At 67.2% G+C, this 57,671-nt stretch carries 55 protein-coding genes, 1 tRNA gene and 1 riboswitch (2 of these 57 running past the window's edge); of the genes, 23 read left to right on the top strand and 33 right to left on the bottom strand.

What is annotated here, in order from left to right; genetic code table 11:
- The 3 genes from CLV43_RS04330 to CLV43_RS04340 form a co-directional block, all read right to left on the bottom strand.
- Nucleotides 1-260 carry the 5' portion of an SAF domain-containing protein gene (locus CLV43_RS04330; protein WP_106185597.1) on the bottom strand. The gene continues 274 nt to the left of window position 1, outside the view, so 260 of the gene's 534 nt are visible here — the first part of the coding sequence; it begins with the start codon at nt 258-260; its stop codon lies beyond the left edge, outside the window.
- Between the two features lie 86 nt (nt 261-346).
- Nucleotides 347-670 carry an FmdB family zinc ribbon protein gene (locus CLV43_RS04335; protein ID WP_106185598.1) on the bottom strand — a complete coding sequence of 108 codons (324 nt, stop codon included), beginning with the start codon at nt 668-670 and terminating at the stop codon, nt 347-349.
- 100 nt (nt 671-770) lie between these two features.
- Nucleotides 771-1,355, bottom strand: a complete 585-nt coding sequence (locus tag CLV43_RS04340; protein ID WP_106185599.1) for a 5-formyltetrahydrofolate cyclo-ligase — start codon at nt 1,353-1,355, stop codon at nt 771-773.
- Nucleotides 1,356-1,393: 38 nt separating this feature from the next.
- Here CLV43_RS04340 and CLV43_RS04345 point away from each other — a divergent pair, with 38 nt between their 5' ends.
- From CLV43_RS04345 to CLV43_RS04365, 5 genes are all read left to right on the top strand, one after another.
- Entirely contained in the window at nt 1,394-2,287 is an 894-nt protein-coding gene (locus CLV43_RS04345) for a UTP--glucose-1-phosphate uridylyltransferase (protein WP_106185600.1), read from the top strand.
- Nucleotides 2,288-2,300: 13 nt separating this feature from the next.
- Nucleotides 2,301-3,524, top strand: coding sequence for a molybdotransferase-like divisome protein Glp (gene glp / locus CLV43_RS04350; protein WP_106185601.1), 1,224 nt, complete (start codon nt 2,301-2,303; stop codon nt 3,522-3,524).
- On the top strand, nt 3,521-4,183 hold the full coding sequence (locus tag CLV43_RS04355) for a GNAT family N-acetyltransferase (protein WP_106185602.1): 663 nt from the start codon (nt 3,521-3,523) through the stop codon (nt 4,181-4,183). Before glp ends, CLV43_RS04355 begins: the two co-directional genes overlap by 4 nt.
- Before the next feature lie 324 nt (nt 4,184-4,507).
- A complete protein-coding gene (gene sepX / locus CLV43_RS47595) occupies nt 4,508-5,116 on the top strand; it encodes a divisome protein SepX/GlpR (protein WP_483887664.1) in 609 nt (202 codons plus the stop codon).
- Nucleotides 5,117-5,173: 57 nt separating this feature from the next.
- A tRNA-Ala gene (locus CLV43_RS04365) sits at nt 5,174-5,246 on the top strand.
- A 346-nt stretch (nt 5,247-5,592) separates the two neighbouring features.
- Here CLV43_RS04365 and CLV43_RS04370 read toward each other — a convergent pair.
- The 14 genes from CLV43_RS04370 to CLV43_RS04430 form a co-directional block, all read right to left on the bottom strand.
- Nucleotides 5,593-6,039, bottom strand: coding sequence for an NUDIX hydrolase (locus tag CLV43_RS04370; protein ID WP_106185603.1), 447 nt, complete (start codon nt 6,037-6,039; stop codon nt 5,593-5,595).
- Between the two features lie 14 nt (nt 6,040-6,053).
- Nucleotides 6,054-7,028 carry a hypothetical protein gene (locus CLV43_RS46960; RefSeq protein WP_146174636.1) on the bottom strand — a complete coding sequence of 325 codons (975 nt, stop codon included), beginning with the start codon at nt 7,026-7,028 and terminating at the stop codon, nt 6,054-6,056.
- An 821-nt stretch (nt 7,029-7,849) separates the two neighbouring features.
- On the bottom strand, nt 7,850-9,076 hold the full coding sequence (locus tag CLV43_RS04375; protein ID WP_106186004.1) for a site-specific integrase: 1,227 nt from the start codon (nt 9,074-9,076) through the stop codon (nt 7,850-7,852).
- 1 nt (nt 9,077) lies between these two features.
- Nucleotides 9,078-9,272 carry an excisionase family DNA-binding protein gene (locus CLV43_RS04380; protein ID WP_106185604.1) on the bottom strand — a complete coding sequence of 65 codons (195 nt, stop codon included), beginning with the start codon at nt 9,270-9,272 and terminating at the stop codon, nt 9,078-9,080.
- Complete coding sequence (locus CLV43_RS04385; RefSeq protein ID WP_106185605.1) at nt 9,269-10,612, bottom strand: replication initiator; 1,344 nt, start codon at nt 10,610-10,612, stop codon at nt 9,269-9,271. The genes CLV43_RS04380 and CLV43_RS04385 overlap by 4 nt, the downstream gene beginning before the upstream one ends.
- 80 nt (nt 10,613-10,692) lie before the next feature.
- Nucleotides 10,693-11,214, bottom strand: a complete 522-nt coding sequence (locus CLV43_RS04390) for a hypothetical protein (protein ID WP_245886110.1) — start codon at nt 11,212-11,214, stop codon at nt 10,693-10,695.
- A 324-nt stretch (nt 11,215-11,538) separates the two neighbouring features.
- Nucleotides 11,539-11,850 (bottom strand): WhiB family transcriptional regulator, encoded by a 312-nt coding sequence (locus CLV43_RS04395; RefSeq protein ID WP_106185606.1) that lies wholly within the window; start codon nt 11,848-11,850, stop codon nt 11,539-11,541.
- Complete coding sequence (locus tag CLV43_RS04400; RefSeq protein WP_245886111.1) at nt 11,847-12,287, bottom strand: hypothetical protein; 441 nt, start codon at nt 12,285-12,287, stop codon at nt 11,847-11,849. Before CLV43_RS04400 ends, CLV43_RS04395 begins: the two co-directional genes overlap by 4 nt.
- Before the next feature lie 70 nt (nt 12,288-12,357).
- Nucleotides 12,358-13,728: an FtsK/SpoIIIE domain-containing protein gene (locus CLV43_RS04405; RefSeq protein ID WP_106185608.1), complete on the bottom strand. Its 1,371-nt coding sequence runs from the start codon at nt 13,726-13,728 to the stop codon at nt 12,358-12,360.
- Nucleotides 13,729-13,806: 78 nt separating this feature from the next.
- Entirely contained in the window at nt 13,807-14,040 is a 234-nt protein-coding gene (locus tag CLV43_RS04410; RefSeq protein ID WP_245886112.1) for a hypothetical protein, read from the bottom strand.
- Nucleotides 14,028-14,288: a hypothetical protein gene (locus CLV43_RS04415; RefSeq protein WP_106185609.1), complete on the bottom strand. Its 261-nt coding sequence runs from the start codon at nt 14,286-14,288 to the stop codon at nt 14,028-14,030. Before CLV43_RS04415 ends, CLV43_RS04410 begins: the two co-directional genes overlap by 13 nt.
- Before the next feature lie 25 nt (nt 14,289-14,313).
- Entirely contained in the window at nt 14,314-14,697 is a 384-nt protein-coding gene (locus CLV43_RS04420; protein WP_106185610.1) for a hypothetical protein, read from the bottom strand.
- Nucleotides 14,698-14,701: 4 nt separating this feature from the next.
- On the bottom strand, nt 14,702-14,884 hold the full coding sequence (locus tag CLV43_RS04425; RefSeq protein ID WP_106185611.1) for a hypothetical protein: 183 nt from the start codon (nt 14,882-14,884) through the stop codon (nt 14,702-14,704).
- Between the two features lie 202 nt (nt 14,885-15,086).
- Nucleotides 15,087-15,476, bottom strand: a complete 390-nt coding sequence (locus CLV43_RS04430) for a hypothetical protein (protein WP_106185612.1) — start codon at nt 15,474-15,476, stop codon at nt 15,087-15,089.
- Nucleotides 15,477-15,599: 123 nt separating this feature from the next.
- Here CLV43_RS04430 and CLV43_RS04435 point away from each other — a divergent pair, with 123 nt between their 5' ends.
- Nucleotides 15,600-15,968: a GntR family transcriptional regulator gene (locus CLV43_RS04435; RefSeq protein WP_106185613.1), complete on the top strand. Its 369-nt coding sequence runs from the start codon at nt 15,600-15,602 to the stop codon at nt 15,966-15,968.
- 194 nt (nt 15,969-16,162) lie between these two features.
- Entirely contained in the window at nt 16,163-17,578 is a 1,416-nt protein-coding gene (locus CLV43_RS04440; protein WP_106185614.1) for an NsdA family TPR-like regulatory protein, read from the top strand.
- Here the strand turns inward: CLV43_RS04440 and CLV43_RS04445 are convergent.
- From CLV43_RS04445 to CLV43_RS04455, 3 genes are all read right to left on the bottom strand, one after another.
- Complete coding sequence (locus CLV43_RS04445) at nt 17,575-18,480, bottom strand: phosphotransferase family protein (RefSeq protein ID WP_106185615.1); 906 nt, start codon at nt 18,478-18,480, stop codon at nt 17,575-17,577. The genes CLV43_RS04440 and CLV43_RS04445 overlap by 4 nt on opposite strands.
- A gap of 133 nt (nt 18,481-18,613) precedes the next feature.
- Nucleotides 18,614-19,240: a helix-turn-helix domain-containing protein gene (locus CLV43_RS04450; RefSeq protein ID WP_106185616.1), complete on the bottom strand. Its 627-nt coding sequence runs from the start codon at nt 19,238-19,240 to the stop codon at nt 18,614-18,616.
- On the bottom strand, nt 19,237-19,563 hold the full coding sequence (locus tag CLV43_RS04455; RefSeq protein ID WP_106185617.1) for a hypothetical protein: 327 nt from the start codon (nt 19,561-19,563) through the stop codon (nt 19,237-19,239). The genes CLV43_RS04450 and CLV43_RS04455 overlap by 4 nt, the downstream gene beginning before the upstream one ends.
- Before the next feature lie 265 nt (nt 19,564-19,828).
- Between CLV43_RS04455 and CLV43_RS04460 the strand changes: the two genes are divergently transcribed.
- From CLV43_RS04460 to CLV43_RS46970, 4 genes are all read left to right on the top strand, one after another.
- Entirely contained in the window at nt 19,829-20,686 is an 858-nt protein-coding gene (locus CLV43_RS04460) for a helix-turn-helix domain-containing protein (RefSeq protein ID WP_106185618.1), read from the top strand.
- 20 nt (nt 20,687-20,706) lie between these two features.
- Entirely contained in the window at nt 20,707-20,901 is a 195-nt protein-coding gene (locus CLV43_RS04465) for a DUF397 domain-containing protein (RefSeq protein ID WP_106186010.1), read from the top strand.
- Between the two features lie 600 nt (nt 20,902-21,501).
- Nucleotides 21,502-22,083 carry a hypothetical protein gene (locus CLV43_RS46965; protein WP_146174637.1) on the top strand — a complete coding sequence of 194 codons (582 nt, stop codon included), beginning with the start codon at nt 21,502-21,504 and terminating at the stop codon, nt 22,081-22,083.
- Nucleotides 22,084-22,194: 111 nt separating this feature from the next.
- Complete coding sequence (locus tag CLV43_RS46970) at nt 22,195-22,752, top strand: hypothetical protein (RefSeq protein WP_146174638.1); 558 nt, start codon at nt 22,195-22,197, stop codon at nt 22,750-22,752.
- A 115-nt stretch (nt 22,753-22,867) separates the two neighbouring features.
- Here the strand turns inward: CLV43_RS46970 and CLV43_RS46975 are convergent, their stop codons facing one another.
- From CLV43_RS46975 to CLV43_RS04475, 4 genes are all read right to left on the bottom strand, one after another.
- Nucleotides 22,868-23,623: a hypothetical protein gene (locus CLV43_RS46975; RefSeq protein ID WP_146174639.1), complete on the bottom strand. Its 756-nt coding sequence runs from the start codon at nt 23,621-23,623 to the stop codon at nt 22,868-22,870.
- 39 nt (nt 23,624-23,662) lie between these two features.
- Nucleotides 23,663-24,565: a ComEC/Rec2 family competence protein gene (locus CLV43_RS46980; protein ID WP_146174640.1), complete on the bottom strand. Its 903-nt coding sequence runs from the start codon at nt 24,563-24,565 to the stop codon at nt 23,663-23,665.
- A gap of 653 nt (nt 24,566-25,218) precedes the next feature.
- Complete coding sequence (gene fxsT, locus CLV43_RS04470) at nt 25,219-27,486, bottom strand: FxSxx-COOH system tetratricopeptide repeat protein (RefSeq protein ID WP_106185619.1); 2,268 nt, start codon at nt 27,484-27,486, stop codon at nt 25,219-25,221.
- A 512-nt stretch (nt 27,487-27,998) separates the two neighbouring features.
- Nucleotides 27,999-29,108, bottom strand: coding sequence for an NADH:flavin oxidoreductase (locus tag CLV43_RS04475; protein ID WP_106185620.1), 1,110 nt, complete (start codon nt 29,106-29,108; stop codon nt 27,999-28,001).
- Nucleotides 29,109-29,236: 128 nt separating this feature from the next.
- Here CLV43_RS04475 and CLV43_RS04480 point away from each other — a divergent pair, with 128 nt between their 5' ends.
- The 3 genes from CLV43_RS04480 (at nt 29,237) to CLV43_RS04490 (ending at nt 34,013) form a co-directional block, all read left to right on the top strand.
- The gene (locus CLV43_RS04480) at nt 29,237-29,608 is read left to right on the top strand and encodes a MerR family transcriptional regulator (protein ID WP_106185621.1); all 372 of its coding nucleotides are present in this window, start codon (nt 29,237-29,239) and stop codon (nt 29,606-29,608) included.
- Nucleotides 29,609-30,060: 452 nt separating this feature from the next.
- The gene (locus CLV43_RS04485) at nt 30,061-32,094 is read left to right on the top strand and encodes a serine/threonine protein kinase (protein WP_106185622.1); all 2,034 of its coding nucleotides are present in this window, start codon (nt 30,061-30,063) and stop codon (nt 32,092-32,094) included.
- Between the two features lie 581 nt (nt 32,095-32,675).
- Nucleotides 32,676-34,013, top strand: a complete 1,338-nt coding sequence (locus tag CLV43_RS04490) for a hypothetical protein (protein ID WP_211304212.1) — start codon at nt 32,676-32,678, stop codon at nt 34,011-34,013.
- Nucleotides 34,014-34,088: 75 nt separating this feature from the next.
- On the opposite strand, the gene CLV43_RS04495 is transcribed toward CLV43_RS04490, so the two are convergent.
- On the bottom strand, nt 34,089-35,660 hold the full coding sequence (locus tag CLV43_RS04495; RefSeq protein ID WP_245886114.1) for a dolichyl-phosphate-mannose--protein mannosyltransferase: 1,572 nt from the start codon (nt 35,658-35,660) through the stop codon (nt 34,089-34,091).
- 51 nt (nt 35,661-35,711) lie between these two features.
- Here CLV43_RS04495 and rsmI point away from each other — a divergent pair, with 51 nt between their 5' ends.
- Nucleotides 35,712-36,533: a 16S rRNA (cytidine(1402)-2'-O)-methyltransferase gene (gene rsmI / locus CLV43_RS04500; RefSeq protein WP_425445720.1), complete on the top strand. Its 822-nt coding sequence runs from the start codon at nt 35,712-35,714 to the stop codon at nt 36,531-36,533.
- Here rsmI and CLV43_RS04505 read toward each other — a convergent pair.
- A complete protein-coding gene (locus CLV43_RS04505; RefSeq protein ID WP_211304213.1) occupies nt 36,520-37,392 on the bottom strand; it encodes a serine hydrolase in 873 nt (290 codons plus the stop codon). The genes rsmI and CLV43_RS04505 overlap by 14 nt on opposite strands.
- Before the next feature lie 168 nt (nt 37,393-37,560).
- Between CLV43_RS04505 and metG the strand changes: the two genes are divergently transcribed.
- The 7 genes from metG (at nt 37,561) to CLV43_RS04540 (ending at nt 47,871) form a co-directional block, all read left to right on the top strand.
- On the top strand, nt 37,561-39,354 hold the full coding sequence (metG, locus tag CLV43_RS04510; protein WP_106185624.1) for a methionine--tRNA ligase: 1,794 nt from the start codon (nt 37,561-37,563) through the stop codon (nt 39,352-39,354).
- Between the two features lie 29 nt (nt 39,355-39,383).
- On the top strand, nt 39,384-40,190 hold the full coding sequence (locus tag CLV43_RS04515) for a TatD family hydrolase (protein WP_245886115.1): 807 nt from the start codon (nt 39,384-39,386) through the stop codon (nt 40,188-40,190).
- A 337-nt stretch (nt 40,191-40,527) separates the two neighbouring features.
- Nucleotides 40,528-41,997 carry a resuscitation-promoting factor gene (locus CLV43_RS04520; protein ID WP_245886116.1) on the top strand — a complete coding sequence of 490 codons (1,470 nt, stop codon included), beginning with the start codon at nt 40,528-40,530 and terminating at the stop codon, nt 41,995-41,997.
- A 46-nt stretch (nt 41,998-42,043) separates the two neighbouring features.
- A complete protein-coding gene (gene rsmA / locus CLV43_RS04525) occupies nt 42,044-42,880 on the top strand; it encodes a 16S rRNA (adenine(1518)-N(6)/adenine(1519)-N(6))-dimethyltransferase RsmA (RefSeq protein WP_106185626.1) in 837 nt (278 codons plus the stop codon).
- Between the two features lie 605 nt (nt 42,881-43,485).
- Nucleotides 43,486-43,579: riboswitch (SAM riboswitch) on the top strand.
- Between the two features lie 213 nt (nt 43,580-43,792).
- On the top strand, nt 43,793-44,803 hold the full coding sequence (locus tag CLV43_RS04530; protein WP_106185627.1) for a methionine ABC transporter ATP-binding protein: 1,011 nt from the start codon (nt 43,793-43,795) through the stop codon (nt 44,801-44,803).
- A gap of 275 nt (nt 44,804-45,078) precedes the next feature.
- Entirely contained in the window at nt 45,079-46,044 is a 966-nt protein-coding gene (locus CLV43_RS04535) for a 4-(cytidine 5'-diphospho)-2-C-methyl-D-erythritol kinase (RefSeq protein WP_106185628.1), read from the top strand.
- Nucleotides 46,045-46,098: 54 nt separating this feature from the next.
- Nucleotides 46,099-47,871 carry an ABC-F family ATP-binding cassette domain-containing protein gene (locus tag CLV43_RS04540; RefSeq protein WP_106185629.1) on the top strand — a complete coding sequence of 591 codons (1,773 nt, stop codon included), beginning with the start codon at nt 46,099-46,101 and terminating at the stop codon, nt 47,869-47,871.
- Between the two features lie 572 nt (nt 47,872-48,443).
- Here the strand turns inward: CLV43_RS04540 and CLV43_RS49975 are convergent.
- Nucleotides 48,444-49,580, bottom strand: a complete 1,137-nt coding sequence (locus tag CLV43_RS49975) for a DivIVA domain-containing protein (protein WP_211304214.1) — start codon at nt 49,578-49,580, stop codon at nt 48,444-48,446.
- 233 nt (nt 49,581-49,813) lie between these two features.
- Here CLV43_RS49975 and CLV43_RS04560 point away from each other — a divergent pair, with 233 nt between their 5' ends.
- Nucleotides 49,814-51,469 (top strand): fatty acyl-AMP ligase, encoded by a 1,656-nt coding sequence (locus tag CLV43_RS04560; protein ID WP_106185630.1) that lies wholly within the window; start codon nt 49,814-49,816, stop codon nt 51,467-51,469.
- A 1,031-nt stretch (nt 51,470-52,500) separates the two neighbouring features.
- Here CLV43_RS04560 and pth read toward each other — a convergent pair.
- The 6 genes from pth to CLV43_RS04595 form a co-directional block, all read right to left on the bottom strand.
- Nucleotides 52,501-53,070, bottom strand: coding sequence for an aminoacyl-tRNA hydrolase (gene pth, locus CLV43_RS04570; RefSeq protein WP_106185631.1), 570 nt, complete (start codon nt 53,068-53,070; stop codon nt 52,501-52,503).
- Complete coding sequence (locus CLV43_RS04575) at nt 53,060-53,602, bottom strand: DivIVA domain-containing protein (protein ID WP_245886117.1); 543 nt, start codon at nt 53,600-53,602, stop codon at nt 53,060-53,062. The genes pth and CLV43_RS04575 overlap by 11 nt, the downstream gene beginning before the upstream one ends.
- 59 nt (nt 53,603-53,661) lie before the next feature.
- Entirely contained in the window at nt 53,662-54,252 is a 591-nt protein-coding gene (locus tag CLV43_RS04580; RefSeq protein ID WP_106185633.1) for a 50S ribosomal protein L25/general stress protein Ctc, read from the bottom strand.
- Between the two features lie 276 nt (nt 54,253-54,528).
- Nucleotides 54,529-55,500 carry a ribose-phosphate diphosphokinase gene (locus CLV43_RS04585; protein WP_106186019.1) on the bottom strand — a complete coding sequence of 324 codons (972 nt, stop codon included), beginning with the start codon at nt 55,498-55,500 and terminating at the stop codon, nt 54,529-54,531.
- Between the two features lie 14 nt (nt 55,501-55,514).
- A complete protein-coding gene (gene glmU / locus CLV43_RS04590; protein WP_106185634.1) occupies nt 55,515-57,014 on the bottom strand; it encodes a bifunctional UDP-N-acetylglucosamine diphosphorylase/glucosamine-1-phosphate N-acetyltransferase GlmU in 1,500 nt (499 codons plus the stop codon).
- 77 nt (nt 57,015-57,091) lie between these two features.
- Nucleotides 57,092-57,671, bottom strand: partial view of a GGDEF domain-containing protein gene (locus CLV43_RS04595; protein WP_245886118.1) — the 3' end only. The gene runs 1,067 nt beyond the window's last position; 580 of the gene's 1,647 nt are visible here — the last part of the coding sequence; the start codon falls outside the window, past its right edge; its stop codon occupies nt 57,092-57,094.

Consider the following 57,671-nt stretch of genomic DNA (forward strand, 5'->3'; position numbering starts at 1 on the left):
TCGCCGGACCTGGCCGCGCCGGTGAGCGCCTGGCCGACGGCGGCCTCCACGGACTCCAGCACCCCCGACGGGCGGTCGGCGAGCGGCACGACCCGCAGGTCGGCCGCCGTCAGCGCGACACCGGGCGGGAGGTCGCGCGCGGCGACGACGGCGGTCGGCGTCGAGGTGGGCCAGAGGGCGAGACCGGCGGCGAGCAGGGCCAGCAGGCAGGCCACGACCTGGCGCGGCCTGGGAGCGCGGGGCGGGAGGCGGAAGGGCATGACCCGACGTTAGGGCTGATCAACGCCGGTCGACAGCACGAACCCCCGAGCTGTGGACAACTCGGGGGCCTGTGGACAACTTCAGGTCAGGAGGCGGCCTTCGCGGGCGTGCTCGCCGGGGTGCTGCTGGTGGTGGTCGTCGTCGAGGACGACTTGGACTCGCCCTTCGACTCGCCACCACCGCTGCTCGCGGCCGGGGCGGCGGCGGGCGCCGGGGTCGTCGAACCGGAGCCGGAACGGCTGTCGGTGCGGTAGAAGCCGCTGCCCTTGAACACGACGCCCACGTTGCCGTAGAGCTTGCGGAGCCTGCCGTGGCACTCCGGGCACTCGGTCAGCGCGGAGTCGGTGAACGTCTGCACCGCGTCGAACCGGTGGTCGCACTCGGTGCAGGCGTACTGGTAGGTCGGCACTTGCCCTCCACGAGCTGGTAGTTGGCACTCGGGCATGACGAGTGCCAATACTGCATGATGCGCCGGCAGGGGTCCGGGGCGCAAACAACTCGGTCCAACGTCACACCAGGCGCAGACCGGTGGGCGTCAGGACGGCCGTCATCCGGACGTCGTGCGGCTCCGCGGGCAGCTCGTCGACCACTTCGGCGTCCCTGACGACCGCGACCAGCGGTGCGTTCGCCAGCGGCAGCGACCGGTCGTAGTGCCCGCCGCCCTTGCCGAGCCGGGTGCCGCGACCGTCCACCGCCAGCGCCGGGACCAGCACCAACGCCGCCTCGGCGAGCGCCGACGCCCCCAACGGGGCGCCCGTGGGCTCGCGCAGCCCGTGCGGGCCCGGTCGCAGAGCGTGTTCACCCGTGTACTCGGCCCAGTCGAGTGGTGCCGCGCCGACCACGATCGGCAGCAGCACCCGCAACCCGGCCGCCCGCAGCACGTCCAGCAGCTCGACGGACCCCGGTTCCGACCCGACGGCGAGGTACGCGCACACCGTTCCACCAGCGGGTACGCCGAACGCGGCGACCACGTCCAGCACCCCGGCGGCGAGCGCGGCCGCGTCGAGGGCCCGCTCGGCCGCCGGAACGGCCCTGCGAGCGGCCAGCAACCGCCCGCGCTCCCCGTTCTTCCGTTCGAGCTGATCGGACGTCATGCGAGGTAACCCTAGGTGCGCCACTACGCTCGTGACCCATGAGCTCGAAGAGCGCCTTCCGCACCGCAATCGTGCCCGCAGCCGGTCTCGGGACCCGCTTCCTGCCTACGACCAAGGCGGTGCCCAAGGAGTTGCTGCCGGTCGTGGACACCCCCGGCATCGAGTACGTCGCCGCCGAGGCCGCCGAGGCGGGCGCGACCAAGCTGGTCATCGTCACCTCCCCCGGCAAGGACGCCGTCGCCGAGTACTTCCGCCCCCAGCCCGAGCTGGAGGCGACCCTCGAGGGCCGCGGCAAGCACGAGCTGGCCGCCAAGGTCCGCCGCGCCGAGAACCTCTTCGAGACCGTCGAGACCGCGATCCAGGAGCAGGCGCTCGGCCTCGGCCACGCCGTCGGCTGCGCCGAGGGCAACCTGACCGGCGAGGACGAGGCCGTCGCCGTCCTGCTGCCCGACGACCTCGTGCTGCCCAACGGCGCCCTCACCGAGATGGCCGCCGTCCGCGAGAAGCACGGCGGCACGGTGCTCTGCGCGTTCGACATCCCGCGCGAGCAGATCTCCGCCTACGGCGTGTTCGACGTCCGCGACACCGACCAGGACGACGTGAAGCAGGTCGTCGGCATGGTCGAGAAGCCCTCCTCCGAGGAGGCGCCGTCGACGTTCGCCGCGGCGGGCCGGTACCTGCTCGATCGGGCGATCTTCGACGCGCTCAAGCGCATCACGCCGGGCGCCGGCGGGGAGCTCCAGCTCACGGATGCCATTGCCCTGCTCATCTCCGAGGGACACCCGGTCCACATCGTCGTGCACCGCGGCGAGCGACACGACCTGGGCAATCCGGGGGGATTCCTCCGCGCTGCGGTTGACTTCGCCCTGAAGCACCCCGACTACGGGCCCGAGCTCGGGGAGTGGTTGCGGGGACGCCTCGACAACTCTTGAGCGGGGTCTAACGATGAGGTCAGTGGACGAGCAGCTCGCCAGGGTGATCGCGGCCGCCGTGCGGCCCGCCCCGGTGCGGGTCGCGATCTCCGAGTCGCAGGGGCTGCTCTGCGCGGAGGAAGTCGTCGCGGAACGCGCGTTGCCCGGTTTCGACCAGGCCGCCGTCGACGGCTACGCGGTGCGCAGCGTGGACGTGCAGGGCGCGGGCGAACACCCCGTGCAGCTGCCCGTGGTCGGCGAGATCCCGGCCGGGTCGCGGCAGCCCAGACGGCTGCAACCCGGCCAGGCGGTCCGGGTCGCGACCGGCGCGCCGCTGCCGACACTGGCCGACGCCGTCGTCCCGCTCGGCTACACCGACGGCCACCAGGCCAAGGTGACCGTGCAGCGCCCGGTGCCCTCCGCCGCGTTCGTCCGCCGCACCGGCGAGGACGTGCAGACCGGCGACATCGCGGTCCGCCGCGGCGCGTCCATCGGCTCGGCCCAGGTCGGCCTGCTGGCCGCGGTGGGGCGCAACAAGGTCCTCGTCCACCCGCGCCCCCGGGTGTCGGTGGTGTCGGTCGGCGAGGAGCTGGTCGACGTCGACCGCACCCCCGGCCAGGGCCAGGTCTACGACGTGAACTCCTACGCGCTCGCCGCCGCCGCCCGCGACGCGGGCGCCGAGGTCAGCCGGGTCGGCATCCAGTCCGCCGACCCGCGACGGCTGCGCGAGGTCGTCGAAGGACGGCTGCTGCTCTCGGAGATCGTGGTCGTGGCGGGCGGCGTCGGCGGCGTGGTCGGCGACGAGGTGCGCGCCGCGCTGGCCGACCTCGGCGACCTCGACGTCACCCGCGTCGCCATGCACCCCGGCTCCGCGCAGGGCTTCGGACGGCTCGGCCCCGACGCCGTGCCCACGTTCCTGCTGCCCGCGAACCCGATGAGCGCGCTGGTCGTGTTCGAGGTCCTGGTCCGACCGCTGATCAGGGCCGCCCTCGGCAAGCGCAACCCCTACCGCCGGGCGGTCGCGGCCCGGCTGCTGTCGCCGCTCACGTCGACCAAGGGCCGCCGCGGCTTCCTGCGCGGCCAGCTCCTGCGCGACGCCGAGAACGGCGAGTACCTGGTGCAGCCCCTCGGCACGTCCGGCTCGCACCTGCTGGCGTCGCTGGCCGAGGCCAACTGCCTGATCATGCTGGACGAGGACGTGACGGACGTGGCAGTAGGCGAGGAAGTGCTGGTCAGCTTCCTCGCCCAGCGCGGATGAGCGCCTCGTTCCACCTGGAGTCGAGCAGGCACCCCGGCTGGCCGGCCAAGCTCGGCCCGCTGCGGGTGCCCGCGGGCGTGGTCGCGCTGCGCCCGCCGAAGCTGCTGGACGGCGGCGCGTGGAGCCGCATCCGGCTCCGCGACCGGGCGTACCTGGAGAACTGGGAGCCCACCGCGACCGACGGCTGGCACGACCGCAACTCCGTCCTCTCCTGGCCCGCCCAGTGGTCGTCCCTGCGGTCGCTGGCCCGCCGCGGCCAGGCACTGCCGTTCGTGATCACCGTCGACGGCGAGCTGGCGGGCCAGATCACCGTCGGCAACATCGTCCGCGGCTCGCTGCGCTCCGCGTGGGTCGGCTACTGGGTCGCCGCAGACCGCGCCCGCGGCGGTGTCGCGACCGCCGCGGTGGCCCTGGTCGTCGACCACTGCTTCGGCGAGGCGGGCCTGCACCGCCTGGAAGCCACCGTGCGGCCGGAGAACACCGCCAGCCTGCGCGTTCTCGGCAAGGCCGGGTTCCGCGAGGAGGGGCTGTTCCAGCGCTACCTCGACGTCGCCCACGCCTGGCGCGACCACTACTGCTACGCGATGACGAGCGAGGAGGCCTCCCCGGAAGGCCTAGTCCGCCGTTTGGTCGCGCGCGGTCACGCCCAAATCCCTTGAGCACAGCGTCCGACTGCCGTAAAGGGCTCACCCGAAAGTGGGTGATAAAGCACACCTTCGTACGTACGGCACCCGGCGAGCCTCCGACACAGGTGTGACTGTTGTGACTAGCGTTGCGAACGCACGACGCGTTCCGCTTGCTGGCAGGGGGAGGTGACGGGGATGCCCAGTTCGTTGATCATCGTCGGGCTCGTAGTTGCCTGGCTGGTCGTCCTCGTACCGATGGTGGCCCGCCGACGCCAGGAAGTCGCTCGAACCGCGGACACGGAAGCCCGGACCGGGCGAGCGGGGAGCACGCGCACCAGCATGGAAGAGGAGCACCCCATGCCTGATGCCGACGACACCGAGCTCGTCGACGAGTTCGAGGCCGACTTCGACGACGAGTACGACGACTACGTCGACGTCGACGACGTCGTGCACCGCCCGTACCGCCCCGGCCGGGGCGGCTTCGACGCCGAGACCGCCCGCATCGTGGCCCAGGCCAAGTACGCGTTCCGCCGCCGCGTCGTCGCCACCATGCTCGTCGCCGCCGTCCTCACCGGCCTCGCCGCGGGCATCCTCTACCCGCTGGTCTGGTGGGCCCACGGCGCCGTCGACCTCGCCCTCGTCGGCTACCTCGTCTACCTGCGCCGCCAGGTCCGCATCGAGGAGGACATCCGCGCCCGCCGCCAGTCCCGCCTCGCCCAGGCCCGCCGCCGCCCCACCCCCCGCCCCCAACCCCAGCCCCAACAACTCGACCAGCCCGAGGCCCCCACCCCGGCCCCCGAACCCGTCGAACCCCAGGACGAGCACCCCACCCTCGCCCCCCGCCCCCGCCTCCAGCACCGCACCCGCCCCGGCACCGTCGTCGTCGAGGCCGACGACGAAGATCCCGTGTTCGTCGAGCTGGAAGGCCCCGCCTACCAGCGCTACCGCCGCGCCGCGGGCGAATAGAGGGGGGTGGCGAAACCACCTCCGCGCTACTGATATGCTTCTCCCGCACGACAACGAGGGGCTGTAGCGCAGTTGGTAGCGCGTCTCGTTCGCATCGAGAAGGTCCGGGGTTCGATTCCCCGCAGCTCCACCCAGGTCAAAGGCCCGGACACTCCACAGTGTCCGGGCCTTCGACGTTCAGTACAGCAAAGAAGTACAGCAGCAGCGGGTCAGCGTCCTGGATGAGGCCTCTCACGGAGCCGTTGAGAGCACCCTTGGCCTCCTTGACGAAGTCACCATGGATCTGCGGTGGCGACGTGGCACAGATCACTGGGGTAACTCTTCGGGTGGGTGACGCGCTTGGCAAGCGGCAGCATGCATCCGTGCGGTGGCACTACATGGTGTAGTGTCACTGGTCCTAATATATCTACAACCTGCGTGGCGTCAGATATGCGCAAGCACATTTCCTTTGGTGTGCTTTTAATCAGCTTGGCTGGCTAAATTCCTGCAGTCTCCATTTTTCGAGCGTGCGGATGTGTAAAAGCTTGAGTGATCACATCTTGAGTGAATTTATCGACCTCGATGGGCTCATCAGTCAAATGCCGCCATGCTACCCAGCGATAGTCTTGACTCGATGAGTCAAGTGCTACCCGGCTGTCATTTGCCAGTATCAAGAAATTGACCTGCATACTACGTATTGATTTTCCCTTCATGTTGCTTGAAAACCACGTTGAACCAGTCATTCCGCTGATTTCGCCTTTTAATCCGGACTCTTCTTCGAGTTCACGAAGAACTGCCTCTTCGAGAGTCTCACCATAATTGACTTTTCCGGCAGGAATTCCCCACATTCCAGGTAGAAAAGCTTCCTTAAAACTTCTCTGCAACAATAAAACACTGTCTTTATATGCAACAACGGCGCCAACGACGAGATTATAGGTTTCCACTTTTTCTCCTCAGGCTAACTAGTCTGAATCACTTTCCGGTATGGGTCAATGAAGTTTTGGTACTTTTTGCGTAGCTCACCCAGTCGATTTTCATCAATAGTAGTTTTGGATAGTTCGGTTAAAAAGGTGCTAATGACATCATCGGTATCCGAACCGCGGAATCTAATAACGTTATTACCTTCAAAGCGGCGGGCAAGTTGCATGCGCTCACTTTGGTAAAGAAAAGAACCCTGCTCAAATCGCATTGTTTCTGGAAATGGCTGCGGCTCTGATCCTGGAGCTTGATACCAAGAAATGTAAGCAACGTCATCAAAAATTTCAAGACGTGTTACCGCTGTATCTTCACCAAGGACGACCTCAATCGAACACAAATGGCGAATATCAAATAAGGCAACCAATGACATGTAAATTTCATCGCGTAGATCGCTCATTGCAACATCAATCGCACTATTCCCAAAAGGATGTTGTTGTCGATCTGCTGCCCGGCGTCGCACAATGGATTCTTTGCTAGGATCAATTATTACGATACGCACTAATTGGGGTTTACTGCTCGATTTTTCAATTCGCTCACGAACAAATTTTGCGCTTGCGCCGCGAAAGCCATAGAAACTGGTGCCCTGTAGGCTTTTTCTCAAATCATGATTAAAGCTTTGTAAGGGTGCATTGGACGACTCGTACACCTTGGAGGGTAAGTAGAGTGCGCTAGTTGCTTGTAACGATCTCTGCATTTTGTCTGTCAAATGGGAAAATTCAACTTGAATTGAGGTGAGCATGTTTCGCTCTTGTACTTTTGTGCTGAGAACTGTAAATATAATCGCGAAAATAATGGATGCCAATAAGTTTAAGCCAGCGCTTGACGCGAACACTCGCCAAGTTAGCTTGTCGTCAAATCCGATAAGAATTATGGATACCAGCGAAGCTATGCTGCACGCCAAGCCAAAGGCATAGCGTGTCAGCCATTTTCTTGTTGTCGACGCTGCGTCGTTCAACTTGAAACCTCGCTTTGTATCACCACTACAGCGCTCAGGCTTACAACTGTGACGTTGTGTCACTGAGCAGGTCTAGGAGGCTGTCGTCTACTTGTCCCTCTTCGTTACGTGAGTCGGAGTCATGGCAAGCCTACCGAAAGTATGTAACGACACCATGATGCCTCATTACAGTTGATGCGACAGGGGTAACCGGACTAACGCTCCCGGTACGTATGACCTGATCAGCCCTGTGAACCGATACAGGGAAACGTGAGTCACTGCTTCATGCCCCCCTGCTTCAGGGGGCGGCTTTGAGTAGGAATAAGGTGAATATTCCTTTTCGGTTGGCATTACATGCTTAGGTAGGAATATGTTGATACTTGACAAATTAGTGACACTGGGTCAACTGGGCGCTCCTTGGCTATTAGAGTCTTCTAGTCCATCAAGTAATGAGCAGCGCTATCGATCGTTTCAGTCCATGGATCGTTTTACGCCTGCCGAGCCTGGTGATCCGCTAACCATTACACTTTCCCTATATTGTGTATGGCTATTTTAGCGGTAGTCTTTCCGGTTAACTTGATGTCGGCTCCGGATTGCAATCGTCGATGACGTTACGTTCCTTTCTCTCAACTTTCGATGTAGACGTAATCTGTCCTCTTGATTATAATTTATGGCGCTGCAAGTCGCAGTCTGTAGGTTTTGGTTATACCGCGCACGCCGTCAATTCCGTTATTAGGTAAAATTATCGATCGCAGATTCTGGCAGGACGGACTGTGTATACGTGCATCAGAAAGCCGAATACTTTAGGCGTCCAGACCTCTAGCGTTAGATACAGCGGCGGGTCAGCCATCCTGATCGAGGCTTTCGCCCAACCGCTTGAGCGCGTCCGTGGTCGCCTTTGACGAGGCCCGCGTGTAGATCTCCATCGTGACCGCAAACTGGGCGTGACGCAGGATCCGCATGATGACCCGCGGGTGCACGTCAAGGTCGACCAGCAGCGTCGCGCAGGACCGCCGCCCATCGTGGATGGTGATCCGCCTCACCTCGGATCGGACCAGCCGCCGGTCCCACGAGCGGTTGAAGTTCCGCGGATCGACCGGGTTCCCGAACGCCGTGGTGAACACCAGGTCGGAAGCCTGCCAAGCAGCCCCCGCCGCCTTCCTGTCCGCCTCCTGCGCCGCCTTCCGCAGCCGGAGCGCCGCCACGACGATCACCGGCAGCGGGAGCGTGTCATCGGACGCTTCGGTCTTGGTCTCGCGGTGTAGCAGCTCCCCGCCCGCCCGCTGGAGTTGGTGGTTGATCGCGAGCTCCAGGTTGTCGAAATCGACCGCGTCCCACGTGAGCCCGAGGATCTCGCCCTTCCGCATTCCGAGCACCACGGCCAGGACGTACCCCGCATACATCGGGTCACGACCGTTGCGCGCCGATTCGAGGAATGCCCGAGCCTCATCACTCGTCCACGCTTTGCCCTTCCGCTTCCGAACGACCGGCAAACTCACCAGTTCCGCCACGTTCCGTGTTATCAGCTCCTCCCTGATCGCGTAGTTCAACGCCGAGCGCAGACAGGCCCGAACATCGCTGATCGTCCGCGCCGAAGGCGATGCGTGGCAGCACGCGCCCAGCGCACAGCAACGGCGGGACTTCTTATCGCGCCGAGCGTCCTTGCCCTGCGCACAGCACTGACAGACGGAGGGAATCTTGTTGATCCACTGCTGGACCTCCCGCACCTGCAACCGGTCCAGCCTGCGATCACCGATGCCGGGGATGATGTAGAGCCGACAGAACAGCTCGTAATTGACGAACGTCAACGGTGCCCGGTTCGGCTTGATCACGTCGGTGAGCCAATAGGCCAGGAAGGCATCGAGCCGGGGCACACTGGACGCCACCGGCCCGTTCTTGGCCGCCTGGTGCAGCTTGAGCCACTTGCCGTGCACCTCCTCCCTGGTCTTGCCGTAGACGTACTTCCGCTTCTTGTCACCGGTCGGCGTCTGCACCCACACGTACGCGGCGAACCCGTTGCGGTGCGGGTAGATCGACCCCTCACCGTTGGCACGCGACTTGCCCGCCATCTCAGGCCGCCTCCGCAGCACGCCGGTTCACGTATTCGTCAACCCACTCCGGAAGGACCCGCCGGTTCCGCCCGTCCTTGAGCGAGCGGATCTGACCGGAGGCAACGAGCATCTTGGTCTTGGACAGCCCGAACCCCAGCATCTCCGCAACCTCGGAAACCGTGTGCCACTTGGCTTGCAGCCGTGTTGTCCTCATGTCGCTACCTCCCTTTCATACTTGCGGCGTCGTTGTTCGCGGAGTCGTTCGGCGACGGCGGAGGCCAGTTCGCGTTCGGCGTCGTTGGCGTATCCGGAGCCGGTGTAGGCCCAGTCGTTGACGACCACCACCGAGTCCGCTTCCAGGCCGAGGCGGTCGAGGGTCTCTTGTGCGCGGAAGACACGGCGTTCACCTCGAATAGCCTGGAAGGAGGTGGAGTAGTGCTTGGACTTGGTCAGGAAGTGCCCGCGGAATCCGAGCATGTGCGTCCACCGCTTGAGGTTCAGTTCCTCGTAAAACGGGTGGTCGCCGAGGGTCCAGGCGGTTTGGATCATGGCCCGGTGGTGCTCGGAGACCCGCAGGTGGTCAATCTCCAGTTGAGAACGGATGGGGCGGTCGGCTGCTTCGGCCTTGCCGGTGCCCTTGGTCGAGTACTTGGCGACGTACCCGGCCAGCTTGTGTTCACTGATCGCTCCGGAGTTGTCCTCGACCTCGTGCGCAGTGCTTGGACGAATGGGGCGGACGTCGACCTGGTCGCCCCAGGCCAGCGGCAGCACCAGGCCGTCAGGCCGCGCGGTTTCGAGCAGCACGGAGGCAGCCGCGGACTTGACGCAGTGGTCGAGCAGTTCCGTGGTCGCCCACCGAGGTGTTGAGCTGTGAGGCCCGTCTGGTCCGTCGACGCGGATGACGGCGTGGAAGTGGACCAGGCCGCGCCGCTGGTACTCGGCGACTTTGGCGTAGGAGACCCGTGCGTGGTCCTTGAACTCCCGCACGGTGAGCCCCGTCGCGTTGGCCAAGGCGCGGCGTAGGGCGATGGTGAACCGGTGCCAGAGCTTGCCCGCGTGTGCCTGCCACAGGACCGCGCCGACGTAGTCGTAGGTCTCGGCGTCTAGCGGTCCGCCGACGCGGGGGTCGTCAGGGTGGTGGAAGGCCCCGCAGGCGCAGGGGAGGACTTTGCCGCTCCGGACGTGGGTGCGCCGGTTGTGGACAGGCCCGAACGACGGGGCGGTGAGCGTCGCGAACACCCGAGGCTTCTCGGACACCGTCAGCGGGACGCCTTTGGAGCCGCCGGACAGCCCGGCGTGCATGAGGTGGAAGGCGTCGGCGGCGTACCGGTCGGAGCACGTGGGGCAGACGCTCTGACGGCGGTTACCGCACGGGATGAAGACTTCCCCGCCGAGGTGCGCCATCACGGAGCCGGTGGTGCTGTCGTGGAGCTGCCAGGCCCCGAAGAGTCGGATGGGGGCCGCGCAGCCGCCGATGGCGGTGACCTTGTCGCGCCATTCGCGGTAGTCGGGGGCTTTGAGTCGAGCATGGATACGGTCTTCAAGAGTGAACATGTGGTGGCCTCCTTTCGTTGGGATGCAACGCAAAGGGGCATGACCGATGCGTTAGTCATGCCCCTGACAAGTGGGGTGGTTCAGGTGGTGGCGAGTTCCCGGACGATGCGCGCGGCGTAGTCGGGGGCGACCTTGACGGCGTCCTGCACGTCCTGGGCGGTCAGCTCACGGCCGAGCGCGTCGACCTGGTCCCGCTTGACACGCAGGGCCTCGATCATGGGCGCCGGAAGCCGCAACCGAATCAGGGCACTCACCGCGGACTTGGGTTCCGACACGTCAGGTCGCGGCTGGTCAACGACCTGCGTTGGTACGGCCTTGAGCGCTTGGTCCCGCGCTGCCGTGCAGCGTTGTTGGATGATCGGCATGACTTCGGCGATGAGGTAGACCACCAGCGGGATGACCACGTGCAGGAACACCATCCCGTGATTGATCGGCCCCGAAGGTGGTCGGATCGAGGACCACACGTTGGTGACCAGCGTGGCCCCGAGCAGGACCCGTTTGAGCCGGGTGACGGTCTGGTGGGAAGCGGAGATGCCGCGCGAGATCATCTCCGCCTCCCACCTCAGGAGCGTGATCAAGATGCCGGCCAGGGCCGGTTCCACGAGCCACGCACCCCACCACATCGGGTCAGCGGGACCGAGGTGTCCGGCGAGGAAGTCGTGGACACCGGTGGTGGTGAACCCGAGCCCAGCGGTGAGGAAGGCCCACATGCACCGGGTCACCGAGGCCCGGAACCGGTCGACCCGCACGGCGTTGAGTTGCGGGTCCCCGGTCAACTCGTGAAGTTGGTGCGACTCGTCCAGCCGAGCCCGCAGCTTGCGCACCGACCGTGTTTCGATCGGTTGATTTCCTTTGTGGGACTTGGGTTTGCCGAACACGGGTCACCTCACCTCATGTTCGCTGTGGACAGTCACGGACCGGAAGCATCAGGCCACGTCCTTGCGCGGGTAGTGCAGGCGTTTGCGATCCGGCCCGGACAGACCCGCCACGGTCCCGGCGGCGTAGTAACGGCGGGACGCCTGCCCACTGCTTTCCCAGGCGAGCTGGTCCGCACGGCACTCAGCCAGCACCGGGCACCCCAGGCACACGGCCATGACTTCCTCGGCGTGCTGCGGGTCGAAGAACTCTTCGGTGTCCTGCCCCGCACACGCGGCTTGAGAACGCCAGGCCGGGGGTTGTCCAGAGCGGCCAAAGAGCACGAGCATCAAAGCCCGGTAGCCGGGGTAGCTGGGGTTCACGCCGCCACCCCCGACGCGACGGAGCGACGGGCCAGCACCGAGCGGCCCAGGCGCACCAGCCGGGCCACTTCCTCGTGCGTCACCGACTCGGGCACGCACGGCGCGAGCCGGAACACCCCGGCCAGCACCACCACCGGCCGACCCCGGTCCACCCCGGCATGACCGTCCAGGTCCGTGACGTCGACCGAGGCCGCCAAGCTGAACGCGAGCCCGGAGCGGCGACCGGTCGCGGCCACCGACACCGACGTACGCGGTTGGTGAGTCCACACCAGCGACACCCCGTCCAGGGTGATCGACCACAGCAACAGTGCGGCCAAGCGGTCGGGGGCGGTCCCGCTGGTGAACTCCAGGTGCACCGAGCGGGACCGCGTCGAGATCACCAACCGGTCCGGACGCGGTAGTCCTTTGGTCCGCATCAGGGCCCGGACCGTGCGCATGATCCGATCCAGGGACCGTGGGGATTCGTTGGCAGACATAGGAAAACTCCAGAAGTGAGACGAAGAGCGGTCAGGCGACGGCGCGCAGTGCCGAGCCGGAATCGGCCGGGCCTGCCTTGACGAACTCCACAAGTTCGGTCACGTCGGCATCGCTGGTGAACGCCGCACGGACGCGCTTGGGGTTACGGGACCGGAAGTCCACCCGGAACCCGATGCCCGCCGTGGACTCGTCCGCCGGGATCTGATCGGCGATCGCGCCGCGTTCACGGGCCCCGTCACCCAGGACCATGTCCGGGTGCCGCTCCGAGGTGACCCGAAGGCACACTCGGTTCGGGATCAGGTCCCGGATCGGAACGACGTCCTTGGACGGCTCCTGCACGTAGGCGTCGAGGACGTCGTTGGTGGCGCGGCCCATGGAGGTGATGACGGAGCAGGCGGCGGTGATCTCGTGGGCGAAGTCGGGCCGGTAGGCCATCAACGACCCGATCTCGTCGATGATCAACCAGTCCAACGGGTGTTCACGGGACACCGGCACGGACCGCACCCCGGCGCGTTGCAACCGGCGCTGCTTGCGCTCCATGTTGTCCCGGAACAGTGAGATCAACTCGGCGCAGTCCTCCGCCGAATCGGCGTACCGGCCGTCGAGGATCGGCTTGAGAGCGACGAACTCGAAGAGCTTCGGGTCACACACCCACGGCCGCACCAGGCCGTCCCGGATCAACGGCGCGACCGCCCGCAGCTTCGCGTTGGCGACGGAGTTCTTACCCGAACCGGTCGCACCCGCCGTGAGGTGATGAGTCCCCGACAGCGGCTCGCACCAGTCGGTACCGAGTTCGGTCTCCCCGAGGCACAACGCCCGCAGGTCTACCGCGGAGCACTCCTCCGGCAACGCCGGGGCGGGGATGACCTGGTCGAACGGCTCGTCACGCTGGACGATCAACACGACCTCACCGGGCTTGCCACGCTCCACCGCGACCCGCTCCGCTTTGAGCGTGGCCGCGAGTTCGTCCACTTGGGCGATGAACGCCCGCAGCGCCTGGCCGGGAACGAGTTTGACCCGCACGGTGTCGATCGACGCCGACCACGACCGCACCCGCAACACGCGCGGGACCAGGGTCCGGCCGGTCCGGTGGTGCTCACGGGTCAACTGGCACGCGCCCATGAGGTCGGCCCAGCGGCGTCCGGTGTAGGCCCCGGCCCAACGGCGCTGCCAGGAGCGGATGACGGGGGCGGCGTAATGGTCGAAGGTGTCGGGGTGGGCCCGGTACCAGCCGACCGAACCGGCGGTGACACCACCGAGAACCGTTCCGGTGAGACCTGGCCCGAGGTAGGACAAGGACGCGGTGAGCACGGCCGGGGCAGCAACGGAGCCGGGGTGTCGGACCATCCACACCACGGCCCGGAACTCCGCACCAACCCCACGCCTGGACTTGTTTCGCATGGTGATTCCTTTCCTGGAGACGACGACAGCGGCCGATCACGTGCTGATCGGCCGCTGCCTGGTTGGTGGTGCCGGGGACTACCGGCGACGGTTGCGACGACGCCGTACCGAGGGCTCTTCGAGCTGTGAGCGGGCGTAGGACATCGCCACCCGCAACGCGGCCGTGGACCGGGCGAACTCGTGATGCACCAACCGGAAGCCCTCCCGCCGGAACGGGATCTGACGCGTCGAGTCCCGCAGCACCTTCATGGCCTTACCGAGGTCGTCGAGAGCGGCATTGAGCTGATGCGACATGGCGGTCACGCCTTCCATTCGCGGGTGGTCAGTTCGGTCTCGTACTTGACCGCTTGGTCCTTGAGTGCGCTCAGGTCAGCGCGGGACTTGGTGAGCATCTTTTTCAGGTCTTCCGGCGACGCGATCCGCCATGTACCGGCCGGAGCACGGTTCTCCTTCATTCTCTCGATCAGCTTCTCCAACGGTTCGAGCATGTCCGTGACGAAATCGATCGCCGCCACGAACTGCCCGTACTTCTCCTGCGCCTTATTCTGCGATACCGCCATCAATCAACCCTTCCCAGTCGGATTCCTAACCCGCCTTGTTCCAGGCGGGTGGGTTCTTCAGAGCCCGCCATCGGGCGAGCTGGTCACGAGTCGCCCGAGGCACCAGCATCGAGTTCGCGTGCCCCCGGACCGCCCCGCATCGAAGGAAGTGCGTGCCGCCGACGGTGAGCTGACCCGCCTCGATCAACTGGTGCACCGCACCGGCCTCCCACTGCGGAATCGGCCGCATCGACTCCCTGTCACGACGCCGAAACACCTGGCGAGACGGCCCGGCCAGGACATACCCGAACTCCTCCTGAGCCCGACCGAGCACCGTCATCACCGTGGCCATGTCGTTGGTGACCGGCCGAGGCCTACCCGCCGGTGCGGGGGTGTCGGGGACGTCGTGGCCGAACAGGTCTTCGGTCACGTGATCACCCCACGGACCGGTACAGCAGCCGGAACACACCGCAGTGCACCTGCGCGTAATCCGCACCCACCGGACGCGGATACCCGTGCCGCTCCAGAACATCGATCACGTCGAAGATCAGACCCGCCGTGAAACGCGGATCAGTCTCGGTATCGGCGATACCGATCGGATAGTTCTGCTCCTCCATGCGCTTCCTCCGTCGATTCGGGATCCACGGCAGACACCAGGGAACGAGAACGTGACCTGGTGCCGCCGAATATCCCGGCACACATGACATGTGCCGGATTTAGGCATGGCTCTACCCACTGTGGAATTCTCAAAGAACAAGCAGCCCGAGGAAACGGCTTAGGAAATGGTCAGCGGACGAACGTCACGCGAGGAGAGGCGAGTTACGCGGCGGGGACAGCCGCGGACTTGACGACCGGCTTCAGCCCGTCCGCCTTGAACCACATGCCCGAGGCGCTGATCTTCCCGTCGTCGCCGCGCATCTCATAGGTGTTGATCACGAGGTTGATCAGCTCGACGTAGTCACCTTCGTCGAACTCGTCCGCCGGAGCACCGGGCAGGTTGACCCGGATCTCCTCCCCCTTACCGGCACGACGCCCTGCGACCGGCTTCGGCTTGGCGAACAGCACCACGACGTACTGCTCCTCCTGCGTCTCCCGGTCCACCACCGGCGTGAGCGTGCCGTCCTTGGCCTCCCGCATCTTCACCGCGGGAGCTTCCGTGACCATGAGACGGAAGCCGCCGAGGTTCGCGGGGATGTTCTGAAGAGCCATGTCGTCCTCCGTAGTAGTACGAGCTAGTTCGAGCTAGCTCAAAGGTAACACGAGCTAGCTCGGTTCACGTGCCCCGATCGGGTGATCTAGCACGAGCTAAGTCGAGCTAGGTAGGTTCACCTCATGAGCACAGGGACGCCGCAGACGCACCCGTACCAGCACCTGGCGAACCAGGTAGCGGCGAAAATCGAAAGCGGCGAGTTGCAACCGGGAGACCGGCTGCCGTCCCTAAGGGCTCTCGCCGAGGAATACGGCACCACCACCGCGACCGTGCAGAAGGCGTTGGGCGTCCTGTCCGATGGCGGATGGGTCAAGCGGGTCGCGAACGTCGGGATCTTCGTCCGGGACCACAGCGTGGCCGACGAACCCGCGTCACTCGACGAGATCAAGGCTCTCCTTGATCAGTCGCTCCGGGCGCTAGAGGCGCTTGGACGACGGGTCGACCGCTTGGAAGCGGCTGCCGACTCTCCAGACGATCAACAGCGTCCGTGATGCTGCGAATCTCGTCGAGCAAGGCGCGAATCCGCTGGCGGATGATCTGCAACTCGTTCGGTGCTGGTGTCATGTGAACAGCTAACGCCAGGTCACCCGGTGTGTAACAGTGTGCTCAAAGGGTGCATGTGGACACGGAGGGGGTGCATGGGGGTGCTCAGGGGAGTGCACGCCTGGCGTCACCTGGTGGCCGGATGAGTACCGGCAAGGAGCCGAACCGACTGCTGGCCGAGGTGATGCAGCAGGCCGGAGTGAGCAACAAGGGACTCGCCGCCAGGGTGCGCGAGCTCGCGGCCCGCGACGGCGAGACGATCTCCGCCGACCACGTCTCGGTCCGCCGCTGGCTGGACGGAACGAGCCCGAAGGCGGCCACTCAGTACTACATAGCGCTTGCCCTGGGCTCGAAGCTGGGACGGCCGGTAGCGCCCGAGGAAATCGGCTTCAACGGCAGCCTCCAGGCGGTCGGAGTCGACACGACCGCACAGGGCGCCGAGTACCCCGCGGACTCGGGCATCGCCGTAGACCTGCTGGGCAAGCTGACCTCCGCCGACCTCGAAGATCAGCCCACGTTGATCGGCTCCACCTGGTCGTCATCCGCGACGCCCGGAATCATCACCGGCTACCTGTTCAGCGACACGCTGCACGTTCCGGACAGCTCAGAACTGCTCCGGTCCGGTGGCCCAGCAGCACAGGCCATCCGCTCAACCGCCGCCCACTTCATGGACCTGGACTTCCACTACGGCGGCGGCCACGTCCGCAAGCTGCTGCTCTTCTACTTCAAGTCCGAGATCGCACCGCTACTGCGCCAATCGCACCCTGAGCACGTGCGCCGCGAGCTGTTCAGCGCCGCAGCCGAGGTTGCGCAGCTGCTTGGCTGGAGCGCCTACGACTCAGGCCGCCACGGCGCGGCACAGCGGTACTTCGTACAGGGCCTCAAGTTGGCGCGCGAAGCCAACGATCCGGTGATCGGCGGCCGGTTGCTGTCCAACCTTAGCCACCAGGCGAACTACCTCGGCAAGCACGCCGACGCCGTGCAGTTCGCCCGCGCCGCCCAGTCCGCCACACTCGGCAAGGCGACTCCCGCGGTCGCCTCGATGTTCCTCGCGATGGAAGCGCGTGCGCTGGCCAGCGGAGGCCACGTCAAGGAGTTCACCCGCGTGCTGTCGCAGGCCGAACAGCTTTTCGACCGCCACAGCCCCGACGACGAGCCAGAATGGGTCCGCTACTTCAACGCGGAGGAACTCGCGGGCGAGGCCGCACACGGCTTCCGCGATCTCGGCATGGCCGACGAAACCCGCCTGTTCGCCGAACGAGCCGTCAGCGCCGCTGGCACACCGCCGAGGACACGGGCGTTCATCGGCATGGTGAGCGCAGCAGGAGCGTTGACCAACGGCGACCTGGACGAGGCCGTAGCGCTGGCGATGGACGCTGTGGACCTGGCGGGCCCGTTGCAGTCGAGCAGGTACACCCGCTACCTGACCGACTTCTACGACAGCGTCAACCGCGCCCACGCCCGCCACCCGCTGACTGCCCGGTTGGCCGAAAGGATCTTGCAGCAATACCCGAACCTCACGCTTGGCTCAGCCGTTCTGCTGTCGCGGGTGGCCTAGAACGGCGTCCAAGCCGCCACAGGCTTACCAGCTCGGATGGTCCGCATCCGGGTTTCGTACTCGGCTGCGATCTCCTCGGACTCCAGGACGTTCTGCATGATCCACGTGGTCATGTTGATCTCGTTCACTGCCCGGAGCACATCGAACCCGCCCCATGCAGTCACGTCGAACCCGTAGACCTCGACGAACCGCGCGTACTCAGCGTCCGTCCACCAGCCCGCCGTCCGGTACTCCGTGGCCGTCGTCGCCAAGTCCCATTCGGGCTGTCCCCACGCGAAGCGCTCGAAGTCGATGAGCACCGGCCCGGAATCCGTGATCATCAGGTTCTGCACGTGCGCGTCCCCGTGCGTCGGAGCAGGCGATAGCGGGAACTCGACTGCGGCCAGCTCGGCTTCCAGGCGTTCGCAAGTCCCGAGCAACAGGCGCTTGTCAGCCGCCGACACCTGCGACGACTCGATCCGAGGACGGGCACGGTCGAGAACGTCCCGCTTCGGAAGCTGGAAACCCTCGGGAGCCTTGAGCGAGTGGAGGTCCCGAAGCAGTTCGGCAAGCACACCGACGTCCTGCCGAGCCCCGTTCCGACCGTCGATGTGCTCCCAGAAGGTCACCGGATGGTCGTCCACCTCCAACGGCTGAGGCAACTCCAGGACCTTCGCGGCAGGGTACCTGTGCGCCGTGAGCCACCCGGAGACCGCGACCTCTTTCGCCGCATCCGCCCAGTGGCTCATGTTCCTGCCGATGCGCGCCACGCAGGCCGAATCCGGCAGACGGAAAATCGCGTTCTCACCCAGCCGCAGAAGCTCGGCGTCCGCGGACTCCAGCCCAGCCGCGGCGCACGCCGACACGAGAACGGCCACCGCCGAAGTCGAGTCGAACCGGCCGCTGGTGTCCTTGGTCGCCACGCTGGCAAGGCTAGGGGAGCCAGGACGGGCCTGCTACGCGACCAGCATCGACGTCGTCAGCGGCTCCACCAGCCGTAGATGTCCCCAACCATCCATGTCCACACCGCCACGCAGCCCACAGCGGCCAGGATGATCAACGCCAACATGACGCCGCGATCCGCGACCACTCGACGTATCGGATGTTGGAGCGCAGCTTGCTCGCTTCACTTCCTTCCCCCGCAGCGGCCAGCCGCCAACGTTCGGCGCGGCTCTCGGCGGCGAGTTCCAGCGCGGCCAACCCATCTACCGCAAGGATTTCTGCCGCCTGTTCTCGGACCCGGCGGACCTCGTTGTTGGGGAGGACGAGGCATTGCTCAGGGATGCCGTTCACTTCTCCCGGCAACACGAGGTCGACAGGATCATCGAGTGTGCGCAAGCTCGGAAGACCTGCGTACAGGGCGAGACCATCCAGCCACAGTGTGGTTTGCGACGGCTCTTGGGCGCTGAACGGATTGCGGTGCAGCCGGTAGGTGACACCCACCTGGGCCAACAGATCGACTACCCCGATCTCCAAGGCGTCGCAGTAGTAGCCCAGCGATGTGGGGGAGGGGCCTCGCTGCCCGTTCTCGATCTTGGACACTGACGCGGTTGACATGGGGAACCGCTTGGTCATCTCCAGACCCGTGATCCCTCGCGCTTCTCGCAGTGCCCTCAGATGGCTTCCGAGCACTTGGTGGTAGTCGGCACGGTGAGCGGATCGGCGCGGTCGCTCCCGGTTCATCGGGGCAGCTCGGGAACCCTGCGACCGGCTCCGGACTCGCCGTACCAATCGGCCAAACCAGCTTGTGCCTCGTCGTTCCGCTCATCGGTGAGCGCATGGCATGACTCTGTGGGGTCGAGCACCACGGCGAGCAGCCCAGCTTCCTTCGCCACTCTCGTGAGGAATGCCGCCAGTTCCCGCGGACCGTCCGGCCCCCTCTGCGCGGTGATCACGAGAGTGCCGGGGTCCAGTTGCAGCCTCAGTGCGTAGGTGCCGGTCGATGGATCGCTGGCCACCTCGGCTACGGCGGCCGGTCCGGGCGTGAACTTGACCTGAACTGTCATGCGCTTCCCCTTCGCGTTGGAAGGCAGACAGGGGCGGGGGAGAGCGTCGGAGACTCTCCGGCCCAGGCGGGAGGCGTCCAAGCGCACGCCCCTGTCTGCACTGGGCCAGCAGGGCAGCAGCGCGCGTTGCACACGACCTGTCCACGTCGTGCCCCCGTAGGGCACTGCCCTGCTGACACCCTTGAGACTACAAAGTGCAATTACACTCTGTCGATACACCGAAGGTGTGGATGCTGGGGACGATCACCGCTACTAGGGTTCAGCCGTGGCAGCCAGGCAGAGCGGACCAACCAAGCGCAAGCGTCGACTCGGACAGCTCCTCCGCGAGCTACGCGAGAGCCAGAAGGTCACCGTCGAGGCCGTCATGGAACGCTTGCACTGCTCCGACGCAACGGTCAGCAGGTTCGAGACCGGCAAGGTCGGCATCAAACACAGCGACCTCGAAATCCTGCTCGCCTTCCTCAACGCGGACGACGACACCCGCCGCCTGGCGCTCGAGATGTGGGAAGACGCAAGGGAAACCGGCAAGCAGCCCGAGTACCTGAACGCCCTACCTCGCAAGTTCCGGGCGTACGTCAAGCTCGAAGCCGAGGCGTCGGTGAGCAAGGCGTGGCAGCCGCTGCTCATACCTGGCTTGCTCCAGACCGCGGCGTACTCCCGCGTCGTGCACGAGGCGGACAGGTTCGTCCTGCCTGCCAACGTTGAGAAGTCGGTTGCCGCCCGGACAAGTCGACAGCGACTCTTGATCGGCCCAGACCCGCTGCAACTGCACGCCGTGATGGACGAAGCGGTGATCCGGCGCAGGTACGGCGGTGTCGAGGTGATGCGTGAACAGCTCCTACACCTGTTGGAGTTGGCCGCCTATCCCAACGTCACGATCCAGATCATGCCGATGAACATCGGGCCCGCGGGCACTATGAGCGGTCCGATCTTGATCCTGGAGTTCCCTGACCCGGAGGACCCGCCCAACGTCTACCTGGAGCACCCGGCAGGAGGCGAGTGGGTCGAGGACCCATCAGCCGTAGCCGACTTCCAAGGCGTGTTTGATGGAGTCGTGTCGGCTGCTCTGAGCGCGTCGGAGACGGTCGAGTTGATCTCTGCGGTTCTCGCAGACCTGGATTGAGGTAGGGAGATGTGGCCACGATGGACCTGTCCGGCGTCGTATGGCGCAAGTCCAGCCGAAGCGGTGGCAACAACGAGTGCGTAGAAGTAGCCAGGACTCGCCAAGGGGTCGGGCTACGCGATAGCAAGGCCCCCGCCGCAGGAGCACTCGCCTTCGATGACAGCGGGTTCGCCAGCTTCATCCAGGCCGTGAAAACCGGAGGTCTCGACCGCTAGTCGCCTCGCCCCGCAGCAGGTGTGTTCAGAGTTTCTTTTCTTCATCAAGGCGGCCCCCTCCGGGGGCCGCTGGCCGTTGGTGCCCGTTCCGACGACGGAGACCGACGCCCCAAGCCGTCTGCCCCGCCCAAGGCCGCCTGGCGGCGTCCGGGCAGGGCAGGCAAGGAAGGGCGCCGCTTGCCGTCGTCGGAGGAGGCACGGCCAGCGTCCCCCGGAGGAAGCCACGGGAAGTCCCACCCAGCTCTAGGACTTGCCCTCGCCGGGCGGCAGGTCTCCGAGATGGTGGGGCCACGTCGACGCTCGCGTATCAGCGGGGGCCGGGGCACGCACCATCTCGTCGACCTCCCTGAGGGCAACCACACGCGTCAAGGGGGCCTACCCAGCGCACGGTCTCGTGTGGACGGATGAGCCCCCTTGACACGCGCGGTTGGGGCGAGCCAGGTCGACGAGATGGTGCGAGGCCCCTCAGCGGAGAGAATCGTGCAACGCGAGCGGCATCTTGCGTTGCCGTTTTGTAACTGAATCAGTTTGGCATCCTATGCATCTGAGTGGTTGACATGGCAATGGAACTAATTTTTAATGTAGATTACAGTAGTCGCCATGATCAACGACTCGGTTCCGTGGAAAGAAGAACTTTTGAATATTTCAAATAGGCTTGAAAAAAAGAAGGTGCAAAAACGTTGGACGGAACGCAGCTCTTTTATTGTCGAGCGTGATGTTATGGTCGGTGCATACGCTGTCAGAAAACTGTTAGAGGCCAAAAAAGTATCAGACAGACTTGCTGGTCAGGTATTTTCTGTCAGAAGTCATGCACTTGTGGGTGAAGTTCCGGATATGCGAAGTAGGTTCGAGTTCTGGGAGATTTATGACATTGACAACTTCAAGTCGATCGATCTTCCAATATGGAAAATTTGCAATCAAGTAATCCATAGTTGGAACTGGGTCATTTCTGTATCCGAAGATGCTGAGTTATTCGACGGAGTATTCATCAGCTCCGATCATCAGCGTCGGACATGTATCTACTTTATTGACGTCGATACTTTTATAAGGATGTTCAGGGAGATAGGAGATGAGCAAATAGTTTCTGCAGAAATGAGCTTAAATACCCATGGAGAGATGGACTGGACTAATGTTATTGGCATTCCTTGGAGTCAATGGTCCGATGGGAAAGATAGCGATTGACCTCTTCGTTAGAATCGATTTAAATGACGGAGCATTGCATTCTGTAAATCTAGGTATATATTCGACTTCGTTATTGGTTTACCAAGGTTGCCTCCGGTAAAGGGAAATACGGTGAAAAAAGTACCAGCCTGGGCATGGTTTGTCTTTGCGTTCGGCAGCGGGTTGGTGGGGCTTGGAGGATTTCTTCCCTCGGACTCGTATGCGCAGTCTGCTTCGCTCCAGTTGGGAAGTGTTGCCATGCTACTATTTCCTGTGGTTTTGGCTGAACGTGCGCTACTTTCCGCATTCATGGACAGGGTCGATGACAGCATTGCAATCCAAGAGTCGATAGTTCAAGAAGCGGTCGACAGCGGTACTGCTGTCCAGTTGGGAGCCCCTGAAGATCGCGATGAATCTGGACCTGTTGAACAGGAAGATGAGACTGAGCCGGTCAAAGAAGATGACGAGGGCGAGATTTCTGGTGTCGCGAGCCTAAATACTTTTAGGCAACTGGAAAACGCCTTGCTGCATGATGGCTGGGAAATGCGTATTAGGGGTGACCACAAGACGTACCGAAAAGGAAGTCAAAGAGTGGCTATCCCTTTGACCCCTATGCGGCCTTCTTTGGCTCTTCGGCGCGTTCAACGCGCACTTATTCAAATGGGTTATAAACCTGGTCGTAATCCGTAATCGTATGAATAGCGATAGGCTTTGAATGACGGTTGCTGTATTAGATCTCTGTTGAGGGCAACGGTTTCACTTATGTATAGACGCTTTATCGATTTGAGCCTTTGTCGATAGTATGTTATTTCGCCTTTTCGGGCAATATGTCAAGTGCTTCAAGTAGACGGCTAGCGTACGCATCACCAGCACGCTTTACCCATTGTGGCTTTACTGCTAGTAGCCAAAATGATAGGAACACAATCGAAATTCCAGAGATCAACACCAGAATGGTTGCGGGTGCGGAGATAAATTTACGTATCGCTGGAATAAAGCTCAATGCAGGCGCAACGGCCGCTACGGAGCATATTGAAACGCCTGCGCGTCGAAGTCCCAGCATATTTCGGCGAAACCCGTAGTGGCAACTCTCTTTAAAGATGAGAGGAAATTGCTCCGCATTCCGAGTAAGTGAGATAAGTCGAGATACGGCCGCGCCGTATTTTTCGTCAGCTTTTTTGGGGTTTCTTTTCTCGTCGGTCTTGTTGGGCATGTCGATGCCGGTTACACGTACTATTGCTGCATGCCTGTGTTCGAGAAGTATGGAGTTTGTATTTTGTCCATGCCGTAGCATTAACGTTGTTGGAGGGCCTCCCCACGACTTCCATAATTTCCCTTGAAGTCGATATCCGGAATCGCGGCCAAGTTGATTTATGAGCGTCAGCAAGCCGGCAGATACGGCAAGTAGCCAGAGTCTATTCCAATTAGCGAAGGCTGGAAACAGTAGTGCGGTTCCTGTGATCACGGGTAACGTTACGATCAGAACAGGTGCATGTCGTGCCCGCCGGGCATAAGTGTCGAATCGGCCACCTTGATTTAACTGTTGCTTCGCTTCCTCTGTCATTTCACTCCGTTCTGTGTATGGAAGAAGTGTGAACAGTGGTTAGAGGATTGGAAGGCTGGAAATCCTTTCACCCTTATGGTTGTCGACCCATACCTCACCATCATCCCAAATTGTGGCGATGATGGATCCCTGATATCTTGTGGACAAAACAGAATCCGCTACACGTGCGTAGTCTTGCGAGGCGTCAGTGCTCGGCTTTTTTCCGACAGAGCACACAACGATACTCGGGTCCATGGTCGTAACGGCCTCTTCGTGATAGCCGCTCTTTCTCCCGTGGTGGGCAGCTTTCAGGATATCGCACCGAAGAACGGATTTATCATTTGAATCCAAAATTGACGTCCAAGCTGCAGCTTCGGCATCGCCGGGAAGTATTACCCGTCTGCCACCGTAGGAAAGGCTGAGGACGTAAGAGCAGTCGTTATACGAGCCAGTGCGATTGCACTTTTCGATCAGAGAATCTGTTGGCGATAGTACCGATATTCCATCGCTAGTCCAGTAGTCTCCCATGTCTCCGTTGTATTTGTTAAGGACTTTTTGGTCAGTGTCATCCGGACCGTTCCCTTTGCGGAGGAGGGAGTACACGAGCCAGTCGACGTACGAGTACTTAAGAGAATTGAAATCTTCTTCGGAAATTTCTTTCTCGTGATCGACGTCCCAAAAGTTGATCAAAGGCACTTTCTCTTGCCAAAAGAATCGGTGCAGACCACTTAGGTGATCCATGTCTGGATGTGTTTGAATGTACCTAAAGACTGACTTTCCGTTGAAATTCTCCTTGTAGTACTCGAAGGGATCGACGAGAAGCGACTTGTAGTATTCTTCCCATGATCTTGACTGGAATCCCACCCCATGCTTGAAAGCGAATGTTGATAGCCCCTTGTTTTCAGCCAAAGCGGCGATGTCTTCTTCTGGTAGTGATGTCGAGTTGTTGATATCGATCATCATCAGGTTTCCTGACGGGAACTCGATAAACGTGCAATCACCGTGACCAACGTTTAGGAAATGGATTTTTAGCAACTTGTCACCTTTTCTTGTTGACAGGATCGGTAGTATTCCATCGCTCGGTTTGCATTGGTAGCATCTGTCTAAGTATGTGTGGGCGGTTCTGAATAATTCATTTTGGCGTGACAACTTCTCTTGGTCATTGTGCAACTGCCCTTTCTTATGAGGTGTGTTGTCAAACTCATCGGTTAACTGATGAACTGCGCTACGCCAATCGAGGAATTTCACTCGTTCGGCTCACAGTGATGACCGAGGGATCGAGTGCCGCCCAAGACGGTGACTCTTGGACATGTTTGGTACGCGCGCATGACATCTGAATCTGTATCGAGAAGGACCCGGCTTGGTCCTATCTGCGATAGGGGAGCGCCAGGTGGATACGTCCAATGTGGACCGATCTGGGCCGTCCTGAGGCCGTCAGACAGTGTCCGAAGACGCAAAACGACGCTGACCAACGAATTTATTTCCGCTGGTCAGCGTCGTTTTAGGCCCTAAATCAGGCCGCAGCCTTGGTCTCCCAGAAAATCTTGTCGATCTCTGCGGACTGGTCCGTGGCCTCGGCGGCGATCGGGCCGATCTCACCATGAGGTCGCGCGGCTCTACTGCGTAGATCGGATTCTCCGAGCCCGTTCCAGAAGGAGTTCAGCATCGTGGGGTTGGCCGAGGTCTTGCAGCACCATCGCGAGGTTGCCCAAGCGGATGGCGACGTGTGGGTGGTCGGGGCCGTGGGTGGCTTCGTCGATGGTGAGGGCGCGTTCGAGCAAGGGCTGGGCTGTGGCGGGTTGGCCGAGGCCTCGAAGCACCAGCGCGAGGTTGCTCAGGCGGATGGCGACCTTGGGGTGGTCGGGGCCGTGGGTGGCTTCACCGATGGCGAGGGCGCGTTCGAGCAAGGGCTGGGCTGTGGCGGGTTGGCCGAGGTCTCGAAGCACCAGGGCGAGATTGCTCAGGCTGACGGCGACGTGTGGGTGGTCGGGGTCGTGGGTGGCTTCGTTGATGGTGAGGGCGCGTTCGAGCAAGGGCTGGGCTGTGGCGGGTTGGCCGAGGTCTTGCAGCACCAAGGCGAGGTTGCCCAAGCGGATGGCGACCTTGGGGTGGTCGGGGCCGTGGGTGGCTTCACCGATGGCGAGGGCGCGTTCGAGCAAGGGCTGGGCTGTGGCGGGTTGGCCGAGGCCTTGCAGCACCATCGCGAGGTTGCTCAGGTCGATGGCGACGTGTGGGTGGTCGGGGCCGTGGGTGGCTTCGTCGATGGCGAGGGCGCGTTCGAGCAAGGGCTGGGCTGTGGCGGGTTGGCCGAGGCCTTGCAGCACCATCGCGAGGTTGCTCAGGCTGACGGCGACGTGTGGGTGGTCGGGGTCGTGGGTGGCTTCGTTGATGGTGAGGGCGCGTTCAGCCAGCGGCCGTGCCTGGCCAGCCAGGCCGATAGTCTGGAGATAGCTACTGGTCTGATTGAGCAGCCACAATGTTGTCTCGCGGGCGAGATCGGGAGTCGCGTGGTGGTGATGCAAGGCTGCCAGTACGTGCGGTAAGAGTTGTTGCCATCGAGGCCAGGCCGTGGGGTCTTTGTACACGCCTAGAGGTAGGTGCGCGTGTAGCAGGGCGAGTGTCCAAGCCAACGGGTGGTGCTCGCTGTCAGCGTCTGGTGTAGGTGACGTTGCGTGTTCGCGCACGGCAAGCTGCACCAAGCGGTGAACGGTAATGGTGTTCTGGTCTCGTTTGACCAGTGAGTAGTCGGTCAGGACTCCGACGACGTGACTGAGCGTGGCGGCGTTGGCCGCGTCCGCGTCCAACGGGGTAGGCAGGACTGCGCTGTTGGTCGTGAACAGCTCCATCGGCACAGCCTCAGGAGCGAGGTAAGAACACACGGCCAGCAGTTGTGCAGCCTGCGGGTTGTGTTCGTCAAGTCGGCGAAGACTCAGAGTCCAGAGCGTGTGCAGCGACCGGTCAGCAGTGCGCCGCTGACCGTCCTCGCCCTTGTCGGCGAGACCGTCCGGACTGGTCCGCAGTAACTGCAGATACTCGTGCGGTGGCATCCGGGACTGAGCGAGATAGGCCGCCGCCTGCTCCAGTCCCAGAGGCAGATCACCCAGCAGCTCGGCTAACTCGTCAGCCTGGTCGGCGGTCAGCACGGGTGATCTTCTGGCTAGCAGGGCGACGGATTCGCGACGGGCCATCGTGTCCAGGTCCAGTACCCCGCCGAGCGCATCGAACCCCGCGCGTCGAGTCGTGACCAGCACCTTGCCCGTGCCTGACGACGGCAAGAACGGGTGCAGGTCCGCGACGGACTCCGCGTTGTCGAACACCAACAACCACCGCGGCAGACCCCGCAGGTGCGACAGCACGACTTGTGCCGCATCGGCCACGTCTGCGGGCAGATCCAACCCCAACGCGCGTCCCAGGCCGCGCAGTTGGTCCGGGATCAGCGTCGGGTTCTCCGCCCCGATCCACCAGACCGCGTCCAGGCGGGCACAGTGCCGATGACAAAACTCTAACGCCAGCTGTGTCTTGCCGACACCACCCATCCCTCGCACCGCCTGCACCGCCACCCGTGACCGCGCTTTCAGCAACCGGTGCAGCTCACTCAGGTCGTTATCACGGCCAGTGAAATGCGGGTTCCGACTGGGTGCGTTCCACACCCTGGCCTGCACCGTGCTCCTGAGGGTCACAGTGGGGCGTTCGGGCTTTTCTCCAGGCGCCACGAACTGGACGACGATGCTGAGCAGCACCAGTACGCTGAACACCAGCCAGACCCGTGTCTGGTCCTTGAACCAGTCGGGGATCGCGTCCGAGGCGTAGTTGGTGACCAGGCCGACGGCAGCCCCCAGCAGGACAACCGCCACCACGTTGATCTTCACCTGACGCGACGCCATGACACCACTATCGAGCCCAACGTGCACTTCGTTCCAGCAGCCACACCGGGAAGGGCGCTCTGCTGCTCACTGCCTTGCCCGGAACTGCCGCTCAACGGCGCAACGAACGTTCGTCGATGGGGAGCCGCGGGCTAGTGGGTAAGGCGTCAGAGCACACCGCCAGTGCCCGTGACTGCCCTGGTCAGGGTGCTGCTGTGCAGCAGCCAAGTACAGCAACGACACCGGCCGATGGTGACCATGAGCGGCCAATATCGGTCGCCTGACCTCGACAAAGACCCGAGTCGACCAGCCCGCCGGTAGTTCGCATCGAGAAGGTCCGGGGTTCGATTCCCCGCAGCTCCACTCCACGGCAAAGGCCCGGACACTCCACAGTGTCCGGGCCTTTGTCATTGCGTACAGCAATGCGGTGCAGCAGCAGCAACTCCGCCGTCCCATCGTGACGGTGCTCCGCCTTACCTCGGCTCGGTCATGTCGGTGGGCCGGTGGGGATGGTCGTCCGCGTTCCGGTGCCTTTAGTGCAGGGCGGCCAGGGATGCCGGGGTGAACGGGGTGATGGTGGTGTCGTGGCCGTGGAGGATCTTGGTGGTCCAGGCGGGGTCGCCGAGGAGGGAGCGGCCGACGGCGATGATGTCGAACTCGTCCGCTTCGAGGCGGTCGAGGAGGGCGGTGATGCCGGTGGGGTTGGCGGTGCCGCCTGCGAGGCTGGACATGAACTCGGTGTCGAGGCCGACGGAGCCGACGGCGATGGTGGGTTTGCCGGAGAGCTCCTTGACCCAGCCCGCGAGGGTGAGGTCGGAGTCGGGGAACTCCGGGAGCCAGTAGCGGCGGGTGGAGGCGTGGAAGGCATCGGTGCCGGCGTCGACGAGGGCCATCAGGATGGTGGCGAGCTCGTCGGGGGTGTCGGCGATGCGGGCGTTGTAGTCGGTGGCCTTCCACTGGGACAGCCGCAGCACGACCGGGAAGCCGGGGGAGACCTCGGAGCGGATGGCGGTGACGACCTCGGCGGCGAAGCGGGTGCGGGACTTGAGGTCGCCGCCGTAGGCGTCGGTGCGGCGGTTGGTGGTCGCCCAGAGGAACTGGTCGATGAGGTAGCCGTGGGCGCCGTGGAGCTCGACGCCGTCGAAACCGAGGCGCTCGGCGGTGGCCGCCGCGGTGGCGAACGCCTCGACGACGGTGTCGATGTCCTTCAGCGTCATCTCCCGGCCCGCGCCCGCGGTGCCGTCCAGTCCCAGTCCGGAGGGGCCGATGGCGGGGGCGTCGGGGTAGGGCGGTTCGCCGGGGTTGCGGACCATGCCGACGTGCTGGAGCTGCGGCATGATCAGCCCGCCCGCCGCGTGGACGGCCTCGACGACCCCGGACCAGCCGGCGTGCGTGTCCTCGCCGTCCAGGCGCGACACCTGGTCGTGCTGCCCGGCCGACGGGTGGCCGATGTAGGTGCCGCCGGTGATGATCAGCCCGGTGCCGCCCGCCGCGCGGCGGGCGAAGTACGCGGCGACCTCCTCGCCCGGCACGCCGTCCGGTGACCCGACCCGTGTCATCGGCGCCATGGCGACGCGGTTCGGGATGGTGAGACCGCCGATGCGGACCGGGCGGGACAGGGCCTCGGCTGCGCGCGTGGACATGCTGGATCCAGCTCCTTGACCAGGGGAAACGGGCTCGCCGCCTCCGTTGTGGGGGATGTCGCCACGCTAAGACCTGACGTTGACGTCAGAGGCAAGTAACATGAGTGAGGGCACACCTGGGAGGCGTGATGCGGATCGGCGAGCTCGCGGCGAAGGCGGGCGTGAGCGTGCGGGCGCTGCGGTACTACGAGGAGCAGGGGCTGCTCGTGGCGGAGCGCAGCCCGAGCGGGCAGCGGCACTACCCCGACAGCGGGGTGGACCAGGTGCTGCTGATCCAGCAGCTGTACGCGGCGGGGCTGCCCAGCAGGTCGATCCGCGCGGTGCTGCCGTGCGTGGAGACGGGGGAGGCGACGCCGGAGCTGCTCGAGTGGTTCACGGCCGAACGGGACCGGATCGACCGGCAGATGAGGGACCTGGCGAGCGCGCGGGACCGGCTCGACTCGCTCATCGTCGGCGCCACCGCGGTCTGGCGGTCCGGCCGCCCCTGCCCGGCCCGGTGAGGCGGGACCGCGCGATCCGGCGGCTCCGGCCCGGTGCCGCGTCCGAAGTGGACTCGGGTGGTCCGGAGGTCAGGGCATCCGCGGCGTCGTTTTCGGCGTCGACATGTCGGGGTGGGATCGGCTGATCGGAACGGGGAAACGCGTTCCTCGGAACCGGTGGTGAACCGAGGACGGGAAAGGGTCGAAAGTCCTGTTTTCGGCCTGGTGCTCACCAGGGATTTTGGTACATCCGTGCTGGTTGCGCGGGTGCGATGCTCTTCGCGGGTGGGAAAAGGGGTGGTCGGACCGGGGTGGACGGCGTGCGGAGTGGCCATATCCGGTCCGATCCGCGGCGGAGCGTCCATTGAGGACCTGGGACGTACCGGAAGTGGCATTACGACCCGTCGGTGAATTTGTGCCCGACCGGCCACTGGTGAACCCCCACCCGCATAGGGTGGGGGCTGTCGAGAGGGGTGGTGGAGGTAGTGGGGCTGGCCGAGTCCTTGCTCGCATGGCTGCACGGCTGGGCACTGCCGCTCTGCCCCGGTGACTGGGCCTGGTCCGTCACCGCGCTGGGCGCGGTCGCCGGGCTGTTGCCGACCATCGCGGCACTGCTGGCGATCACGGTCCGCCGGGTCGTCGGCAACTCCTACGGGCCGGTCACCGGGGCGATCTTCGCCGCGCTCGGCGTGAGCAGCACCCTGGTGCTGCCGTGGCTGCTGTTCTCCGGCGCCGACGAGGTGCTGCGCAAGCGGACGATCGCGGGCACGCAGTCGTTGGACGAGACGCCGTGCGGGGTGTTCACCCAGTTCGACTACCTGGTCGGCGCCCGGTCGATCGGGCGGGTGATCAGCGACCCCGGTGGCACGCGGGTCGTGTTCCTGGTCGCGGCGGGCGTCACCGCGGTCCTCGCGCTGCTGTGCCTGCTGTTCGTGATGATGCAGGCCGGGTCCGCGTTCCGGCTCGGCCCGAACTGGCCGCGCCGGGTGTTCTGGCCGCCGTTCCTGGTGCTGCTGGTCGCCACCTCGTTGCTGCCGGTGACCCTGGTGGGCCATCTGCTCCTCGGATTCTTCCCGATTGCGCTGATCGGCTCATTCGTCGTGCGCATCTTCGGGTTGACTACGGCCATGTTGAACCGCCCCGGACGTGACCGAGGGAACGCGGCGCCGCAGCCCGCGGCCTCCCGCCAGTCCCCGCCTCCGCAGCCGTCCAACCACGGCCCGCAGAAGCCCCCGCCCTACCAGCCCGCGCAGGTCCCGCCGTACCGGCCCGCGGGGTCGCCGCCGCCCTACCAGCCGCACCAGCCCCCGCAGTCGCAGCCGCAGCCGGTGCAGAACCCGCAGCAGCCGCGGCAGTACCCGCCCACGCGGATCGCGGAGATGCCGCAGGGGCCCGCGCCGACCAGGGTCGAGCCTCCCAAGGGCCCCGCGCCCACGAGGGTGGAGCCGCCCAAGGGCCCGCCGCCCACGCGGGTGGAACAGCCCCAGGGGCCGCCGCCCACGCGGGTCGAGCACCCGCAGGGGCCGCCCTCCGGCGGGCAGCCGTTGTCGAAGCTCGCCGACACGCCGGGACCGCTGCCCTTCGGCCCCGGTGCCGCGTCCGCGACCCCGAACCCCGGTCCGAACACCGGTGAGGACAAGGTCTGGAACCCGGCCAGCGGCCGGTTCCGGCGGGTCCGCCAGCTGGGGCGCGGCGGGTTCGGGACCGTGTGGCTGGCCGTCGACACGCAGCTGGACCGCACGGTCGCGGTGAAGCTCGCCCACGCGCCGGACTCGGACACCGAGCAGCGGATGCTGCGCGAGGCCCGTGCGTTGGCGGCTGTGCGCCACCCCAACTGCGTGCGGGTGTTCGACATCATCCAGGACCCCGACGGGTTGGCCATCGTGATGGAGTACATCGACGGTGACCCCTTGTCGGACGTGGTCCTGAACAGCGGGCTGCTGGCCGACGCGCTGGCGGCCCGGTTGTGGGTGAACATGGCGGACGCGCTGGCGGCCGCCCACGAGCGCGGGGTGCTGCACCGGGACGTGAAGCCGTCCAACGTGATCGTGGACACCGGCGGGACGGCGCACCTGATCGACTTCGGCATCGCGCGGTCCAAGGGCGACAGCACCCTCACGGCCGCCGGGATGATGGTGGGGACACCGGACTTCCTGGCCCCGGAAACCGCCCGCGGCGACGCGGCCAGCCCGGCGTCGGACGCCTGGCAGCTGGCGGCGACGGTGAGCTACGCGCTGACCGGACACCCGCCCCGCGGCACCAGGGACAGCCCCATCTCGTCGCTGATGGCGGCGGCGCAGGGGGAGCCCAACGTGAAGCTGCCCACGCGCAGCGTGCACCACCGGTTGCTGCTGTCGGCGCTGGACGCGGACCCGAAGCGCCGGCCGTCGTTGGCGGCGATCCGGGGGGAGTTGAGTGGGTGGTTGTCGAATGCCGGGGTGAGTAAGGAGGGGCCGGTTACTCGGATGATCTCGAAGCCGGATCCGCCTACTCGGCCGGTTCGGTGATTGTTGTGGGGGGCCGCGGGTTTTAGGGCTCGCTTGTTCGGCTTGCGTTGTGGGTGAGGTGCCTCTACCCCGCTCGCCGAGTGTTCTATGGTCACCCAAGCTTGTCAAGACGATGAAGCTATCTTGACAAGCTTGGGTGACCATAGAGATGGCTTCGGATCGGGGTGCCGGGGTAAGTCTGGCTACGCCAGCATCGGACTGCGTCCGACAAGGCATCAGGCTGCGCCTGACCAAGCATCCTCGGCTTCGCCGTCGGACAAGGCGTCCTTGGCTTTGCCATCGGACAGGGCATCCGTGCTGCGCTGCGGACGAAGCGGTGGGGCGCTCCGCGCCGGATGCGTGGTGGCGGGCTGCGCCCGGCCGGGTGTCGGGCTGCGCCTGGTCAAGCATCGGGCTGTGCCCGACCAGGCAGCCGGTCTGTGTCCGGCAAGGTGGCTGAGCTGGGTTGTTGCGCGTGTCGGGTTGGGTGGGGTGGTGTGGTAACGAACGTCTGATCGTTCTCGACCAAAGCGGTGATTCCCGGAACCGCGAGGTGAGCGAGGTGGACGGTGTCGGCTGAGGAGAGTTGGCATGCTGCTCGGTTGATTCCCACCTCGGGCATCAACGGGGCGGAGGAGCAGGAGCGGCGGGCGACGTCGGCGTTGTTGGCGGTGATGTCGGCGGTGCGGGAGTTCGGGAGGGCGTTGACGCAGCCGTTGGGGGCGCCCGCGGCGGCGGTGCGGACGTTCATCGAGGTGCCGTTCGACCTGGAGGGGCGGAAGGTCGTACCGGACGGGTTGGTCAGGGTGGTGCGGGGGCAGCGGTCGTGGACGGCGCTGGTCGAGGTGAAGACGGGGACCAACGACCTGCGGCGGGAGCAGCTCGAGAACTACCTGGACGTGGCCAGGGAGAACGGGTTCGACGCGGTGGTGACGATCTCGAACGAGATCCCGGCGGTGCCCGGTCAGCACCCGACGCAGGTGGACCGGCGCAAGCTGCGGAAGGTCGCGCTGCACCACCTGTCGTGGACGGAGGTGCTCGGCGAGGCGGTGATGCAGAAGGAGCACCGCGGGGTGGCGGACCCGGACCAGGCGTGGATCCTGGGGGAGCTGATCAGGTACCTGGAGCACCCGCGGTCCGGGGCGATGGCGTTCGAGGACATGGGGGCGTCCTGGGTGCCGGTGCGCGAAGCGGTCGCGGCGGGCACGCTGCGACCGACGGACAAGAGCGCGTCGGAGATCGCCATGCGGTTCGACGCGCTGCTCCGGTTCGCCTCCTTGCAGCTCGGGCGCAGGCTGGGCACGGAGGTGACGCCCGCGTTGACGCGCAAGGAACTGGCGGACCCGCAGAGCCGCGTGGCGAAGCAGGTCGCGCAGCTGGTGGACGACGGGCGGCTCGCCGGCGGCATCCAGATCCCCGGCACGGTCGGCACGCTGCACGTCACCGCCGACCTGCGCGCGGGCCGGGTGCTGTGCCACGTGGACCTGGACGCCCCGAAGGAGGGGCGGCCCACCACCAGGATCAACTGGCTCGTCCGGCAGCTCAAGGACGCGCCCGGCTCGTTGCGGCTGGAGGCGTTCGCGCTGCACGGGCGCGGCGCGGGGGCCTCGGAGCTGCTCGCGTTCGTGCGGGACAACCCCGGTGTGCTGCTCGTCGAGCCGCAGAAGGAGATCCGCGGCTTCCGGATCGAGCAGTCCGGCCCGATGGGCGCGAAGCGCGGCACCGGGCGGGGCTCCTTCATCGACTCGGTGCTCGGGTGCGTGACGGCGTTCTACGAGGAGGTCGTGCAGACCCTCAAGCCGTGGTCCGCCACGCCGCCGAGGATCCGGCCCGAAGAGGACTTCGCGCCACCGGCGGACGTCCCCGTGGCGCTCGTCTCGACCGCCCCCTCCTCGCAGGACGGGGTGGACACGATCCGGATGAGCGGCAGCCTGCTGTAGTCGGTTCACAGCACCCAGTGAACCGACGACCACCGACAAGAACGGGCCTCCGGGTTGTCACCCGATCAGGTGGAGTCAGCTCCAGGACGGCAGCCAGCGCTGCGCTTCCCACATCTCCGGCGTGATCGGGTTGCCGTTCAGGATCGGCCACAGCCACACGAAGTTCGCCACCACCAGCCCCACGTACAGGGCCACGGCGAGCATCCCGGTGCCGCGCCTCTCCTTGCCCGCCACCACCGGCCCGAGCACGTGCCCGAGCGCCAACGTGATCAGCAGGACCAGGAACGGCGCCATCGGCGTGACGTAGAAGAAGTACATCTGCCGGTCCAGGTTCAGGAACCACGGCAGCAACCCGGCCATGTAGGCCACCAGGACGCCCGCGTACCGCCAGTCCAGGCGCGCGATGGACCGCCACAGCGCCCACCCGATCGCCGGGAACGCCAGCCACCACATCGCGGGCGTGCCGATCAGCATGATCGCGCCGACGCAGCCCGCCTGGCCGCAGCCCTGCACGGAGCCCTCGAAGTAGTAGAGCATCGGCCGCAGCCCCATCGGCCACGTCCACGGCTTCGACTCCCACGGGTGCCGGTTCTTGTCCGAGGTCACCAGGTGGCTGTGGAAGTCGAGCACGTTGCCGCTGTAGTACCAGAGCGCCCGCAGCGCCTCCGGCACGAACGAGTCCTTGCCGATCTTCACGCCCGCCACGTGCCGGTCGACACCGGTCTCGCTGGCGAACCACGCCCACCACGTGCCCAGGTACACCAGGATCGGGATGACCAGCAGCGCCACCAGCGACGGCAGCAGGTCCCGCACGACCGTGCCGAGCCACGGGCTGCGCACCCCCGCCTGCCGCCGGGCCAACGCGCTCCACACCACCGACAGCACGCCGAACGCGGCCACGTACCAGAGACCGGACCACTTCACGCCGCACGCGAGCCCGACCGCGACGCCCGCCCCGAACCGCCACCACCGGAACCCGAGCCACGGCCCGTACGGCGAGTTGTCGATCCACCCCTCGCGCACGGCCTCCGCCAGCCGGGTCCTCATCTGGTCGCGGTCGACCAGCAGGCAGCCGAACGCGATCACCACGAACACGGCCAGGAAGATGTCGAGCATCCCCATCCGCGACTGCACGTGCGACACCCCGTCGCAGATCAGCAGCACACCGGCGATGGCGCCGAGCAGGTCGGACCCCGTCAGCCGCCGGGCGATCCGGATGACGAGCAGGATGCTGACCGTGCCCGCGACCGCGGAGGCGAACCGCCACCCGAACCCGTCGTAGCCGAACATCCACTCGCCCAGCCCGATGAGCTGCTTGGCCAGCGGCGGGTGCACGACGAGCTCGTAGCCGGGGTTGTCCTCGTAGCCGCCGTTGCGCACGACCTGCGCGGCCTGCGGCACGTAGTGCTTCTCGTCGAAGATCGGCGTGCCCTTGTCCGTCGGGAACCCGAGGTTCCAGAACCGGACCAGGCCGCCGACGAACGCGACGGACAGGGTCATCAACCAGCCGCGCCACCGGTTCGCCGGCACGCGCGGCATCAGTGCCGCGGCCCGCTCCTCGCGGTCGGCGCCTTCCGGACGCGACGTGGGCGGGACGTCGCCGACGTCGACCACGTCGTCTGGTGACTGCGGGGCGAGGAGGCTCACGGGTGCGATCGTAGGGTGAAGGTTGTGAGTCCCGTATCTGGATCAGGCCGTTTGGTTCTGGCAGCCACCCCGCTCGGCGACGTCCGCGACGCCTCCCCGCGGCTCGTGGAGGCGTTGCGGACCGCCGACGTCGTGGCGGCCGAGGACACCCGCAGGCTGCACTGGCTGGCGTCCGCGCTGGACGTGAAGCCCACCGGCCGGGTGGTCAGCTTCTACGACCAGGTCGAGGTGAGCAGGCTTCCGGGGCTGGTGGAGGCGATGCGCGCGGGCTCCACGGTGCTGCTGGTGACCGACGCGGGCATGCCGAGCGTGTCCGACCCTGGCTACTCGCTGGTGGCCGCGTGCGTGGCCGAGGACCTGCCCGTCACGTGCCTGCCGGGCCCGTCGGCGGTGACGACGGCGCTGGCCGTGTCGGGGCTGCCGTGCGACCGGTTCGCCTTCGACGGGTTCCCGCCGCGCAAGCAGGGGGAGCGGCGCAAGTGGTTCGCGGCGCTCAAGACCGAGCCGCGGACCGTCGTGTTCTTCGAGTCGCCGCACCGGATCGCCGACACGCTGGCCGACGCCGCGTTCGTGCTGGGGGCCGACCGGGCGGCCGCGGTGTGCCGCGAGCTGACCAAGACCTACGAGGAGGTCCGGCGCGGCGGCCTCGGCGAGCTGGCCGAGTGGGCCGTCGACGGCGTGCGCGGCGAGATCACCGTCGTGCTGTCCGGCGCCGAGCCGTCGCAGGCCCCCACCGACCTGGCGTCGCTGGTCGCCGAGGTGCGGCAGCGGGTCGCCGACGGCGAACGGATGAAGTCCGCCGCCGCCGAGGTCGCCGAGGCCGCGGGCGTGAGCAAGAAGGCGTTGTACGACGCGGCCGTCAGCGGTCGCTGAGCACGAACTCCACGACCTGGGTCACCCTGGTCCGCGCACGGGCCGCGGAGACCTCCACCGGCTGCGCGGTCAGGACGACGACCGCGTACCGGTTGTCCGGCCCGACCAGGCCGGTGGAGTGCGTGGTCCGGTGGTCCGAGCAGCACGACCAGCCCTGCTTCGCCGCCCACCCCCGGTCGCCCGCCACGGCCGGGACGCCGAAGACCTGGTCGAAGCCGTCCGCGCCGCGGTCGGTCATCCCGTGCAGCCCCTTGAGCACCACGGCGCCGAGGGGGTCGTCGAGCAGGAACCGGTAGATCCGCACCAGGTCCGCCGCGGTGACCGTCGTGGCGCCCCACTGGTCGGGGTCCTCCGGCGGCCGGGTGCCCACCAGCCCGATCGCGGTCGCCCACGTGGTCACGATCCGCGGCCCGCCGCCCTCCGACCACATCCGGCTCGCCTCGTCGTCGTCACTGGTCGCGAGCATGTGCGCGACCGTCGGATCGGACTCCCGGTGGTCGGCCAGCGCGTCGAGCGCGATCAGGATCTTGACCAGCGACGCGGAGTCGAACTCCTGGTCCGGGTTGACCGAGACCACGTCCTCGCCCGTCGTCAGGTCCCGCACGACCACGCCGAGCCCGATCCCCTCGGCCAGCTCGTCGAGACCACCCGGCGACCGAGCGGGCTCGACGGGTGGCACGGGTTCGACGGCCGATGGGGGTTCGACGGCCGGTGGGGGAGGGTCCTCGCGCACGACCCTGGTCGCCGTGGCCTCCACGGGCGTCCGCGGCACGTCGCCCGTGCCGAGCAGGGTCGCGGTCATCGCCACCGCCGCGCCGCCGACCGCCGCGGCGCCGAGCCACCACCGTTTTCCGCCCATACCAGGACCGATGGATCGACCGGTCCCGGAAGTTGACCGTATTCCACTGCAACCTTTCGCGAGGTCAGCGCGTAGCGACCGACATTATGTGACGCAGATCACTCGCGGCGGGGCTGTGTCGGACGACCGGCGCGCGGGCTGTCGGTGGTCATCCGTAGGCTTACCCGCATGAGTGCCCCCGTGTTGACGGCGGTGGCCTGGCCATACGCCAACGGCCCCCGCCACATCGGCCACGTTTCCGGTTTCGGTGTCCCCTCCGACGTGTTCTCCCGCTACATGCGAATGTCGGGCAACCGGGTGCTCATGGTCAGCGGCACCGACGAGCACGGCACCCCGATCTCGGTGCAGGCCGACCAGGAGGGGCTGACCACCCGCGAGCTCGCCGACAAGTACAACCGCGTGATCGCCGAGGACCTCCAGGGCCTCGGCCTCTCCTACGACCTGTTCACCCGCACCACCACCGGCAACCACTACAAGGTCGTCCAGGAGCTCTTCCTCGGCCTGTGGCGCAACGGCTACGTGGTGCCGAAGACCCAGATGGGCGCGATCAGCCCGTCCACCGGCCGCACCCTGCCCGACCGCTACATCGAGGGCACCTGCCCGATCTGCGGCTACGACGGCGCCCGCGGCGACCAGTGCGACAACTGCGGCAACCAGCTCGACCCCGCCGACCTCAAGAACCCCCGCTCGCGGATCAACGGCGAGGTCCCGAAGTTCATCGAGACCGAGCACCTGTTCCTCGACCTGCCCGCGTTCTCCGAGTCCCTCGGCACCTACCTGTCCGGCCGCACCGACTGGCGGCCCAACGTCCTCAAGTTCAGCCAGAACCTGCTCGGCGACCTGCGCCCGCGCGCCATCACCCGAGACCTGGACTGGGGCATCCCGGTTCCCCTCGACGGCTGGCGCGAACAGCCCATGAAGCGCTTCTACGTGTGGTTCGACGCGGTGATCGGCTACCTGTCGGCCAGCGTCGAGTGGGCCCGCCGCAGCGGGAACGACGACGCCTGGAAGGAGTTCTGGACCGACCCCGCGGCCCAGGGCTACTACTTCATGGGCAAGGACAACATCGTCTTCCACTCGCTGATCTGGCCGTCGCTGCTGATGGGCCAGAACGGCACCGGCGACAAGGGCGGCCAGCCCGGCTCCTTCGGGACCCTGAACCTGCCGACCGAGGTCGTCTCCAGCGAGTTCCTCACGATGAGCGGCTCCAAGTTCTCCACCTCCCGCGGCACCGTGATCTACGTGCGCGACTTCCTCCGCGACTTCGGCCCGGACGCGCTGCGCTACTTCATCTCGGTCGCGGGCCCGGAGAACCAGGACACCGACTTCACCTGGGACGAGTTCGTCCGGCGCACCAACTTCGAGCTGGCCAACGAGTGGGGCAACCTGGTCAACCGGTCGGTCTCCATGGCGCACAAGAACGTCGGCTCCGTCCCCCGCCCGACCGCCCCCACGGCGGCGGACGAGGAGCTGAAGGCCCTCTCGCGCGCCGCGTTCGAGACGGTCGGCGCGAACCTGCGCCGCTCCCGGTTCAAGCTGGCCTCCTCGGAGGCCATGCGCGTCGTCACGGCCGCGAACCGGTACCTGTCCGAGCAGGAGCCGTGGAAGGTCAAGGACGACCCGGAGCGCCGCGACACGATCCTGCACACCGCGCTGCAGGTCGTGCAGGACGCGAACACCCTGCTCACGCCGTTCCTGCCGCACTCGGCGCAGAAGGTGCACGAGGCGCTGGGCGGCACGGGCGTGTGGGCGGCGCAGCCGGAGATGGTCGAGGTCACCGACCTGGACGAGACCGACCGCAAGTACCCGATCCTGACCGGCGACTACGCGGGCGAGCAGGCGACCTGGAAGTCGACCCCGATCGAGGTCGGCAGGCCCCTGCAGAAGCCGGTCCCGCTGTTCCAGAAGCTCGACCCCGAACTGGGCGAGACCGGACCGGAGTGGGCCCCGATCGTCAAGTGAGCCCCACCCGACACGGTGAGCGACCACCGGTGCCCGAGATCCTCCCGGCACCGGTGGTCGACTCGCACACGCACCTGGACGCCTGCGGCGCCCGCACCCGCGACGAGGTGGTCGCGATCCTCGACCGCGCGACCGCCGCGGGCGTCGACCGGGTCGTCACGGTCGCCGACGACCTGCCCTCCGCCCGGTGGGTCGCCGAAGCGTCCACGTGGGATCCGAGGGTGTTCGGCGCGGTCGCGCTGCACCCCACCCGCACGGCGTCCTTCGGCGACGCCGAACGCGACGAGCTGGCGAAGCTGGCCGAGCACCCGCGCGTGGTCGCGATCGGCGAGACCGGCCTGGACTACTACTGGGACTACTCGCCGCCGGCGGCCCAGCAGGACGCCTTCCGTTGGCACATCGAGCTTTCCAAGCGCACCGGCAAGGCGCTGATGATCCACGACCGGGACGCGCACGACGACATCCTCCGCGTCCTCGACGCCGAGGGCGCACCGTCCACAGTGGTCTTCCACTGCTTCTCCGGCGACCTCGACTTCGCGCGCGCGTGCGTGGAACGCGGGTTCGTCCTGTCGTTCGCGGGGCCGGTGACGTTCAAGAACTCCGCGGCGCTGCGCGAGGCCGCGGCGTGGGTGCCGGAGGACCGGATCCTGGTCGAGACCGACGCCCCGTTCCTGACCCCGCACCCGTTCCGGGGTCGCCCGAACGAGCCGTACGGCGCGAATTACACCCTTCGGGCAATCGCTACGCTCCGTGGTGTCGATCTCGGGGGTCTGGCAGTCGCCGTCACCCGGAATGCCGAGCGCGTGTTCGGACTTCGTGACGCGGTGTGGTCGTAATGGGTTTTACGACGAATGGCGGAGCCCTTTACTCCGCCATTCGCGTGTCTCACATCACAACTCGGAACTGGGTGTTTGCGGAACTTCCCGACCTCCGTTACGGTCCCGTGACCGTGCCCCCGAACGGCGAAGGCTGCCGAGGGGGAGCACACCCGTTGTCGGGGCGGGTACCAATGCCAGAAGCGAGCAGTCGAGCGGACGCACGGGAGTTGCCGAGGAGCAGTCGAGTTACTCCACTGCACGTCAGGTAGCACCCACGGTGCGCGGAGCATGGCTCCCGCCTTCAGGAGGTATCGACCCAGTGACAGGACGCGGAAGATCGCGCGAGGACGGCCCGGTGTACTCGTTCAACGACGACACCGACTGGTTCACCCCGGTGGGCGGACCGGCCACCTCGACCGGTGTGATGGAGCGGCCGTCGGGCTTCACCGACCACCCCAGCTCCCCCGCCATCGGCGTCAACGGCCTGGGCGTCACGCCCGCCGACGTGTTCGAGGCACTCGGCCCTGACGCCGACTCCCTCCTCGCCACGGCCAACGTGGACGTCGACGAGCTCATCCGGCTCATCAACGCCGAGACCACCCTCCTCCCGGTCATCGTCATCCCGGACGAGGTGCCCGAGGACCGCGTCGCGACGGCCTACGCACAGGAACTGCCCGACGGGCAGCCCGCGGGCCTCGTGGAGGCCGTCAGCACCTGGAAGCGCAAGTTCCTCAAGGCGACCGTGCTCGCCCTGCTGGTGACCATCACCGGCGGCGGCGCGACCGCCATCGCGATGGACAAGTCCGTCACCGTCGACATCGACGGCCAGGAGCACTCGGTCCGCACGTTCGACTCCACCGTCGGCGACATCCTCGCCGAAGAGGGCATCGCGGTAAACGAGCACGACGCCCTGAGCCCGTCCCCCAGCGCCAAGGTCGGCGACGGCGGCAAGATCACCCTCGACCGCGGCCGACTGGTCAAGGCGACCGTCGACGGCGAGCAGAAGGAGGGCTGGGTCCGCTCCGTCAGCGTCGGCGAGGCCCTCGACCAGCTCGGCATCGACGACGACGGCGCCTGGGTCTCCGACGACCGCGGCAAGGACGTGCCCCTCGGCGGCATGGCCCTGCAGGTCAAGCGCCTCAAGACCATCACCCTCTACGACGGCGGCGAAGCCCCCCGCCAGCTCAAGACCACCGCGCTCACCGTCGGCGAGCTCATGCAGGTCGAGAAGCTGAACGCGCTGGGCGCCGAGGACAGCGTCGAAGGCGGCGCGGACCTCCGCATCACCAACGGCGCCGAGATCCACATCAGCCGCACCGGCGTCTCCGTGATCAACGCGACCGAGAGCATCGACGCCCCCGTCGAGGAGATCCTCGACGCCGAGATGCCCAAGGGCGAGACCAAGGTCGAGCAGGAGGGCGTCGCGGGCGAGCAGGTCGCCACCTACCGCGTCACCCTCAAGAACGGCCAGGAGACCGCCCGCGAGAAGCTGGGCGTCAAGGTCACCAAGGAACCGGTCGCCAAGAAGGTCCGCAAGGGCACCAAGGCCGCCCCCCAGCCCGTCATCTCCGACGGCAGCGACTGGGACCGGCTCGCGCAGTGCGAGGCGGGCGGCAACTGGGCCATCAACACCGGCAACGGCTACTACGGCGGCGTCCAGTTCAGCGCCTCCACCTGGGCGGCCTACGGCGGCACCCAGTACGCCCCGCTGCCCCACCAGGCCACCCGCGAACAGCAGATCGCCACGGCCACCAAGGTCCGCGACGCCGCGGGCGGCGCCTACAGCGCGTGGCCCGGTTGCCGCGCCAAGCTGGGCCTGCCGTAACAATTGCCACGTGACTGAACAAGCGTCGTCGACCGGGCCGGGGAGCATGCTCCTCGGCCCGGCCGATGTTCGGCGCCTCGCGGCCGAACTGGACATCCGCCCCACCAAGAAGCTCGGCCAGAACTTCGTGCACGACCCGAACACGGTCCGACGCATCGTGACGGTGGCGGAGCTGACCGACGACGACGTGGTCCTCGAGGTCGGCCCCGGCCTCGGCTCCCTGACCCTCGCCCTCCTGCCCGCCTGCAAGACCCTGGTCGCCGTCGAGATCGACCCCGTCCTGGCCGCCCAGCTGCCCCACACGGCCGCGCAACGCGCCCCTGGGCTCGCCGACCGCCTCCACGTCGTCCTCGCCGACGCCATGCGCGTCCACGCCGCCGACCTGCCCGCCGCACCCACCGCGCTCGTGGCCAACCTGCCGTACAACGTGGCCGTCCCCGTCGTGCTGCACCTGATGGCCGAGCTGCCGTCGCTGACCAAGGGCCTCGTCATGGTCCAGGCCGAGGTGGCCGACCGGATGGCCGCCGGCCCCGGCAGCAAGGTCTACGGCGTCCCCAGCGTGAAGCTCGCCTGGTACGCCGACGCCCGCCGCGCGGGCCCCGTACCCCGCTCCGTCTTCTGGCCCGTGCCCAACGTGGACTCCGCCCTGGTGGCGTTCAGGCGCCGACCCGACCTGCTGTCCACTGTGGACCGGAAAGCGCTGTTCACGTTGGTGGACGCGGCATTCGCGCAACGCCGCAAGACGATGAGGGCGGCGCTGTCGGGGTGGGCTGGGTCGGCGGCGGAGGCCGAGCGGCGGTTGGTGCTCGCGGGTGTGGATCCGGGGATCCGGGGGGAGCAGTTGAGCGTGGGGGACTTCGCGCGGATCGCCGCGACGGTGTGAGGGTCGGCCGGGTTCGGTCGGCCGGGTCGGGCCTGCGGGGTTGGGGCTGTCGGGGGCGGTCTGCCGGGTTCGGGGTGGTGGGCGCGAGTGCGGGGGTGCGGGCGCGGCTTGGTCGGGGTCCCCTGGTGGTGAGGGCCCCCGAATTCACAGGCTACGGGTGGGGTACGACATTTTTCGGAGCCCGTTCCGGTGAGGGTGCCGGGTCTGTTCCGGTGGGGTGCCGGGCCGGTTCGCGGGGGAGTGGTGCCCGGTTCGGTGCAGGTTCCGCCTGGTCGAGCTGGTGTCCAGAGGGTGGGCGTGGCCACGCAGGGGTCGCCTGTCGAGTGGGACCCCCGATGTACACGCTACGGATGGGGTACGACATTTTCCGGGGCTGGGGGTGCGGTGTGATGTCCACCGCTTGGGCGAACAGGCGTGGGGGATTCGTCTGTTCGGCCGCGCCCGAACCGACCAATGTCCGGCCGGCGAAACGATCTACCGGGGATCGAGCGGTCCGGTACCGCGTCCGGGCGTCGATGCTGGTCCGTAAGTGTGACTTCTCGGACGATCCCAGATTGTGGGCCGTTCGGGCTTGCGTTTGCGGTGTCGCGTCGGGTGTACTCGTGGTGCCATCCCGAGCGGCCGAGAGACCTGGCTCTTTGACGCCGCAGCAACCACCCGCTGGACGCGGGCAGGTGCTTCCGCCAGGCTCGATGGAGGATTACGTGCCCACGCAGCGAATGCTCACGCGGCGGCGAACGGTCGACCAGGGTCGTCGTACCAGCACGGGCTGTCGACGCTAATTCGTTCAGGCATCTCTCTCACCCCCTAGCCTCTACCCGAATTCCTCGCCGTCCTCATCGGACGGTCCATTGAGGACGGCCGTCGCATGCCACAAGCGGGCGACGCCGCGCGTAGCCGTGGAGCGAAAACGTGATCACAGTCGAAAACCTCAGCAAGTCCTTCGCCGGACGCAACGGCCCCGTCGTCGCACTGGACGGGGTCAACCTCGAAGTCCCCGCGGGCACCGTGCTCGGCGTGGTGGGCCCCACCGGGGCGGGCAAGTCCACCCTCGCCCGGTGCGTCGCACTGCTGGAACGCCCCGACAGCGGCGCGATCCGCGTCGACGGAACCGACCTCGTCTCCCTGGACGGCACCGCGCTGCGCGCCGCCCGCAGGCAGATCGGCGTTGTGCCGCAAGGGGATTCGCTGCTGCGCCAGCGCACCGCCGCGGGCAACGTGGCACTGCCGCTGGAGTCCGCGGGCGTCCCCGGACCGCAGCGCCGCAACCGCGTCGCCGAGCTCCTCGACCTCGTCGGCCTCACCGACAAGGCGGGCAGCTACCCCGACCAGCTCTCCGGCGGGCAACGCCAGCGCATCGCCGTCGCCCGCGCACTCGCCGCGGGCCCGTCGGTCCTGCTGGCCGACGAGCCCACCTCGACCCTCGACCCGGACACCACCGGCTCCGTGCTCACGGTGCTCGACCGCGCCCGCGCCGAACTGGGCATCACGGTGCTCGTCGTCACCCACGACATGGCCGTCGTCCGCCGGATCTGCGACGACGTCGCCGTCCTGGAGAACGGCCGCGTCGTCGAACACGGTCGCGTCCTGGACCTGGTGTCCGACGGCACCAGCCGCACCGCCTCGTCGCTGCTGCCCGCCGTCGACCAGAACCCGTTGGCGGAAAGCAGGTTCGACCGCGTCGCCGACATCGTCCTCGTCGGCTTCGCCGCCGTCGGCGCACTCCTCCCCGAGGCCACCAGCCGCTTCGGCGTCGAGCTGAACCTCCTCGGCGGCGGCCTCACCCGCCTCGCCGAGACCCCGGTCGCCCGCTTCCGCGTCGGCCTCACCGGCGAACGCTCCGACTCCGCCCTCGAATGGATCTCCGACGCGGGCGCGTCCGTCCAGCGCACCCTCAAGGGCCCGCAGGGCGTCGCCGCCTAGAAACGCAGCACAGGCCGGCCGCCCGTCGTGGGCGGCCGGCCTGTTCCGCACGTCACAAGCCGACCGCGAAGACCAGCTTCGAGTCCGGCGGACCCGGTACCGAGCACCACACCGGAAAATGGGCCCCCCGACATCCACACTACGAACGCGCACCGACAAATCCCGGCCCCCACCAGCCCGATCACCACCCCGCACCGGTGCGGGAAGGCCACCCCCGAGCGCCAGCCGGGTCGGGTAGGAGCGCGGACCTCCCCCACGCCCGTAGGCTGCAAGGCGTGCTTGCCGTAGTTCCACCCCCGGTCACCGTCCGCGTCCCGGCCAAGGTCAACCTCCACCTGGCCGTGGGAAACCTGCGCGCGGACGGCTATCACGACATGGTCACCGTGTTCCAGGCGCTGTCGCTGCACGACGACGTCACGGTGGCGATCGCCGACGACCCCGGCATCGAGGTGCTCGGCGAAGGGGCGGACTCCGTGCCGACCGGCCCGTCGAACCTCGCCTGGAAGGCGGTGCGGGCACTGGCCGAGCACGTCGGCCGCGACCCGGAGGAACCGAAGGTCCGCGTCGTGATCCGCAAGAACATCCCGGTCGCGGGCGGCATGGCGGGCGGCAGCGCCGACGCCGCCGCGGCACTGGTCGGCCTCGCCTCGTTGTGGCGGCTGGAGATCGGCCGCGACGAGCTCGCCCTGCTGGCCCGCAAGATCGGCGCGGACGTCCCGTTCGCCCTCTACGGCGGAACCGCGCTGGGCACCGACCGCGGCGACCAGATCGTCCCCGTCCTCGCCCGCCACCCCTTCCACTGGGTCATCGCGTTCGACAAGGGCGGCCTGTCCACACCCGAGGTGTTCACCGAGCTCGACCGGCTCCGCGCGGACGGCAACCCACCACGCGTCGGCGCCGCGGAAGCCGTCCTCGAAGGCCTCTCCTCCGGCGACCCCCGCCAACTCGCCCTGCTGCTGGGCAACGACCTCCAAGCCGCCGCCGTCTCGCTGCGACCGAACCTGCGCCGCACCCTCCGCGCGGGCGTCAACGCGGGCGCGCTCGCGGGCATGGTCTCCGGCTCCGGCCCCACCTGCGCGTTCCTGTGCTCCGACGCCGACTCCGCCGTCCGCGTCGCCGCCGAACTGGCGGGCGCGGGCGTGTGCCGCACGGTCCGCGTCGCTCAAGGCCCGATGCCCGGCGCACGCGTCATCGCCACCGAGGAAGCACCCCGCCCGGTGCCCCCCGAAGTCCACGCCTAACCCACCCCGCTCCACCCCCACACCCGTCTACAACCCTGAAGGTGCGCTTCCACCATGGCCAACCTGGTCAACCTCGAGTCCGTGTCGAAGTCGTTCGGCATCCGCCCGCTCCTGGACGGGGTGTCGCTGGGCGTCGGTGACGGCGACCGGATCGGGGTGGTCGGCCTCAACGGCGGCGGGAAGACCACGCTCCTGGAAGTGCTCGCGGGCCTCGAAGAACCCGACGAAGGCCGGGTCAGCCAGAACCGCGGCCTCTCCATGGCCGTCGTCACCCAACGCACCGAACTCCCCGAAGGCTCCACCGTCCGGCACTCGGTCATCGACCCCCTCGGCTTCGACGCCGAACACGAATGGGCCGCCGACGCCCGCGTCCGCTCCATCCTCGACGGCCTCGGCATCACCGCCCTCGGCCTCGACTCCCCGGTCGGCACCATGTCCGGAGGCGAACGCCGCCGCGTCGCCCTCGCCGCCGCCCTCGTCCAGGACCTCGACCTCCTCGTCCTCGACGAACCCACCAACCACCTCGACGTCGAAGGCGTCCGCTGGCTCGCCAAGCACCTCCTGGAACGCAAGTCCGCACTCGTCGTCGTCACCCACGACCGCTGGTTCCTCGACACCGTCTGCACCCGCACCTGGGAAGTCGTCGGCGGCCAGGTCGAGCAGTACGAAGGCGGCTACGCCGACTGGATCTTCGCCCGCGCCGAACGCGGCAGGCTCGCCGACACCCTCGAGGAGAAGCGCCGCAACCTCGCCCGCAAAGAGCTCGCCTGGCTCCGCCGCGGCGCCCCCGCCCGCACGTCCAAACCGCGCTACCGCATCGACGCCGCCGAAGCCCTCATCTCCGACGTCCCCGCACCCCGCGACAAGGTGGAGCTCCTCGCCTTCGCCAAGCGCAGGCTCGGCCGCACCGTCATCGAGATCGAGGACGCCACCCTCACCGTCGGCAACCGCACCCTCGTCAAAGACCTGACCTGGCGCATCGGCCCCGGCGACCGCATCGGCCTCGTCGGCGTCAACGGCTCCGGCAAGACCACCCTGCTCCGCCTGCTCGCGGGCGAACGCGACACCGAGACCGGCAAGCGGATCCAGGGCCAGACGGTCAAGCTCGCCCACCTCACCCAGGAGCTCCACGACCTGCGCGGCTCCATGCGCGTCCTCGAAGCCATCGAAGAAGTCGCCCGCCGCGTCGTCCTGGGCAAGCAGGAGATGTCCGCCTCCCAACTCGGCGAACGCTTCGGCTTCTCCTCCCAGAAGCAGTGGACCCCCGTCTCCGACCTCTCCGGTGGCGAACGCCGCCGCCTGCAGCTGTGCAGGCTCCTGATGGCCGAACCGAACGTCCTGCTCCTCGACGAACCGACCAACGACCTCGACATCGACACCCTCCAGCAGCTCGAAGACCTCCTCGACTCCTGGCCCGGCACCCTCGTCGTCATCTCCCACGACCGCTACCTCGTCGAACGCGTCTGCGACCAGGTCGTCGCCCTCTTCGGCGACGGCGGCCTCACCGACCTCCCCGGCGGCATCGAGGAATACCTCCTCCGCCGCGACACCCAACGCGAACTCGCCGAATCCCGCGACCCCGCCCCCACCCCGGTCACCGTCTCCAGCGCCGCCGACCAACGCGCCGCCCGCAAGGAACTCTCCAAACTCGAACGCCGCATGACCACCCTCCAGAAAAAGGAAGCCGACCTCCACGCCGCCCTCGCCGCCGCCGCCACCGAACCCGACCGCCTGCTCGCCCTAGACGCCGAACTCCGCACCGTCCTGGCCGAAGTCGCTACCGTGGAGGAGCAGTGGATGGCCGCCGCCGAACTCGCGGAGGGCTGATCCGAGTGGTTCCATGAGTCGTCCGACCTGCGACAACCCATGGAACCGCTCCCAGCGTTGTGGTAAATAGAAGGTCGCCACACACCACCCCCACCCACCCCGAACCCGACCCGCCGGCGACCCCACCCACTACCTCCGGACCCACCCGACACCGGACTTCGACCCCGACCCCGACGCCGCTCGCCGCCTCCGAGGCCCGCCCGCACCGGACCTGGAGCGGCCGAGCCAGGCCTGGCTCGGCCGCCGCCGGGGCCTGGCGGCTCGGCGTGGCCCCACCGCCTGCCCTGCCCGGTGAGGGCATGGCGTGCTCGCCGTCCGCAGACGCAGTCACCTGCGGGCGGTGCGGTCTGTGGGTCGTGCAGAACAGGGGGCGCCGGTGCCGTCGGCGGTCATGATGCACGCGGCATCACTCGAACGTGGGCGAGCTCGAACGGCGCCAGCGAGATCATCCGAAAAGGGCCTTCACCACGACGGTGAAAGCCCTCTCCAGACAAGATCAACACCACCTGGGCCTGGGATCGGCTCACCACGACCGATCGCCCACCACGACCGGTCAACCCACCAGAACCGCCTCAACGCCCCCGGCGCTGCAACTCGGCCGCCAACCGGGGCATGAGCTCGTCGACGAACGCGCAGTCGTACCCCTGGCCGTTCATCAGCGCGTGCGCGAACCGCACCTTCAAGATGTCCCCGGACGTCGCCCCGAGCATCCCGTCCAACGCGATCCCGATCTCCTCCAACATCCGATCCACCTGCGCCGACCGGTACCCGCGCTGGTCAGCCGCGGCCGGTGGCAGTCGCACCTGGCGAAGCTGCTTCCAGCTGGTGATCGGCGGAATCCGCCCCGGCGACCCCGGCGAGTCGGCCAACTGCCGCTCCACCCGCGCCAGGAACGCGTCCACCTCGTCCTCGTTGTACCCGCGCCGCCCGATCAGCGGCCTGCTGAACTTCATCTCGCGCACGTCCTGCGCGCTCAACGTGTCCTGCCCGAGCAACGTGTCCTCGATCCGGTCGAGGAACTTGTCCACCTGCGACTCCTGGTACCCGCGTCTACCCCGCGGCGGCTTCCCGAACGACGCCGTCCGCACGTCCCGAGCCGTCAACGGCGCCTCGACGGTCCGCTGCTTCACCGGCAGCGGCGGAGACGCCTCCAACGTCACCACGACCAGGTCCAGGAACGTGTCGACGTCGTCCTCGTCGTACCCGAACTGGTCTGCCGTGGCCTCGCCGAACTCGATCTCCTGGACCTCCAGCGCGGTCAGGTCGTCCTCACCGCGCAGCGTCGCCTCGATCCGCGCCAGGAACGCGTCGATCTCACCCTCGTGGTACCCGGGCGTGTTGCCGCGCGGCTTGTGGAACCGGACACCGCGCACGTCCTCCGGCTTCAACCGGGGCGGCGGTTGCATCTTGGTGGACGTCGCGTGCGCACCAAGGGCGGGGGCGGCGGCCTGGCGGCGTTGCGGCGTCGACTCCAAGGTCTCCGCGACGAGCTCCAGGAACATGTCGACCTCGGCCGCGTAGTACCCCAGCCTGCCGGGCACCGCGAACGGGAACCTCATCGCGCGGATGTCCGCCGCGACCAGCTGGTCCTTGCTGCGCAGCGTGTCCTCGACGCGGTCGATGAACGCGTCGACCTGGTCCTCGTCATAACCCAGCTCACCCGCCGGAGGGCGGTGGAACACCACCTGGCTGACGTCGTCCGCGCTCAACAGCGGCGCGGGATGCGCAGGCTGGTGGTGTTTCGTGTCGTGGCCAGCCCGATCCACCCGTGCCTCCCTCGAATCCTGTTCTGGGAGTATCGCCGGATCGCAGCCGAAAACGTTCGTCCGATCGGCCTAATGCGAACGGTCTGCGCCCACACCCGCGACCCCGACGGACCCCAAGCGCCCCAACGGGGATCGGCGACGCACGCGCACGGGCCGCCCGATCTACGCTGACCACCATGAGCGCGTTCGTGGACACCATGCTGAGCACCGCCACCGGAGCCGGTGGTCAGGCCAAGGGGATGACGACCGGGGAACCGAACAACCCCCGGCGCAGGACGTGGGCGGAGGTCCACGACCAGGCGAGCCGCATGGCGGGCGCCCTCGTCGAAGGCGGCGCCGAACCGGGCGCGGCCATCGCCGTCCTCGCCGCCGACCCCGCGGAGATCGCACCGGCCGTGCAGGCCGTGTGGATGGCGGGCGGCAGCACGACGATGCTGCACCAGCCCACCGCGCGCACCGACCTCGCCGAATGGGCCGAGGACACCATCAAGGTCCTGTCCATGATCGACTCCAAGCTGGTGCTGCTCGGCAGCCCGTTCGACGCGCTGTCCGGCGTGCTCGACGAGCACGGCATCGGCTACCGCAAGATGGACGACCTGGCAGGCGGCGAACCGCTCACCACGCCCGTGCCGGTGGACGAGGAGTCGACCGCGCTGCTCCAGCTCACCAGCGGCTCGACCGCCGACCCCAAGGCCGTGCGGATCACCCACGGCAACCTGATGTCCAACGCCGAGGCGATGCGCATCGCCGCCGCGCTCGACACCACGTCCGACACGATGATCTCGTGGCTGCCGCTGTTCCACGACATGGGCATGGTCGGCTTCCTGACCATCCCCATGCTCTTCGGCATCGAGCTCGTCAAGGTCACCCCCGTCGACTTCCTCGCCCGCCCCACCCTGTGGCCGGACCTGATGAGCCGCTACGGCGGCACCATCACTGCCGCCCCCAACTTCGCCTACTCCATCGCCGCCCGCCGCATGTCCACCGTCGAGGACGACAACGCGTTCGACCTCTCCAAGATGCGCCTCGCCCTCAACGGCGCCGAACCCATCGACCCCGCCGCCGTCCACGCCTTCACCGAGGCGGGCGCCCGCTTCGGCCTCCGCCCCGAGTCGATCATGTGCGCCTACGGCATGGCCGAAGCCACCCTCGCCGTCGCCTTCGCCCCCGTCTTCACGGGCCTGTCCGTCGACGTCATCGACCCCGACCAACTCGAAGCCTCACACCGCGCCGTCCCCGTCCCCGAGGGCACGCCCAACGCCCGCACGTTCCCCCTCCTCGGCCCGCCCGTGCCGGGGCTGGAGATCGAGGTGATCGACGAGGAGCGCAACGTCCTCGGCGAACGCCAGGTCGGCCAGCTCCGCGTCCGCGGCGAAGCCGTCACCCCCGGCTACCTCACCGTCGACGGCCCGCTCGCCACCCAGAACGCCGAAGGCTGGCTGGAGACCGGGGACGAGGGGTACGTGGTCGACGGGCAGGTCGTCGTCTGCGGCCGCCGCAAGGACGTGATCATCATGGGCGGCCGCAACATCTACCCCACCGACATCGAACGCGCGGCCTGCTCCGTCGACGGCGTCCGCCCCGGCAACGCCGTCGCCGTCCGCCTCGACGCCGGCACCCGCCGCGAACGCTTCGCCGTCGTCGTCGAGTCCAAGTCCGCGGGGGATGACGACGTCGAGAAGACCATGCGCAAGGAGATCACCGCACGGGTTGTCGACGCGGTGGGCCTGCGGCCTTTCGCGGTCGTTGTGCTGAAGCCCGGCAGCTTGCCGAAGACGCCTTCGGGGAAGCTGCGTCGGTCTGCGGCGACTTCGCTGGTGCCTGTGGGCTGAGGGGGTCGGGGTCAAGCGGCACGGTGGCGGCTGGCTGGTCACGGTGGCCGCTGGCTCGTCGACGATCCAGCGCAGCGCGAACTGGACGAGCGTTGCGCCCGCGAGCACCAGCGGGCGCAGCCGTCCGGCGGCCTCCGGGCCCACCTCGAACGGCCACTGGCTGGTGCGTGTGGCGGGGATCGCCGGGTGGGTGGCCGGGATCGCCGGGTGGGTGGCCGGGTTGCGATTGGCGGCCCGATCGGGGGCCTGGTGGCTCGGCCGAGATCTCGACCCTGGCCGCCCATCGGTGATCCCGGCCTACCCAGCTGCTGCCTCGCCTGCGTCTGTCAGCTGCGTGGCTGGCAATGGCTGACTGGCTGGCAGCGAACTCCGCGGCTCGGCGCTGCCCTCATCACCGATGGCCGCTCGTGGCCGCTGGGCTCGCTCGGCGCTCGGGCTCGGGTGATTGCTCGGCCGACGGCGTCGCTGGAGCCGCGCGATGGGTGCTGGCATCGACGTGGTCGGCCTGCGGCCTTTTGCGGTCGTGGTGAGGCGGCCTCGCTGAGCCCGCCATACCGGTGCTCGCTGGCCCGGTGGTCTGGCTGGTGCGTGCCTACGGCGCCGGGGCCTGGTCCGGTTTCCCGGAGGGCTCCGTCTCATGCCCGCCTGAGGAGACCTTGCTTAGTGACCACGGGCTCGCCTAGTGACCACCGGCTCGCCTAGTGACCGCAGGAGGGTCCTGGCTGAACATGGGGCCAGGGGATGGGGCTTGGCTTGGCGGGTGTCCTGGGGTGGGGGCTTGGGTGATGGCCGTCGGACTGGGCAGGGCTGGTGGCTTGGTTGGGGAGTGGGTGTGGGAGGGGGGACGTGAGGGGGTGGTGGAGTGTGACTGACTTGTTTTCCACAACGTTGAGAGCGCTTCCACGGATCGCCTCCACCGTCGAGCGCGGCGGTCGCGGGGGCAGTAGAAGGCAGGGGGCACGGATTCGATACTAGGCGTGACCTGGTAAAACGCCACCAAAACCACCCCGCGTCCCACTTTCGGGTGATAGTCAGTGGAACTTGTTCTGGGCGGCTTCCAGACCATCGGTGAGCAGTGACTCGACGGCGTCGGCGGTGCGGTCGAGTTCGAAGGCGAGGGTTTTGCGTTCGGGGGTGGAGAAGTCGCGGAGGACGTAGTCGGCTGGGTCCATGCGGCCTGGGGGGCGGTCTACGCCGAAGCGGATGCGGTGGTAGTCCTTGGTGCCCAGGGACTTGGTGATGGAGCGCAGGCCGTTGTGGCCGTTGTCGCCGCCGCCCAGTTTGAGCCTGACGACCCCGTAGGGCAGGTCCAGTTCGTCGTGGATGACGATGATGGCGGCGGGTGGGGTTTTGAAGAAGTTGGCGGCGCCTGCGACGGGGCCGCCGGAGAGGTTCATGAAGGTGCGGGGTTTGGCGAGGACGAGGCGGTGGCCGGAGAGGCGGCCTTCGAGGATTTCGGCGCCTGCCTTGTGGGCCTTGAACTTGCCGCCGACGCGGGCGGCCAGTTCGTCGAGGACGAGGAAGCCGACGTTGTGGCGGTTTCCCTCGTACTTGGGCCCTGGGTTGCCAAGGCCGACCACCAGTGCCAACTCATCGGCCACGGAAGCGCAACTCCTGCTCAAGGGTGTCCAATAGGGCGTCCACCGCCTGCACCCGGTAGCCGCGCCGCAATCCTGACGTGGTGCTGAACCGGGTGTTGCGGACCTCGCTAGCGGTCATCCTGGTGCGACCGTCCAACGCGGCGGCGGCGCGCCCGAGGAAGGCGTCCACCTCGATGCGATCGTAGCCGTTCGACGCTTTCGGCAGCTTCAGGGCGATGAGGTCCTCGCCGCTGCGCAACCCCGTCGGGGGGACGTAGCCGGCGCGCAGTTGGCGTTCGACGCGGGTGAGGAAGTCGTCGACGGGGCGGGGGTCGTAGCCGCGTTGGCCTGCCCCGGCACGGCGGAAGACGACCGCGCGGATCTCGTCGGGGTGGACGCGGATGCGGCCGGACAGGGCGTCGGCGATGCGGCGGAGGAAGCCGTCGACCTGCTCGACGTCGTAGCCGTGTCCGGTGCGGGCGTGCCGGGGGAACTTCGTGGTGCGCACCTCGGCGGGGCTGAGGGCTTGTTGATCTTGATAGGCGAACGGCACGCCACCCTCGCGATCCGGCGGGGGTGGCGTGCCGTGAGATCTGCCCGACGTGATGGGGCTCAGCTTTCCTCGGTGGTCGCCTCGGCGGCCTCGTCGCTCTCCTCCGCCGTCGGCGCGGCGTTGATGGCCACGACGAGTGCGTCCGGGTCGGTGACGAGGGTGACGCCCTCGGGCAGGACCAGGTCCGAAGCGTGGATCTGGGTGCCCGCTTCGATGCCGGAGACGGTGAACTCCACCTGCTCCGGGATGTTCAGCGCGTCGGCCTCGATGGACACCGAGGTGATGTCCTGCGTGATCAGGGTGCCGGGGGCGCCCTCGCCGAGCAGCACGATGGGGAGGTCGACCGTGACCTTCTCGCCGCGGCGGACCAGGAGCAGGTCCACGTGCTCGATGTAGTTCTTGATGGGGTGCGTGGTGACGGTCTTGGTCAGCGCCAGTTCGGTCTCGCTGTCGATGGCCAGCGTCAGAACTGCGTTGCTGCCGTTTTCACGGATCACACGGGCGAACTCGAGCGCCGGCAGGGCCAGGTGCTTCGGGTCGGAACCGTGGCCGTAGAGGACTGCGGGGATCTTGCCTGCGCGGCGGGTGCGGCGGGCAGCGCCCTTGCCGAACTCGGTGCGCTGCTCGGCAGCGAGACGGACCTCGGACACGGTGGGGCTCTCCTTGTACGTCGGGCGGGCTAGGCGGGGGCGGCAGCCTGCGGCGGCGAGCAGCGCGGTAGAAGACAACACACGCGGCATCAAAGCCGCCGCGTCGATCACGCCGAACGTGATGCTCGCCCTCGCCGAGGCAACCTGAGCAGTGTAGGCCGGTTGTGCGACATGCCCTAATCCGGGTCCGGCAGGCGCCACTATCGGGTGGTGCCACGAGGACCGGGGCAGCGAAAGGGGGCGCCCCGACGGGACGCCCCCATCGCCGGAAAGGGGTCAGGCGTTGCCGTCGAAGAGGCTCGTGACCGAGCCGTCCTCGAACACCTCCTGGATCACCCGCGCCAGCAGTGGCGCGATCGACAGCACCGTCATGCTCGGGAACCGCTTCTCCAACGGGATCGGCAGCGTGTCGGTGAAGATCACCTCACGGGCGCCGCAGTTCGCCAGCCGCTCGTAGGCGGGCCCGGACAGCACGCCGTGGGTGGCGGCGATGACCACGTCCGCCGCGCCCTCCTTGAGCAGCTGCTCGACGGCCTTCACGATCGTGCCGCCGGTGTCGATCATGTCGTCGATCACCACGCACGTGCGCCCCTGCACCTGGCCCACGACGCGGTTCGCGACGACCTCGTTCGGCCGCAGCGGGTCGCGGGTCTTGTGGATGAACGCGATGGGGCAGCCGCCGAGGGTGTCGGCCCACTTCTCGGCGAGCTTGGTGCGGCCCGCGTCGGGGGAGACGACGGTGAGGTCGTTGTCGGCGTACTTCTCGCGGACGTGGTCGGCCAGCAGGGGCATGGCCCACAGGTGGTCGACGGGGCCGTCGAAGAAGCCCTGGATCTGGGAGGTGTGCAGGTCGACCGAGACGAGGCGGTCGGCGCCCGCGGTCTTGAACATGTCCGCCACGAGCCGGGCGGAGATGGGCTCGCGGCCGCGGTGCTTCTTGTCCTGCCGCGCGTACGGGTAGAACGGCATGATCACCGTGATGCGCTTGGAGCTGGCGCGCTTGAGCGCGTCCACCATGATCAGCTGCTCCATGAGCCACTGGTTGATGGGGGCGCAGTGGCTCTGGATCACGAACGCGTCGCAGCCCCGCACCGACTCCTCGAACCGGACGAAGATCTCGCCGTTGGCGAAGTCGTAGGCCGACTGGGGGGTGACCGACACGTTGAGGTGCTTGGCCACCTCCTCGGTCAGCTCGGGGTACGCGCGGCCGCCGAAGAGCATGAGGTTCTTCTTCGGTGTCCCGGACACGGACTTCGAGTAGCTCACGGTCGCGGCCCTTCATCGGTGGTGTCCCCATTTTGGGCCGCGAGCGCGCGTTCCGCCGCGTCAGCGGCCGCCGTGCCCGCCCGGCGGCTGGTCACCCAGCCCTCCAGGTTGCGCTGCGGGCCGCCCGAGACGGCGAGCGCGCCGGGGGGCACGTCGCGCCGGACCACGGTGCCCGCGCCGGTGTACGCGCCGTCGCCGACGGTCACCGGGGCGACGAACATGTTGTCCGAGCCGGTGCGGCAGTGGCTGCCGATGACGGTCCGGTGCTTCTTCACGCCGTCGTAGTTGACGGTGACGCTGGCCGCGCCCACGTTGCTGTGCTCGCCGACGGTGGTGTCGCCGATGTAGCTCAGGTGCGGCACCTTGCTGCCGACGCCGATGTCGGAGTTCTTGACCTCGACGAACGTGCCGATCTTGCCGGTGTCGCCGAGCTTGGTGCCGGGGCGCAGGTAGGCGAACGGGCCGACGGAGGCGTGCTCGCCGATCTCGGCCTGGCTGCCGTGGGTGCGCACGACGGAGGCGCCCGCGCCGATCACGCACGCCGACAGGGTGGTGTCCGGGCCGATGGTGGCGCCCTCGCCGACGGTCGTGCCCGCGCGCAGCTGCACGCCGGGCTCGACCAGCACGTCGCGGCCCAGCTCCACGTCGGCGTCGAGCCACGTGGTGGCCGGGTCGACGATGATCGCGCCCTCGCGCATCGCGCGCTCGACCAGGCGGCGGTTGAGCTCCGCGCCCAGCTTCGCGAGCTGGACCTTGTCGTTGACGCCCTCGACCAGCCACGGGTCGCCCGCGATGAGCGCGCCGACCCGCTTGCCGTCGCCGCGCGCGATGCCCAGCACGTCGGTCAGGTACAGCTCGCCCTGCACGTTGTCGGTGGACAGCCGCGAGAGCCCGTCGCGCAGCACGTCCGCGGCGAACGCGTAGACCCCCGAGTTGATCTCGGTGATCGCGCGCTGCTCCTCGGTGGCGTCCTTCTGCTCGACGATCGCCTGCACGGCGCCGTCGGCGGAGCGGACGATCCGGCCGTAGCCGGTGGGGTCGGGGAGCACGGACGTCAGCACGGTGACCGCGTTGCCGGAGCCGACGTGCTCGGCCAGCAGGCCGCGCAGGGTGTCGGTGTCCAGCAGCGGGACGTCGCCGTAGCTGACCAGGACGGTGCCGGTGAGGTCGGCGGGCAGCTCGGCCAGCCCGCAGCCCACGGCGTGCCCGGTGCCGTTCTGCTCCTCCTGCACGGCGACGGTGACCTTGCGGTCGAGCGCCGCGCCGAGGGCGTCCAAGTGGTCGGTGACGGCCGCGCGGCCGTGGCCGACCACGACGGCCAAGTGGTCCGGATCCGTTCCGGCCGCCGCGCGCACCGCGTGCTCCACCAACGAACGACCCGCGATCCGGTGCAGCACCTTGGGGGTCGCCGACCGCATGCGGGTGCCTTCACCCGCGGCGAGGACGATGGTGCTGACGGGGCCTGCGGAGCCGGGGGTGCTACCACCCTGGAGCATCAGCGCTCTCCCTTAGAAGCAGTTCTTCTCAGACATGCCTGCGACGGGAGGGACCTGGCTCCCGCCAGGAGTCGATACTAGGCCTCCGGCTCGGCTTCCCCCGCTACGGCGGCCACCTGGGATCCACCTTGGCGCTTCGCCACGTACATCGCGGAGTCGGCTCGGGAGAGGGCCTGGTTGGCGGTCTCGCGGGGGCGCAGCGAGATGACCCCCACCGACAGCGTCACCCCACGTGAGAGGTCCAAAGGCAGGCCCGCCACGGCATCCACGGCGCGGCCCAGCGCCGCCTGCGCCGCGCTGAGCGGCGCGCCGGGCAGGAGCACGACGAACTCGTCCCCTCCGTACCGCGCGACCATGTCGTCCCCGCGCAGCGCCTGGCGCAGTGTGCTCGCAATCACCCGCAGGACGTCGTCGCCCTCGGCGTGGGAGTACCGGTCGTTGACCACCTTGAACCCGTCGAGGTCGACCAGGGCGATCGACAGCGGGTAGGTCTGGCCGGTGATGAGGGTGGCCATCTTCTCGTCGAGCGCGCGCCGGTTGGGCAGCCCGGTGAGCGGGTCCTGCATGGCCTGCTGGGCGATGGCGCCGTGGGCCCTGGTGAGCCGTTCGTGGTCGCGCCGGGTGATCAGCGTCGACGTGCGGGCCTCCTGCATCTGC

This window comes from Umezawaea tangerina (assembly GCF_003002815.1).
GTDB lineage: Bacteria > Actinomycetota > Actinomycetes > Mycobacteriales > Pseudonocardiaceae > Umezawaea > Umezawaea tangerina.

Coding starts and splice junctions, on each gene's coding strand:
- glp (WP_106185601.1), top strand. CDS start 2,301: ATGAGGTCAGTGGACGAGCAGCTCGCCAGGGTGATCGCGGCCGCCGTG.
- CLV43_RS04355 (WP_106185602.1), top strand. CDS start 3,521: ATGAGCGCCTCGTTCCACCTGGAGTCGAGCAGGCACCCCGGCTGGCCG.
- CLV43_RS04425 (WP_106185611.1), bottom strand. CDS start 14,884: ATGGAGGAGCAGAACTATCCGATCGGTATCGCCGATACCGAGACTGAT.
- CLV43_RS04340 (WP_106185599.1), bottom strand. CDS start 1,355: ATGACGTCCGATCAGCTCGAACGGAAGAACGGGGAGCGCGGGCGGTTG.
- CLV43_RS04415 (WP_106185609.1), bottom strand. CDS start 14,288: ATGGCGGTATCGCAGAATAAGGCGCAGGAGAAGTACGGGCAGTTCGTG.
- glmU (WP_106185634.1), bottom strand. CDS start 57,014: ATGCTCCAGGGTGGTAGCACCCCCGGCTCCGCAGGCCCCGTCAGCACC.
- sepX (WP_483887664.1), top strand. CDS start 4,508: ATGCCTGATGCCGACGACACCGAGCTCGTCGACGAGTTCGAGGCCGAC.
- CLV43_RS04455 (WP_106185617.1), bottom strand. CDS start 19,563: ATGACAGTTCAGGTCAAGTTCACGCCCGGACCGGCCGCCGTAGCCGAG.
- CLV43_RS04475 (WP_106185620.1), bottom strand. CDS start 29,108: ATGTCCACGCGCGCAGCCGAGGCCCTGTCCCGCCCGGTCCGCATCGGC.
- CLV43_RS04400 (WP_245886111.1), bottom strand. CDS start 12,287: ATGCGCACGGTCCGGGCCCTGATGCGGACCAAAGGACTACCGCGTCCG.
- CLV43_RS04375 (WP_106186004.1), bottom strand. CDS start 9,076: ATGGCGGGCAAGTCGCGTGCCAACGGTGAGGGGTCGATCTACCCGCAC.
- CLV43_RS46965 (WP_146174637.1), top strand. CDS start 21,502: ATGATCAACGACTCGGTTCCGTGGAAAGAAGAACTTTTGAATATTTCA.
- CLV43_RS04560 (WP_106185630.1), top strand. CDS start 49,814: ATGAGCGCGTTCGTGGACACCATGCTGAGCACCGCCACCGGAGCCGGT.
- CLV43_RS04410 (WP_245886112.1), bottom strand. CDS start 14,040: ATGGAAGGCGTGACCGCCATGTCGCATCAGCTCAATGCCGCTCTCGAC.
- CLV43_RS46980 (WP_146174640.1), bottom strand. CDS start 24,565: ATGATGATCGATATCAACAACTCGACATCACTACCAGAAGAAGACATC.
- CLV43_RS04540 (WP_106185629.1), top strand. CDS start 46,099: ATGGCCAACCTGGTCAACCTCGAGTCCGTGTCGAAGTCGTTCGGCATC.
- metG (WP_106185624.1), top strand. CDS start 37,561: ATGAGTGCCCCCGTGTTGACGGCGGTGGCCTGGCCATACGCCAACGGC.
- rsmA (WP_106185626.1), top strand. CDS start 42,044: ATGCTCCTCGGCCCGGCCGATGTTCGGCGCCTCGCGGCCGAACTGGAC.
- CLV43_RS04450 (WP_106185616.1), bottom strand. CDS start 19,240: ATGAACCGGGAGCGACCGCGCCGATCCGCTCACCGTGCCGACTACCAC.
- CLV43_RS04465 (WP_106186010.1), top strand. CDS start 20,707: ATGGACCTGTCCGGCGTCGTATGGCGCAAGTCCAGCCGAAGCGGTGGC.
- CLV43_RS04345 (WP_106185600.1), top strand. CDS start 1,394: ATGAGCTCGAAGAGCGCCTTCCGCACCGCAATCGTGCCCGCAGCCGGT.
- CLV43_RS04430 (WP_106185612.1), bottom strand. CDS start 15,476: ATGGCTCTTCAGAACATCCCCGCGAACCTCGGCGGCTTCCGTCTCATG.
- CLV43_RS04380 (WP_106185604.1), bottom strand. CDS start 9,272: ATGAGGACAACACGGCTGCAAGCCAAGTGGCACACGGTTTCCGAGGTT.
- CLV43_RS04440 (WP_106185614.1), top strand. CDS start 16,163: ATGAGTACCGGCAAGGAGCCGAACCGACTGCTGGCCGAGGTGATGCAG.
- fxsT (WP_106185619.1), bottom strand. CDS start 27,486: ATGGCGTCGCGTCAGGTGAAGATCAACGTGGTGGCGGTTGTCCTGCTG.
- CLV43_RS04480 (WP_106185621.1), top strand. CDS start 29,237: ATGCGGATCGGCGAGCTCGCGGCGAAGGCGGGCGTGAGCGTGCGGGCG.
- CLV43_RS46975 (WP_146174639.1), bottom strand. CDS start 23,623: ATGACAGAGGAAGCGAAGCAACAGTTAAATCAAGGTGGCCGATTCGAC.
- CLV43_RS04435 (WP_106185613.1), top strand. CDS start 15,600: ATGAGCACAGGGACGCCGCAGACGCACCCGTACCAGCACCTGGCGAAC.
- CLV43_RS04505 (WP_211304213.1), bottom strand. CDS start 37,392: ATGGGCGGAAAACGGTGGTGGCTCGGCGCCGCGGCGGTCGGCGGCGCG.
- CLV43_RS04405 (WP_106185608.1), bottom strand. CDS start 13,728: ATGCGAAACAAGTCCAGGCGTGGGGTTGGTGCGGAGTTCCGGGCCGTG.
- CLV43_RS04385 (WP_106185605.1), bottom strand. CDS start 10,612: ATGTTCACTCTTGAAGACCGTATCCATGCTCGACTCAAAGCCCCCGAC.